This is a genomic window from Pseudomonas sp. FYR_7 (assembly GCF_043106155.1).
Taxonomy (GTDB): domain Bacteria; phylum Pseudomonadota; class Gammaproteobacteria; order Pseudomonadales; family Pseudomonadaceae; genus Aquipseudomonas; species Aquipseudomonas parafulva_B.
The window spans coordinates 1-55,569 of sequence record NZ_JBICMI010000044.1; the positions used below are offsets into that span (position 1 = coordinate 1).

The window sequence follows — 55,569 nt, forward strand, 5'->3', positions numbered from 1 at the left end:
GCAGGTAGGGGTTTTGTCTTTGGGCTGCAAAAAGTCTCAACGTTGCTTCTCCATCTGCCTGTGAGCAGGGCGTTGAAAAACAACAACTGTGTGTGATTAATGAATCATCCTGCGTAGGCTATACCGCTCCGGACGAGGTCACTAGGATGATCGCCTTCGGGGCTAACTGAATTCATTCCTACCCTCGAGGCCCAAAAGGTGAAAGCCACTCGCCTGACGATGATCTGCCATGGACTAACGCTGGCTCAAAAGCGTGGGTATTTCCCTGAACCGGAAGAGCCGCTGGTGTCCGTACCCCGCCGCTGCGTACCGCACGGTACATTTCAGATCCTGACAGCGCCGGAACAGCGCGCTCAGCAAACCGCCCTGGCCTTGGGCGATGCAACGATTGCGTCAGGATTGGCGGATTGCAACATGGGGCGATGGCAAGGGCTGGCGTTAAAGCGCGTACAAGCCGAGCAGCCGTCAGCCTTGGCCGACTGGCTGGAGAACCCCGCGAGCGAGGTGCATGGAGGGGAGTCTTTTCAAGCGCTCTGCCATCGTATGAGCGTTTGGCTGAAGGATTTTGAGCTGCCGGGTGAATGGTTCGCTGTCACTCACCCAATGGTCATGCGTGCAGTATTGGTACAGGTGCTGGGCTGCCCAATGGTGGCAGCCCAACGCATCGATGTCCTGCCATTGTCACGCATCGAATTGAGCTTCAGCGGCCAGTGGCGGTTGAGGATCAACTGCCCTCAGAACGCCAGCTTATAGCCAATCAACAGTAGCATCGCGGCCAAGCACGGGCGCAGCACGCGGTCCGATATGCGCCCGGTCAGGTGGCTACCCAGGTAGATACCCGGCAGTGATCCCAGCAGCAGGTAGCCGAGCAATGACCAGTCCATGTTACCCATGCCCGCATGACCCAGCCCAGCCACCAACGTGAGCGGGACGGCATGAGCTATCTCGGTGCCAACCAGGCGACGTGTGATCAGGAAAGGGTAGAGCAGGAAGAGGGCGACGGTGCCCAGTGCGCCAGCGCCGATGGAGGTGAGCGTTACCATGACACCCAATACGACGCCGGTCAGGACAGTCAGGGTATTGAGGCTACGATCGCTCAGATGGTAATGGTCACCGGCGTGGCGGCTAGCGAATGCCTGCAACCGCGATTTGAACAAGATAGCCAAGGCTGTGAGGATCAATACAACGGCTAGGCCCTGCTTGATGATCGCGTTTACGGCCGTGGTGTCGGTGTGCAGCGTACTGAGGAACCACAGCGTCAGTGCAGCCGCGGGAACGCTCCCCAGGCTGAGGAGCCCCGTGATCTTCCAATCGATGTTCTTGTTACGCGCATGTACCCATACGCCGCTGGCCTTGGTGATCGCCGCATAGAGCAAGTCGGTACCCACTGCCGTTGCTGGGTTGATCCCGAACCACAGCAGGATTGGCGTCATCAGCGAGCCACCGCCTACACCTGTCATGCCAACGATGAACCCTACGACCAATCCTGCAATGGTAAAACCGAAAGAACCTACATCCATACGCTACTCGACTGCCCAGCTTTGCCCGTTATCGGATGCAGCCAGCATATAGATTTTTTTATAGCCAAATAGACTTGTTCGTTATTAGGTTATAACTGGGGGCAGCCCGCATCATGGCGCTGCCCCATACGACGTTAAACAATCAGATCCGGAAACTGCCCACCAGCTGCTTCAACCGGCCGGCTTGCTGGGCCAATTGATCACAATGGCGCAGCGTTTCGTTGAGATTCTCCACACCCTGCTGGTTCAACGCATTAATCTGGGTGATATCCAGGTTGAGGCTTTCCACCACGGCAGTCTGCTCTTCGGTGGCGGTGGCCACCGACTGATTCATGCCGTCGATTTCGCCAATGCGCTGAGTCACGCTGGCAAGGCGTTCACCAGCCTGGTTGGCTACCTGGACGGTTTGCTCACTGGAAACCTGGCTGGTATTCATCGTATGCACCGCCTCGCGTGAGCCGACCTGCAGGCCGGTAATCATTCGATGGATTTCCTCGGCCGACTCCTGCGTACGGTGGGCAAGATTTCGCACTTCATCAGCCACAACGGCAAAGCCACGGCCGGCCTCGCCAGCGCGAGCGGCTTCGATGGCCGCGTTCAAGGCCAACAAGTTGGTTTGCTGAGAAATGCCCTTGATCACATCCAGGATCTTGCCAATTTCGTCGGTGCTGGCGTTCAGGGTTTCGATTTGTGCACACGATTCGCTGATGCGCTGCGACAGCGAGGTCATGGCGCTGATCGCTTCCTCCACCACGGCACGCCCATCGTGGGCCTGCTCACTGGCGCCGCTCGCATGCTGCGATGCATCGGCTGCGTTACGCGCGATTTCCTGGGTCGCGGCGCCCAGTTCATTGATCGCTGCCGCCACGCTGTTGGTGCGCATGCTTTGTTCTTCAGAACCGTTGATGGAGGCATTGGAAGCGCTGACGACTTTTTCAGACAGGTCGTGGACCAGCCGTGTGGCCGAGGACACCTCGCTGATGGAGGCATGGATACGTTCAACGAAGCGGTTGAAAGAGGTAGCCAACTCACCGAACTCATCCTGATTCTGCACCGCCAGGCGGCGGGTCAGGTCACCTTCGCCTTCGGCGATGTCACGCATGGCGCGTCCCATGGTGGTCAAGGGGCGCATCAGCACCGGAATCAGCAAGCCAAGCAGGCCTGCGATGGCAGCGACCGCGATGAGCATGGCGATCAGTGCCGAAGTACGGAACTGGCTCAGGGCTGCATAAGCCTTGTCCTTGTCGATCGAAAGACCGATGTACCACTTGGCCGAGGGCAGGCCGGCTACTGGCGCAAATGAGATCAAGCGTTCCTGGCCATTGAGCACGACGTCCTGCATACCGGGTGTAACGCGCAGGTTGGTGCCAGGGTAGATGTCCTTGAGGTTTTTCATGACCTGATCTTTGTCAGGACTGACGATCACCTGGCCATCGCTGTCGGCGAGGAAGGCGTGGCCTATGCCGCCAAAGTCGACACTGTTGATGATTTCGACCAGTGTATCGAGGCTGACGTCGCCGCCCACTACACCGAGCAGCTCGCCGTTTGACCGGCTTTTGACCGGGATGGCTACCGTCACCACCAGGCCACCCACAGCCGCTTGATAGGGCGGCGTCAGCAAGGTCTGGCCGGCGTTGGCAGCTGCGCTGTACCAAGGGCGTTTGCGTGGATCATAGTCTGCAGGCATTTGCGCATCCGGGCGCTGCGTGAATAGCCCGTTGGCCTGGCCCATGTAGGTGAAGAGGAAGTTGCGCGTATAGGAAGGCTGATCCACCAGGCCAGCGAGGGTATCCCCCGTTCCGAGCTGGGCGATGTCTTGCGCCAGGTTTTCCAGTACAAGAATGCGCCCGCTCATCCAGTTCTGCACGCTGCTGGCGGTCAATGCGCCGGATTGTTCCACCGATGCCTCGATGTTCTGCCGGATCGTATTGCGTTGCAGGTAATCGTTGTACAGCGTGAACAAGGCGAATGCCAATACCACTACGCCGCTGGCGCTGAGCAGAATCTTGTGGCGAAATTTCAGGTTCATGTTTCGAGACCTTGAGCCATTAACGGGAGGGCACAGCGCGGGTGTGGTGCGCTGTCAGCCCTGTCCAAAGGGGTATCGGCGTGGCGGGTAAAAGGTTGATACGCCTACGGAAATTTCTCACAGCTTTCGACAAGCGGCGATCACCTCAAGGCCAGCCGCTCGACCAGCATCCTGGCAGCCTTGAGCAGCGGTTGCTGCTTACGCCAGAACACATGCACCGGGAGTTGCAGCTCGTTGCGCGTGTTCTGGAAGGCCAAACGTTTCAGGCGGCCTGCGTCCAGCAGCGGCGCGACCCTGGACAGCGGCAGATCACCCCAGCCCAGGCCTGCCTCGACCATCTGCAAGGCGAAATCGAAGCTGTCGGTCGTCCAATGGGTGGCACCAATGACCATGCGCGGGTCGGTCAACGGCAGGTCGCGGCTGCGTACCAGGATCTGCCGCACGCCTGTAAGGTCTTCGAGGTTCTGGATTACACCAGACCGTGCGGCCGGATGATGAGGAGCAAGGGTCGCCACCAGAGACTCGACGCCAATCAGCTGAAACCCGCGCTGCGGGTCGACGTGAAGACCTGCAAATGCCACGCACAGGTCGGCCCGACCGCTGTCCAGCAAATCCAGCGCTTGTTCTTGCGGCGCACTCAGTATCGCGACTTCGAGCAATGGATAACGTTGGCCGAGCTCGGCAATGGCCGCTATTAGCAGCTGCTGATCGACGTCCGGCACCACCGCCAGGGTCAGGTTGCTTTCCAGGCCCTCGGAGAGCTCTACGGCATGCACTTGCAGCAAACCCAACTGCTCGGCAATCAGCCGCGCATGGGGCTCAAGCGCAAGGGCTTGGACTGTGGGTCGAACATCGCGAGCTCCGCGCTGGAACAGGCTGTAGCCCAGCTCGGCCTCCAGGTTGCCGATTGCCATGCTGACCGCCGAGGGCACGCGCTGCAGGCTGCGCGCGGCGGCAGAGAATGAGCCTTTGTCCAGCACGGTGAGAAAAACATGGATAGTTTCACTGGTAAATGACACACGCTTCTCCTGTCAGTCAGGCTGAAAGCTGCTGACTTTTGTTGTCAGATGTAATGACGCACTATACCCGGCCCAAGCTATTTAGATGAGGTCGATGCAGTGCAGGGTTTGAAGCGCAAACTGGTTTATGTGACGTTTTACGAGTTGATCGGCCTGTGCATGTCCACCTTGGGTCTTGCCTACCTGTCCGACACCCAGGCTTCTCACACGGGGCCGCTCGCGGTGATGATCACCACCATCGCCATGATCTGGAACCTGGTCTACAACACGCTGTTTGAATATTGGGAAAGCCGGCAAGCCACACGAGGGCGCAGCGTGGCTCGGCGCGTAGTGCACGCAGTAGGGTTTCAGCTGACCCTCGTGATCTACCTGATTCCGCTGATCGCGTGGTGGTTGGACATGAGCCTGCTCGATGCGCTGCTGGTGGACATGGCATTCATCGTGCTGGTGCCTTGCTATACCTTTGCCTACAACTGGGCTTTCGACAAAATGTTCGGCCTGCCCAGTTCGGCAATGGCAGCAACTTGAGGCGCTGCTGTCAGCAGGTTCGCTGAAATCACCTGGCTCAGTCCAGTCGAAGCTTGGCTTCAAGCCGGTCAAGGTGCTCGTTCATCAGGGCGAGGGCGGACTGTGCATCGCCTCGCTCGAGCGCCTCAATCAGCGCTGCATGTTCTTGCCAGGCGCAATGGTCACAGCACGGTGACTCGTATCGCGCGATGATAAGGGACGTCATGGGCACCAACCCATTGAGAAAGCGCGACAACGGAGCATTGTCCGCCACCTGGGCCAGTTTCAGGTGAAACTCACCACCCAGTCGTATAGCGGCGCAGCGTTCGCCCTTTTCATGATGCACGCGTTCACGCTCGACCAATTGGCGCAGCTGCTTGAGTTGCTCGGGGCGGGCGCGTTCGACGGCCAGGGTTATCAGCGTGGTTTCGGCAAGCCGGCGCGCGCTCAGTACCTGGCGTGCCTGATGCGGATCGGGCGCAACCAGATGAGCCGTATGGCTTGGGCGTTGTACCACTACCTGCTGGTCGCTCAAGCGGCCTAGCACTCGGCGGATGACCGTACGGCTCACGCCAAATGCCTGGCCCAGCGCTTGCTCTGGCAGCAAAGTGCCAGGCGGCAGGCGTTGCTCCAGAATGGCATCGAACAACCGTGGGTAGATCTGTTCGGCGCAAAGCCGGGTCTCACCGGCTGCAAGCAGGTCGGGCAGGTGATGTGCACCCTTCATGATTGCTCTCCTGGATTATGGGTGCCGATGTTCGTCCGGCACATTGAGCGCAATGCCCATGCGCAAACCCTCGGCGAGAATGTGTTGCCGCATCTGGGTGCTGGCCTGGGTGCTATTGCGCTCACGAATCGCCCGCACCACGGCTTCGTTTTCCTTGAGACGGGCAGCCAGGTGCTCGGGTGAATTGCGCAGCATGTCCGCGCTTTGCTTCAGGGCAATGCCCGTTTGCTGTACGACGCTCTGGAAAATGGGGTTGGTGGTCAGGGCAAACAGCGCCTGGTGGAATGCAATGTAAGCGTTCATGCCCGCTTCGCTGTCATCGGCCTCAAGGGCTTCACGCATGTCCATCAAGGTCAACCGTAACTGGCCGATGTCCTGGCTGTTGGCCGACTGGGCCACCAGTCCGACGATGAAGGGTTCGAGGGTATAGCGCAGTTCAAGCACATCGGCGAGGCTGGCCTGTGCACTGGCAGTGGGCGCCGAAGCCGAGGTAGCTGTATCGGCATCCAGCACCAGCACACCTTTGCCTGGCAAAGCGCGCACCAGCCCAAGGGTCTCGAGCACGATGACGGCCTCACGCAGGCTCGGGCGGCTGATGCCCAATTGTTCGGCCAATTCTCGCTGGCCAGGGAGCATGTCGCCACTGCGCCATTGGCCACGGGCGAGGGCTTGACGCAGCTTTTCCACCACAGCGTTGACGACGGTTGATGAGCTGATCACGTTTCGCTCCTTCAGGGGCCGGCATGCGAGCCGGCCCTTTTCTTTCAGAATTCCTGTTGGTGGGCTGCAGGCTGCTTACGCGGGTTGTGCGCAAAGCCAGGCTTGCCGTCGAGCACGTTCTGAGCGCGCTCCAGGTCGATGTCTTTTTCCCAGCGGGCGATGGCCACGGTGGCAACGCAATTGCCGATCAGGTTGGTCAACGCGCGCCCGATGCCCATGAACCAATCCACAGCGAGTACCAGTACCAAGCCCACCACCGGGATCGCAGGGACTGCAGTCAGTGTCGCGGCAAGTATCACCAGCGCCGAGCCTGGAATCCCATGCGCGCCCTTGGACGTGACCAGTGAAACCAGCAAGATCGTCAGCAGGTCTGTCATCGCCAGGGGCGTACCGGTGGCATTGGCGATGAAGACAATGGCCAAGGTCAGGTAGATGGAGAAACCATCAAGGTTAAAGGAATAGCCGGTTGGAATCACCAGCCCGACCGTTGAGCTGCCGATGCCCAGGTGTTCGAGCTTGCGCATGATCTGCGGTAGCACGGCATCGGAAGAAGCCGTACCCAGGACGATGGTCAGCTCTTCGCGCAAATACTTGATCAGGGGCAGCAATTTCAGCCCCGACAAACGCATGACGGTACCCAGCACGATCAGCACGAACCCTGCGCAGGTGAGGTAGAACAACGCCACCAGGCCGCCCAGATGCTGGAGCGACTCCAGGCCGTACTTGCTGGTCGTGAAGGCGATGGCGCCGAACACGCCAATGGGCGCCAGACGCACGATCATGCCCATGATGCGGAAGATCACATGGCTAAGCTCGTTGATCAGCCGCGAAATGCCCGCAGCCGAATCGCCCACCAGGTTGAGCGCGCTGCCGAACAGTACCGAGAACAACAGTACCTGCAGGATGTTGTTGTCAGCAAAGGCACCTACCACCGAAGTGGGGATCAGGTCCATAAAGAACGCTGTGGCGCCATGGATATGCTGACCACGCTCGGCCAGGCTGTTGGCATCAGCGCCGGACAACTGGTCGAGGTGGATGTTGGCGCCGCTACCGATACCACTGGTGAACGCGAACACCAGGCCGATGACCAGCGCCAGCGTGGTCAGCACTTCGAAATAGATGACCGATTTGAGGCCGATGCGACCGACCTTCTTCAGGTCACCGGCACCGGAAATGCCGCTGACCACTACGCAAAAGACGATCAGGCCGATCAGCATCTTGATCAGCTTGATGAAGCCATCGCCGAGGGGTTTGAGCTGCAAGGAAAGGTCGGGGAAACTCAGGCCGCAGGCAACGCCAAGGGCCAGGCCCAGCACGACTTGAAGGAAGATCGAACGCGAGCACCATTTGAGCATGGGAGTGATCTCAGGTCGGTGTCCTTGCTTCGTTGGCCGCACGGGGCGAATGAGCGCAGGACTTAATTATTGTGGTCTTACCGGTTTGTTCAGCGCTTGGCCATAAAACGCCTATTTTCGGATCAGTGCAAGCTTTTTTGGCCTTACCGGTCTGACCAGTCATGGTGCATGTAAACGCTCGATGCTCTGTTGGAGTGCAGTAAGTGTCAGCTCACCCATCAGAGGGCCTAGCGCTCAGGCAACATGCTACAGGCAGCAATAAGCTTGCCATGGAGGGCAGCATTCAACGCGAAAGCGTTTTAGATACAGACCCCAAGGGGATGTGATGAGGCTTGCGCAGGCCCGCGGGTTTAGCGCATCTGTGGTTATTGGAAACCCAATGGGGCAATGGATTGTTAGCTGACCCATGTAGTGCCAATTGTCACGCGCTGGCAGGTGGAGTCGAGAGGAGTCTGGCGTTCGATATCAGAGGTGCGCGATTAGCGGTGACTAAACGCAGCGGCAGGGCGGGCAGGCTGGCCAATAATCGAATTTGCCTGAATGAGGATGGGGCGGTAGATAACCGCCCGTCGCTCAAGCAATGACGGCAGGGCCGCCATGCTCGCTTGCCTCAATCGCCGTGAAGCGTTTCGGCCGCATACAAGGTGTTTTCCAACAGGCAGGCGCGGGTCATCGGCCCTACGCCGCCTGGCACCGGAGTGATCCAGCCAGCACGGGGAAGGGCGGTTTCGTAGACGACATCGCCCACCAGCTTGCCATCCTCCTGACGGTTGATACCGACGTCGATGACGATGGCACCTTCCTTGATCCATTCACCCTTGACCAACCCAGGCTTGCCGGCGGCAACGACCACCAGGTCCGCGCGCCCGACATGCCCTGCCAGGTCCTGGGTGAAGCGATGGCACACGGTGATCGTACAGCCGCTGAGCAACAACTCCAGCGCCATTGGCCGTCCAACTATGTTCGAGGCCCCGACGATCACGGCATTCATGCCGTACAGGTCCTGCCCGGTGCTCTGGAGCAGGGTCATGATGCCCTTGGGTGTGCAGGGGCGCAGCAGCGGGATGCGCTGTGCGAGGCGACCGACGTTATAGGGGTGGAAGCCGTCCACATCCTTGTCCGGGCGGATGCGCTCGAGCAGCAACGACGCGTCGAGGTGCGCGGGCAGCGGCAGTTGGAGCAGGATGCCGTCAATGGACGGGTCGTCATTGAGGCGATCGATCAGTTCAGTAAGCGCTTCTTGCGTGGTGTGGCTAGGCAGGTCGAAGGCCTGCGACAGGAAGCCTACTTCTTCGCAATCCTTGCGCTTGTGCGAGACGTAGACCTGGGAGGCAGGGTCGGTGCCGACCAGAATCACTGCCAGGCCCGGCGTGCGCAGGCCCTCCTGGCGCCGCTGCGCGACACGTTGAGCGATTTGCTGGCGCAGCTTGGCGGCAATCGCCTTGCCATCGATTAGTTGTGCAGTCATAGACGCGTGATTAACCATCGGAAGGGGAACAATAAAGAACGCGTATTCTCGCACGACATGGCTGGAGGGCAAAGGCGGGCGGTCGGGCAAATGCCCTAACCCCTTCAATAATTTAAATTTTTTTTAGAAAGTTGTTGACGACCCCAGGGGTCGGCTATAAGATTCGCCGCACTTGTCGGGCACAGCCTAGCACTGGTTGGCGAAGTCGGGCAGAATGAGTCGTTTGGCAGTGAGCTGTCAGTGTCTTGTTCGGTTAGGCTTCAAGCTTAAGCGCCCGTAGCTCAGCTGGATAGAGCATCCGCCTTCTAAGCGGATGGTCGCAGGTTCGAGTCCTGCCGGGTGCGCCACTTAGGCAGCTTTGGCAAGCAAGGTGTTTGAACGCGTTATGGTGGGCGTAGCTCAGTTGGTAGAGCGCTGGATTGTGATTCCAGTTGTCGTGGGTTCGATTCCCATCGTCCACCCCATATTCTTCGAAGGCGCCGCGCGGTAACTGGCGCCTTTGTTTTAAGCGTTACGCGGACGTGGTGAAATTGGTAGACACACTGGATTTAGGTTCCAGCGGCGCAAGCTGTAAGAGTTCGAGTCTCTTCGTCCGCACCATGCTTCAGTAAGGCAGTACCGTTACACCGCAATATGGTGGGCGTAGCTCAGTTGGTAGAGCGCTGGATTGTGATTCCAGTTGTCGTGGGTTCGATTCCCATCGTCCACCCCATCTTTAATACGAAAGGCGCCTTGATCGCGAGATCGGGCGCCTTTTGTTTTTTGGTGCGCCCGGATCCTGTGTGGGTGTTCGACCCGGTCGATCCTGTGATGATCAGGTCGGTCAACGCGCTGGACTGGCTCGCTCCCAGGCACCCGGCTTGCCTAATGGCTCGGCAGCGCTGCCTCGGGCCGTGGCGTCAGTATTTATTGCAGGCCGCCCTTGCAATCCGCTGGTTTCGTCCCAATAAAAGCTGATAGATTTCAGCCGGTTGAAACCCGATGAAGCGGGAAGTACCAGGACATAGCCAATGATCGCAAAAGAAGCCCGCCACGCTGCCGCGCTGCAGCGTTTCGCCGAAGCGAACCCTCACTTGCTCGAAGAGATCCGCGCGCTGGATGCGCGTGAGCAGGCGCAGCAAATTCAATGGGCGTTCGAGGATGCCGCTGAAGAGCAAGGTATCCAGCCCTGGGAGCTCGCACTTGAGCTGATCGCCGAAACCCCGGAACAATTGCGGGTCATGCGCCTTGAGACCCACCGGGAGGTGGCCGATGCGCTGGGGTTGTCCTGGGAGGAGTACTGCGAGTTCAACGAGATAGAGCCCGAATAAGGGGCGTGCAGTTCAAGGTGTATTTGTTGAGCAAGATGTTGCGGCAAGTGATCGTTGCAATGTCTGGCCAGGCTTCTTGGAAACAGGTCGCGCGGTTCGCCGTGCGGCCCTTGAAAGTTAATCGACCGGCGTTGTTTCAGGTCGTCCCGAGTGGGGTGACTTCTGCTGCGCGACTCACTAGAATGCTTGCCCTTGATTCTGGAGTCGGGCTAACGCCGGCTAACGTCTGTGCAACGAGGAATATCCATGCAAGTTTCTGTTGAAAACACTTCCGCTCTCGAGCGCCGCATGACCATCGCCGTTCCGGCTGAGCGCGTCGAGAACGAAGTCAACAAGCGTCTGCAGCAGACTGCCAAGCGCGCCAAGGTTGCCGGCTTCCGCCCCGGCAAGGTGCCCATGAGCGTGATCCGTCAGCGCTTCGAGGCCGATGCCCGCCAGGAAGCCTTCGGTGATCTGGTTCAGGCTTCCTTCTACGAAGCCATTGTCGAGCAGAAACTGAACCCTGCCGGCGCGCCGTCCGTGGAACCGAAGTCGTTCGAAAAAGGCAAGGACCTGGAGTTCGTCGCGATCTTCGAAGTATTCCCGGAGTTCACCGTTGCCGGCCTCGAGTCGATCACCGTCGAGCGCCTGAGCGCCGAAGTCGCCGATTCTGACCTGGACAAGATGCTGGAAGTGCTGCGCAAGCAGAACACGCGCTTCGAAGCCGTCGAGCGCGCCGCGCAAACCGATGATCAGCTCAACATCGACTTCGTTGGCAAGGTTGACGGTGAAACGTTCGCCGGTGGCTCGGCCAAAGGTACCCAGTTGGTGCTGGGCTCCGGCCGCATGATCCCAGGCTTCGAAGACGGCCTGGTCGGCGCCAAGGCTGGCGAAGAGCGCGTCGTCAACGTGACCTTCCCAGAGGACTACCAGAACTTGGACCTGGCCGGCAAGGCCGCCGAGTTCACCATTACCGTCAACAGCGTGTCGGCCCCTGTGCTGCCTGAGCTGAACGAAGCGTTCTTCGCCCAGTTCGGTATCAAGGAATCGACCCTGGAAGGCTTCCGCGCCGAAGTTCGTAAGAACATGGAGCGTGAGCTGCGCCAAGCCATCAAGACCAAGGTCAAGAACCAGGTCATGGACGGTCTGCTGGCTGCCAATCCGATCGAAGCGCCAAAGGCTTTGCTGGAAAACGAAGTCAATCGTCTACGCGTGCAGGCGGTTCAGCAGTTCGGTGGCAACATCAAGCCTGAGCAATTGCCGGCCGAGCTGTTCGAAGAGCAAGCCAAGCGCCGTGTTGCGCTGGGCCTGATCGTGGCAGAAGTGGTCAAGCAATACGACCTCAAGCCAGACGATGCCAAGGTTCGCGAGATGATCGAGGAGATGGCTTCGGCCTACCAGGAGCCTGAGCAAGTCATCGCCTGGTACTACAAGAACGACCAGCAGATGAACGAAGTGCGTTCGGTTGTGCTTGAAGAACAAGTTGTGGATACTGTTCTGCAGAAAGCGACTGTGACTGACAAGTCGGTCTCGTATGAAGAGGCCGTCAAGCCAGCCCAGGCACCTGACGAAGCCGAGTAAGCGGTCTTTTCGCAGGAAGCCCCCACAAGCCAGCCTTCGCGCTGGCTTGTGTGTATTCAAGCCATGACTATTTGGGAGTGAGCGCAGGACATGTCCCGCAATTCTTTTATTCAGCAGAGCTCTGACATCCAGGCTGCAGGCGGCCTGGTCCCTATGGTTATCGAGCAGTCCGCCCGTGGCGAACGCGCCTACGACATCTACTCGCGCCTCCTGAAGGAGCGCGTGATCTTCCTGGTTGGCCCGGTCGAAGACTACATGGCCAATCTCGTCGTCGCACAGATGCTGTTCCTTGAGGCGGAAAACCCGGACAAGGATATCCATCTGTACATCAACTCGCCGGGTGGGTCCGTAACCGCCGGCATGTCGATCTACGACACCATGCAGTTCATCAAGCCGGACGTATCGACCATCTGCATCGGCCAGGCCTGCAGCATGGGTGCGTTCCTGCTCGCTGCCGGTGCCAAGGGCAAGCGTCACTGCCTGCCGAACTCGCGTGTGATGATTCACCAGCCCTTGGGCGGGTTCCAGGGCCAGGCTACCGATATCGAAATCCATGCCCAGGAAATCCTGAACATCAAGGCGCGCCTGAACGAGCTTCTGGCCTACCACACCGGTCAGGATCTGGAGACCATCAAGCGCGACACCGAGCGCGACAACTTCATGAGCGCCTCGCGCGCAGCCGAGTACGGCCTGATCGACTCGGTATACGACAAGCGGCAACTGGCTTCCTGAAGCGGGAGGCCAGGGCAGGTAGGCGCATGATGCGCCTGCCTGCGGACTTGAAAAAGCCCGCAATTGCCTTCATCTTGTGTTGCAAGCCTACCGGATTGGATCGATCGAATGACTGACACCCGTAACGGCGAGGACAGCGGCAAATTGCTTTATTGCTCCTTCTGCGGCAAAAGCCAGCACGAAGTGCGCAAACTGATTGCCGGGCCCTCGGTATTTATCTGCGACGAGTGCGTCGACCTGTGCAATGACATCATCCGCGAGGAGGTGCAGGAAGCTCAGGCCGAAAGCAGCGCGCACAAATTGCCTTCGCCGAAAGAAATCAGCGGTATCCTCGACCAGTACGTCATTGGTCAGGAACGCGCGAAAAAGGTGCTTGCCGTGGCGGTTTACAACCACTACAAGCGCTTGAACCAGCGTGACAAGAAGGGTGACGATGTCGAGCTGGGCAAGAGCAATATCCTGCTCATCGGCCCGACGGGCTCGGGTAAGACCTTGCTCGCCGAAACCCTCGCGCGCTTGTTGAACGTACCGTTCACAATCGCGGACGCCACCACCCTGACCGAAGCTGGTTATGTGGGTGAGGACGTTGAGAACATCATTCAGAAACTGCTGCAGAAGTGCGACTACGATGTGGAAAAGGCCCAGATGGGTATCGTCTACATCGACGAAATCGACAAGATTTCGCGCAAGTCGGATAACCCGTCCATCACCCGTGATGTTTCGGGTGAAGGTGTGCAGCAAGCCTTGCTCAAGCTCATCGAGGGCACCGTTGCCTCCGTACCTCCACAGGGCGGTCGCAAGCACCCGCAACAGGAATTTTTGCAGGTTGATACCCGTAATATCCTGTTCATCTGCGGTGGCGCGTTCTCTGGCCTCGAAAAGGTCATTCAGAACCGCTCCACCAAAGGTGGTATGGGCTTTGGTGCTGAAGTGCGCAGCAAGGAGGAGGGCAAGAAAGTCGGCGAATCTCTGCGTGAGGTCGAGCCTGACGACTTGGTCAAGTTTGGCCTGATCCCCGAGTTCGTGGGGCGCTTGCCCGTGTTGGCAACGCTTGATGAGCTGGACGAAGCAGCGCTTATCCAGATTTTGACCGAGCCCAAGAACGCGCTGACCAAGCAGTATGCCAAGCTGTTCGAGATGGAAAGCGTCGACCTCGAGTTCCGCAGCGATGCGCTCAAGGCCGTTGCTCGCAAAGCTCTGGAGCGCAAGACTGGCGCCCGTGGCTTGCGTTCCATCTTGGAAGGGGTGCTGCTCGACACCATGTACGAGATTCCCTCTGCGAAGGAAGTCAGCAAGGTGGTGATCGATGAAAGCGTCATCGAGGGTACCTCGCAGCCGCTGATGATCTACGAGAACAGCGAGCCGCAAGCCAAGGCAGCGCCTGACGCCTGATTCAGGGCAGGTCGCCTGACCGCGTAGCACAGAGGGGGCCTAGGGCCCCCTTTTTGCTTTTCCTGCGCCAGCGCTTGTAATTTCGCGGGTGTACCCCCACATTAGGTCCAAACATCAATTCCACGGTTTCCGGCCACTAAGGCCGCTGTAGAGGCGAAATCATGAAGACCACCCTCGACTTGCCTCTTTTGCCATTGCGCGACGTCGTTGTTTACCCGCACATGGTCATCCCGCTGTTTGTGGGGCGTGAGAAATCCATCGAGGCCCTCGAAGCCGCGATGACGGGCGAAAAGCAGATTCTCCTGCTCGCCCAGAAAAACCCGGCTGATGATGATCCGGGCGAAGACGCGCTATACCGCGTTGGTACCGTAGCTACTGTGCTCCAGCTGCTGAAACTGCCTGACGGTACCGTTAAAGTGCTGGTCGAAGGCGAGCAGCGGGGTACTGTCGAGCGCTTCAGTGAAGTCGACGGCCATGTGCGCGCTGAAGTGTCGCTGATCGACGAGACCGAGGCTGTCGAGCGCGAATCGGAAGTTTTCGTGCGCACACTGCTTTCGCAGTTCGAGCAGTACGTGCAACTGGGCAAGAAAGTGCCAGCCGAAGTGATGTCCTCGCTCAATAGCATCGATGAGCCCGGGCGCCTGGTCGACACCATGGCTGCCCACATGGCCCTGAAGATCGAGCAGAAACAGGAAATTCTGGAAATTGTCGACCTGCCAACGCGGGTCGAGCATGTCTTGGCATTGCTCGATGCCGAGATCGACCTGCTGCAGGTCGAAAAGCGCATCCGCGGCCGGGTGAAAAAGCAGATGGAGCGCAGCCAGCGCGAGTACTACCTGAATGAGCAGATGAAGGCCATTCAGAAAGAGCTTGGCGATGGTGATGAGGGTCACAACGAGCTCGAGGAGCTGAAAAAGCGTATCGAAGCCGCTGGCCTGCCCAAGGACGCCATGACCAAGGCCCAGGCCGAGCTGAACAAGCTCAAGCAGATGTCGCCGATGTCGGCTGAGGCCACCGTGGTGCGGTCCTACCTGGACTGGCTGGTTCAGGTGCCTTGGAAAGCCCAGAGCAAAGTGCGCCTGGACCTTGCCAAGGCCGAAGACATTCTCGATGCAGACCACTACGGTCTGGAAGAGGTCAAGGACCGTATTCTCGAGTACCTTGCCGTGCAAAAGCGCGTCAAGAAAATCCGTGGTCCGGTGCTGTGCCTGGTTGGTCCACCTGGCGTGGGCAAGACGTCCCTGGCCGAATCCATCGCCGCTGCGACCAACCGCAAATTCGTGCGCATGGCCTTGGGCGGGGTACGGGATGAAGCTGAAATCCGTGGCCATCGCCGGACCTACATCGGATCCATGCCCGGGCGGCTGATTCAGAAGATGACCAAAGTGGGCGTGCGTAACCCACTGTTTTTGCTCGATGAAATCGACAAAATGGGCAGCGACATGCGCGGCGACCCGGCCTCGGCACTGCTGGAGGTGCTGGACCCCGAGCAGAACCACAACTTCAACGATCACTACCTGGAGGTCGATTACGACCTGTCGGACGTGATGTTCCTGTGCACCTCCAACTCGATGAATATCCCGCCAGCATTGCTGGACCGGATGGAGATCATTCGTCTTCCGGGTTACACCGAAGATGAAAAAATCAACATCGCAGTCAAATACTTGGTGCCCAAGCAGGTCAAGGCAAACGGCCTGAAAAAAGAAGAGCTGGAGATCGATGTCTCGGCCATCCGCGACATCATTCGTTACTACACGCGCGAGGCGGGTGTGCGCGGTCTTGAACGTCAGATTGCCAAGGTCTGCCGCAAGGTCGTCAAGGAGCACGCAGGGCAGAAGCAGGTCAAGGTCAAGGTCGCCGGCGAGCAGCTCGAACACCTGCTGGGCGTGCGCAAGTTCCGCTACGGCCTTGCCGAGCAGCAGGACCAGATCGGCCAGGTGACGGGTCTGGCGTGGACGCAAGTGGGGGGCGAGTTGCTCACCATCGAGTCCGTGGTCATTCCTGGCAAAGGTCAGTTGATCAAAACCGGCTCGCTCGGTGACGTCATGGTCGAGTCGATTACGGCTGCGCAGACAGTGGTGCGTAGCCGCGCCCGCAGCCTGGGGATCGCAGCCGACTTCCATGAAAAGCACGACGTTCACATTCATATGCCCGAAGGCGCCACCCCCAAGGATGGCCCAAGTGCAGGTATCGGTATGTGCACCGCGCTGGTGTCGGCCCTGACTCAAATACCCGTACGTGCGGATGTGGCGATGACAGGCGAAATCACGTTGCGTGGCCAGGTTCTGGCCATTGGCGGGCTCAAGGAAAAACTGCTGGCCGCTCACCGGGGCGGCATCAAGACGGTGATCATTCCTGAGGAGAACGTGCGCGACCTCAAGGAAATTCCAGAAAATATTAAACAGGATCTGCAGATCAAACCGGTCAAATGGATTGACGAAGTCCTGCAAATTGCGCTGCAATACGCCCCGGAGCCCTTGCCAGATGTGGCTTCCGACATTGTCGCGAAGGACGATAAGCGCGACACTGAGGCAAAGGAAAGAATTAGCACGCACTAGCAGTTTTAGTCTGGGGGGCTTTCTTGACAGTATTTTCGGCGCCTTGCTATAAAGCGGCACGTTATTGTCATCAGGCCACCCAGCACCGTTTTCACACGCTTTCTTTACATACTTAGAAACATACTCAATAGAGCACAAGGGGACTTACGAGTGAACAAGTCGGAACTGATTGACGCTATCGCCGCACAAGCTGACATTTCGAAAGCCACCGCTGGCAAAGCGCTGGACGCAGTGATCGAATCCGTCACCGGCGCCCTGAAGCAAGGCGACGATGTCGTTCTGGTCGGCTTCGGTACCTTCACTGTCAAGGATCGTGCTGAGCGTACCGGCCGCAACCCGCAGACCGGTAAGGCGATCAAGATCGCTGCCGCCAAGGTGCCAGGTTTCAAGGCAGGTAAAGGCCTGAAAGACGCCGTCAACTAAGTCGTCTCTTTCAGCCGGACCCGGCCTGGCCAGGTCCGAGCACGCTGAAGGCGGGACGCAAACGTTACCGCCTGATTCGTATGCTAAGAAAAGGCGCATCCTCGGATGCGCCTTTCTTTTATCAGGACTCTACCCACGCTCCGCGGTTGTCGACGCAGTGGTACAGCCGTCTCTGGGGGACGCATGCTGCAAAATATCAGGGACAATTCACAAGGTTGGATTGCCAAAACCATCATCGGTCTCATTGTCGTGCTGATGGCATTGACCGGGTTCGAAGCCATTTTCCAAGCCGCCAGCCACAGTCAGGATGCTGCCAAGGTAAACGGCGAAACGATCAGCCAGAACGAGTTGAGCCAGGCGGCCGACATGCAGCGCCGCCAGTTGGTGCAACAGTTGGGTAAGGACTTCGATCCTGCGCTGCTTGACGACAAGCTGCTGCGCGAAGAGGCCCTCAAGGGGCTGATCAGTCGCAAGCTGTTGCTCGAGGGTGCCAAAGACGCCAAGTTCGCGTTTTCCGACGCTGCGCTAGATCAGGTCATGCTGCAAACGCCGGAATTCCAGGTTGACGGCAAGTTCAACAGCGACCGTTTCGATCAGGTCATCCGTCAAATGGGCTATGGGCGTATGCAGTTTCGCGAGATGCTCGGTGAGGAAATGCTCATCGGGCAGTTACGTGCCGGGATCGCCGGCAGTAGCTTCGTAACCGATCAGCAAGTCGACGCTTTCGCACGCCTTGAAAAGCAGACCCGCGATTTCGCGTCCTTGACTTTCAAGGCCGATCTGGCCGCGATCAAGGTCAGCGACGAAGAGGTCAAGCAGCACTATGACGCCCATGCCAAGGAGTTCATGTCGCCTGACCAAGTCGTCATCGACTACGTAGAGCTCAAGAAATCGTCCTTCTTCGACCAAGCCAAAGTCACTGACGAGGCGCTCAAGGCTCAGTACGAGAAGGAGATCGCCAACCTTGCCGAACAGCGCCGCGCGGCGCATATCCTCATCGAGGTCAACGACAAGACGACCGATGCCCAGGCCAAAGCGCGTGCTGACGAAATCGAACAGCGCCTGGCCAAGGGTGAAGATTTTGCCGCGTTGGCGAAGGAATTTTCCCAGGATCCAGGTTCGGCCAATAACGGCGGTGACCTCGGCTTTGCCGGTCCTGGTGTGTACGATCCGGCGTTCGAACAGGCGCTGTATCAGCTGCACGACGGTCAGGTCTCAGCTCCGGTTCGTACCGAATACGGCTATCACATCATCAAGCTGCTTGGCGTCGAGGCGCCCGAGGTGCCGAGCTTCGCTAGCCTGAAAGACAAACTGACCCGCGACCTCAAGACGCCACTGGTCGAGCAGCGCTACGTGGACGCCAGCAAGCAGTTGCAGGACGCCGCCTACGAGGCCTCCGACCTGGTACAGCCGGCCCAGGACTTGAACCTCAAGGTCCAAACGTCCGCTCCGTTCGGCCGCGAAGGCGGCGACGGCATCACTGCCAACCGCTCTGTGGTGCAGGCAGCGTTCTCGGAGGAAGTGCTGGAAGAGGGTGCCAACAGCACCGCCATCGAGCTTGATCCTGAGACGACGGTGGTACTGCGCGTCAAGGAACACCGCAAGCCTGCGCAGCTGCCACTCGAAACGGTTGCCAAGAACATTCGCGAGCACCTGGCCAAGGAGAAAGCCACCGCTGCCCTCAAGGCCAAGGCGGACAAGCTGATCGCGGGTCTGCGTGATGGTTCCATCGCCCCTGCGAGCGTTCAGGAAGGCCAGGGCTGGAAGCCCTATGAAGCTGTCTCGCGTGGTCAGGACGGTATCGACCCTGTCGAGCTACAGGCATTGTTCCGTCTCGGCAAGCCGCAAGCCAAGGACAAACCCGTGTATGGCAGCGTTGTGCTGCGTGATGGCAGCCTGGTCGTGCTGCAACTCAAGGGCGTCAATGACGGTGCTGCGGCCACGGATGAAGAGAAGCAGCAGATCCGCCGCTACCTGGCGTCTCGTGCTGGTCAGCAGGACTTCGCCGCCTACCGCAAACAGCTGGAGGCCAACGCGGACATCACGCGTTACTAAATCCGTTTGGAGACACCCGACAGGCCGCCGCAAGCGGCCTGTTTTTTTACCTGAGCGAAGACGCCGCTAGCGTTAGCGTTTGACGCCCTCATGATTGTCCAATGTGTCGCGTGCAATCTCGCGCCCCAGCGCGATCAGCTCGGGCGCCTTGTAAAACTCGAAGAAGCGGCACACACGTTTGGGCACGTTGATCAGTACGTCAGGCGGATAGCCGGCGATCTTGTACTGCGCCAGTGAAGTCTGCATGACTTCGAAGCTCTGGTTGATCAAGTCCAGCAGCGAGGCGGGCCCTACGTTGTCGATGATGAACGAGCCGGTGGCAGACTTGGGCGCGCCTTCGCTTTCGGGTGCAGCCGTGGGCTGCTGCGCCTGTGGATCTGCCGACTCGGCCAGCCAAGGGTTCACGGGCGGAAAACGGTCGCGCGTCATGCCTTTTTCGATACGGACCAACTCTTCGGCGGGCTTGCGGCGAAATGGCAGGTGCGAGCCAAGCGAGTTGATCAGTGCATCGAATCGCATCTTGAAGGCTGCAGGCCGCTCTATCACCGGAAGTTGATAGTGCTTCTGGTTGGTCGCGTTGAGGTTGACCGCAATAATCAGGTCGCAATGGCTCGATACCACGGGCACGATGGGTAACGGGTTGAGGATGCCGCCGTCGACCAGCATGCGGTTACCCTGAACGACAGGCGTGAACAGACTGGGTATGGCAGCCGAGGCACGCATGGCCTGATGCAGGCAGCCTTCCTGAAACCAGATCTCCTGCTGGTTGGTCAGGTCAGCGGCAACGGCGGTATAGGGAATGCGCAATTGCTCGATGTCGATGTCGCCTACTATCTTGCGGATCTGGCCGAAGACCTTGTCGCCTCGGATGGCGCCCAGACTGAAGCTCACATCCACCAGGCGCAGGACATCCAGATAGTCCAGGCTCTCGATCCAGCGCTTGTATTGCTCAAGCTTGCCTGCAGCGTAGATGCCGCCAACCACCGCTCCCATGGAGCACCCGGCGATGCAGGCGATTTCGTATCCGCGACGTTCGAGTTCCTCGATCACGCCGATGTGCGCATACCCTCTGGCCCCGCCTGATCCGAGCACCAATGCCACGCGTTTGTTCATCAACTTCCCTCAGCATTCGCGACTTAAACACTACAATGCACGCATCGCACCCTCGGCATCAATGCGCAACCTGTCGAGCATGTGGCTTGCGAAGCCAAGCGGGCACTTTTGCAACGGGTTGGCGTCGAACGTGCATTGTTTCTTTCCCTCAGAGGTTTAACCGATGAAAGCCTGGATCTGCCTGCCGTTGATTGCCCTGACCCTTGCCGGTTGCGCTGGCAAGACGGCGTACCGTGACAGCTGTGCCACACAACTGGACGCCGCCTGGAAGGAGCTCGATCTGGCCAAGGCTGAAGGCTTCGCCGGGGCCGTGAGTTACTCCAAGGCGCTGTCGCTGCTCACTGGCGCCAAGACGCAACAGCAATTCGAGGGTTACGAGAGCTGCACGCGCAAGGCTGAAAAAGCACGCTTCTACATCCGTGAGTCCCGTGCCGGCCGTTGATCGAGGGTTGCCATGTGTCTGACATGATTGATCACCTCATCGCTCAGATCATCACCTTGCACGTCCGGCTCCTGGCGTGCCGCGAACGCCTGGCGGTCGACACCGACAGTGAAGCCTTGCACGATCTGCGCACCAGCGTGCGCCGCCTGCGCAGCCTGGTGCGACCGCTACGCGGGCTGCCGGGTGTGGAGCCACTCGAAAGTGCTGCCAAGGCTCTTGGAACGCTCACCACGCCGCTGCGCGATGGCGAGGTGCTGGGCGCCGCCCTCATTGCCCAGGGGGCCGAGCAAGCTGGCCGCAGGCGTCTGCAAGGGCGAGGACCATCTTATGCCAGCGTCGCACACAGCCCGCAGCTGACCCGGCTGCTGGCGACGGTTGATGCGTTTCCCGCGTTTGTGCGTGGCGCAGAGCGCGATGGCCTGATTAAGGGGTTGGACAAGCATATCGAGAAACGCCTGCGCAAACAGTGGCGCAAACTGGCCGCGGCCTTGCAAGATCCCGAGCACGATCGCCACCGGTTGCGGTTGCTGATCAAACGGGCGCGGTACGCAGACGAAGCCTACCCCCAGTTCGGCCACGCCCCGAAGAAGCTTCAGCGCACACTGAAACGCGCGCAGGGCGATCTGGGGGATTGGCATGACCGTCTGCAATGGCTGCTGCAAGCGCAACAGCATGCCGATCTGGCTGGCTGCATGAGCGGATGGGCACACGAACTGGAAGCGGCCGAGCGTCGGTCGGACAGCACGCTGGACGCCTTGGGTGAGGCGTTGGCCCACCACAAGCCCGGACAATGACCGATATGAAGGCTGCTGCGGGGGCTAGAGCAGGCTAGGATGGACATCCGTTACCCGTCCAGGAGCTGCCCATGACGTTTGAACAAGTGCTTGAGGCTGCCAGAGCTCACCCCGACAGCGTACGCGTGCCAGCAGGGTGGGGTCAGGGACGAGCGATCTTTGGCGGCCTGATGGCTGCCATGGTGTTCGAGGCGATGCGTGCCCGGTTAGGCCATGACCGCCCGGTGCGTTCGCTGGCCATTACCTTTGTCGCCCCTGCTTCGGCAGATACTCCGATTTGTCTGGAGGTCGAAGTATTGCGCCAGGGCACGGGTGTCAGCACGCTGCTGGGCCGCGCCGTGCAGCAGGGGCAGGTGGTGACGCTGGTACAGGGCAGTTTCGGCGCCGCACGAAGCTCTGCGGTGTCCGTACTGCCCCTACCTGCGCCGCAGATGCCAGCCCTTGAGGAAAGCGCGGCAGCCTTGCCTCACATCCCGGGAGTGACCCCGGAATTCATGAAGAACCTGGAGTTGCGCTGGGCAATCGGTGGGCTGCCGTTCAGCGGCAATGACTCGCGCGTCATGGGGGGCTGGGTGCGCTTGCGTGACATGCAGGGCGGGGTAATGAGCGAGGCGCACCTGCTGGCATTGGTAGACGCATGGCCACCTAGCGTACTGCCCATGCTGAAACAGCCAGCGGCCGGCAGTACGCTTACCTGGACCATCGAGTTCGTGCAGCCTGTACGTTCACTGAATGCTGGCGATTGGTGCCAGTACCGCGTGGAGACCGAATACGCACACGAGGGCTATGGCCATGCCGCCGCCGCATTATGGAGTGACGATGGCGCGTTGTTGGCCTTGAGCAGGCAAACGGTAACGGTATTTGCCTAAAGGCCATCACCTTCGAGGCTTATGACGGTCGCGCCAGGCCTGCCACCACGCGCCACTCAGGACGAAACGCGGGAATGTGATGAACTGTTCGCTGAGCACGCGTTGAACCCGGTCAGTACGGTCGATGAAGGGCTCTTGAATGTCCGCCTCCAGGCGGTGGCCGTGACGTTGAAGCCCAATGGCCGCGACCAGGGCGAGCAGACCGACGGCCAGCTGCACGATGTCCAGCCCTAACAAGCCAGACACGATCAACAACGCACCTAGAATGAAGAGCGGAACCGCTATCAAATGCAGCACCAGGTTTGCAGGGTGACGATGGCTCTGCGGGTAGCCGCGCCATTGCCAGGCGAGCAGATTGGGTAGGCGTTTGTTCATGGGCACTTCCTCTCGATCATGCCCAAAGCTTAGTGTGCAGGCGCGCGCAGAGCCAATCGGCGCTGGCTATGAACCTTATAGCTTCAGTTGACCTATGGCCTTGTTAAGCGCGCCGGCCAGTGTCGCGAGTTCCGAACTGGTGGTGGCCGAACCTACGGTCTGCTGCACGGTTTGCTCGGTGACATCACGGATGCTGACCACGGCGCGGTTCATTTCCTCTGCCACCTGGCTCTGTTGTTCGGCAGCCACGGCGATCTGGGTGTTGCTTTCACGCATCTGCGCCACTGCGCCGGTGATCTCGGCCAATGCCGCACCTGCTTCCTGGGCCTGTTTTACACAATCGTCGGCTTTGTAGGAGCTTTCCTGCATGAACTCCACCGCATCCCGGGTGCCTGACTGCAGGGCAGACACCATGGTGGTGATCTCGTCGGTTGATGACTGAACGCGTTTGGCTAGGTTGCGCACCTCATCGGCCACCACGGCGAACCCGCGGCCCAGGTCACCGGCACGGGCCGCTTCTATGGCCGCGTTCAGTGCCAGCAGGTTGGTCTGCTCGGCAATGCTGTGAATGACGCTCACCACGCCATTGATCTTCTGGCTGTCTTCGGCCAGTTGACGGATCATTTCGGCGGTCTGCTGGACGCCGCTGGAAAGCCCGGCAATGGACGTCTGCACACGAGTGACCACGTCTTTTCCACTGCCGGCGAGCGTGTCGGCAGTCTGGGAGAGATCGCGAGTCGCCCCTGCATGCTGGGCGATATGGTAGACGGTGGCGGACATTTCATTGATGGCTGTCGCGGCTTGGTCGGTTTCGCTCTGCTGCCCCAGCATGCCGTGGCGCACGTCGTTCATGCTGGCCGCAAGACGCGCAGCACCTGAGTCGAGCTGTGCTGCAGTGGTGGCAACGGTGCTGACGATACGGTGGTAGGTACCCTGCATGGCATTGAAGGCGCCCGCCATCTGACCGACTTCGTCACCGCCGGCCAGGGGTACGCGAGCGGCCAGATCGCCGGTTTTTTCCACATGCAGCATCACGTCCTTGAGCGTGTTGAGCTGGCTGAGTAGAAAGCGGATCAGCAGTTGCGAAGCGGCGAGCATGGCCAGCATCAGAATCAGCACGCACACCGCATAATGCGAGAATCGATCGATGAAGACCTGGCGCAGGCTGGGTGACTGGGCAAGTACTGCGACGTAATGATCACCGCTTTGCAGCACATGAGCACCCTGTAATGGGTCTTGTCCCAACAGTTGGCTGGAGGGCAGTGCTACCCAGCCCTGTGCGCCGCGCAGGGCCTCCAGGGGCTCGCCGGCGAAGGAGGGCGTCTGCCCAGCACGCCAGGTGATGATGCTTGGCGAAAGAGGCAAAGGCTGGCTTTCGGGCCACGCCGCCAGCAGGCTTGCCTGGGCGGTGGCTTGGTGTACAGCCCCTTCAGCACGGGCGCGTTGCTCCAGGTGAACCGCGTACAGCACCAATAGCAACGTGGTCACGAAGGCTACGGCGTTGACCGCCCAGAACTTGTATTTCAGTGAAACATTGCTAAGCCAGGCACCCATGGGCAGGTCTTCTCTGAGTTGAGCGAAAACAATATTGGCAAGGTGCCATCATTGTGCCCAGAGCGACTCGGAGGGTGTTGATATGTATCAAGAGATATCAGGGTAGCTACGGTAATTTGAAGAATGCCTTGGCCGTGGCAGTGGTGTGCGCGGCGGTTTCTTGCAGGGTTTCCTTGCGGTGCAGCGCCACTTCTCGCAGCACTTCAGGCAGGTACGCCGGCTCGTTACGCCCGTTCTTGGGCTTAGGGCGCAGGCTGCGCGGCAGTAAATATGGCGCATCGCTCTCCAGCATCAAGCGGCCGGTTGGGATACTGCCCACCAGTCCATGCAGGTGCATCCCACGTCGTTCGTCACAGATCCAACCGGTGATGCCGATGTGCAGGTCCAGGTCCAGGTAGCTGAACAGGGCAGCACGTTCCCCGGTAAAGCAATGGACCACGGCTGCTTTCAACTGGTCGCGATACTCTTTCAGGATGGCCAGCAGGCGCTCGCTGGCGTCGCGCTCATGGAGAAACACCGGTAGCTGGCATTCCACGGCCAATGCCAGCTGGGCATGCAAGGCCTTTTCCTGAGCAGGGCGTGGAGAGAAGTCACGATTGAAGTCCAGGCCGCATTCGCCCACAGCGCGCACCCGCGGCTCGGCGAGCAGTTGGCGCATGTGCGCTTCGCTCTGGCTGTTCCAGCTGTTTGCATCGTGCGGGTGAACCCCGGCCGTCGCGAACAGGTGAGTTTGCGCGCTGTCCAGTTGCTGGCAAAGGTCAATTGCCTGTTCACTCACAGGCAGGCTAGTGCCTGTCAGAACCATTTGCGCGACGCCCGCTTCCAAGGCGCGGCTGACCACTTCCGCTTGGCGGTCATGGAAACTACTGTTGGTCAGGTTGACGCCAATATCGATCAATTGCATGGTGCTACCTCGTGCCGCAGGGACGCCAGCATAGCAAAAGCCCGTGCCGAACTGGCTGTCCAAGAACTTCGAGTCCAGGGCATGGTCTTTTTGACCTCAAGCCCAAACGTGGCGAACGTCATTTGGCTACCCACTCACGACGGATACCTTGAATGCCACGCTACTGGCTCATGTTCATGCTGCTGTTAGGGCTGCCCCTGGCCAGCCAGGCGCAGACGCAGGTACGTCCCCCGGGCCCGCAGCACCACATCCCGCCGGCCAATGCCCGCGATCTCCAGCACATTCGCAGCAGCAAGGTCTTGCGCGTGCTGGTCAATCAAAGCCGCAACAGCTCCGGCGAAGTGAAGGGCGAGCCGGTGGGCGTCGAATACTACCGCCTGCGCGCGCTCGAGCACTTCCTCAATGCCCGGGCACAGGACAGCCAGCGCATCGAACTCAAACTGATCCCCCGCGCCAAGGAGCAACTCCTGGGCGCACTGGGGCGCGGGGAGGGCGATTTGGCCGCCCCAGGCGAACTGCTCGATCCTGCCACGGTGCGTAATGTCGTGGCGACTGCCCCAGTACGTGATCAGGTGACGCTGGTGTTGGTCGGACGCAAGGGCGAGCGCACCTTCAGCCAGGCAGAACAGTTGTCAGGCCGCACCATCGCGCTGACCAGCGCAAGTGCCGCGGGCCCGGTGATTGAGCAACTGAACCAGCGCCTGGCCTTGCGCAAGCGCCCTGCGGTCAAGGTCGAGTGGGTGGATCCGACCCTGGCCATCGAGGATGTGCTGGAGATGGTCCAGGCCGGGATCTATCACTTGACCGTGGTCGAGCAGCCAATCGCCCGCCGCTGGTCAAGGGTCATGCCGAAGCTGCGTGTCAACCCACGCGTGCACTTGGGGCCCCCGCAAGCCATGCGCTGGTACGTTGGGCGTAACTCGCCGCAGTTTCAGGCATCGGTCGACCGCTTCCTACAAAACTATCGTGCCCCTGACAACGAGGATGCAGCGTTCGAGCGCATCTATCGGCGTCAGTACCGGGTACACAACCCGCTCGCCCGTCAGGACCGCCAGCGGTTAGCCTCGGTCAGTGCCGTGTTGAAAAAGCATGGCCAAGCGCAGCAGATCGACTGGCTCAACCTTGCCGCCTTGGCATTCAAGGAGTCGACCCTCAACCCGGCCGCGCGCGGGGCAGGGGGCGCACACGGGTTGATGCAGATCACGCCGGCAGCTGCCCAGCGGGTCGGGGTCAGCAACATCAAGACGGTGGACGGCAATGTCCAGGCCAGCGCGCGTTACCTGGCCCTGATCCGGCGCAAGTTCTTCTCCAGCCCCCGCATCAATGAGCGTGAGCGCATGGCGTTCGTATTGGCCGCCTACAACCTGGGCCCCGAGCGCGTGCAAGCCATGCGCGCCGAAGCGCGCAAGCGTGGACTCAACGGTAACCAATGGTTCTTCCAGACCGAACGCATCGCCATGGAGCAGGTGGGCATGGGGCCGGTCAACTTCGTCAACAGCGTGAACAAGTACTTTCTGGCGTTCAATCGGGAACGGCGGGTGCTGGAGCCCAAGGGCAAGCACTGAGCAGGGCCGCACCGGAGCAGGCAATTGGCCAGAATCGGGCGCTTGCATGTTCGGTTCAATCGCTCTAGCATGACGCCTGCGCCGATTTAAACAGCTACTTGCGGGGCGCAGAGACGCCCCAGGGGTGTTTCGAAATACCGCTAAAGCGCTGGTTCGGTGACGCCTCCCACCGCTGCCCAGCGAGATTGGCGAGGCGGAGAATGCACCATGAGTTGCCCACGTACCAGCGTTTGTCTAAGCCCTCTGCCTGTCAGTCAGGCATCGCGTACCCCGCGCATCCTGCTTGGGGGGCCGCACCAGCCCACACTTTTGCGCCACCTCGAAGGTTTGTCCCGTCGAAGGGGCCAGGCCCGCGCATTCCTGATTCAGTTCGCCGAGACCGGCGAGCATTTCGCCCAGTACACCAATGACCGGTTCGACCTTGCCGTGATTCAAGCACCCGCGGCCGAGGCCTCGGCCGAAGTGATCGGCCACCTGGTGCGTATCGCACGCCAAGGCCTGATCACGGCACGCTGAAAAGCCTGCCGTCCCGCGGCGGTGCAAAAGAATCAGGGTTTGACGAACCGGGGCGCGGTTTCGTGTGCATCGTATTGAATGTCGGTGACGTCCCAGTAGGCTTCCCCCGTTGGCGTGCGCACCGTGATCTCGTCCCCGACGCATTTGCCTATACAGGCCCGGGCCATCGGTGAATCAATGGAAATGAAGTCCTTGCGGTCGTAGATCTCATCCGCGCCGACGATTCGGAACCGCTTGCTTTCGTCCTCCTCGTTGGCGATGGTTACCCACGCCCCAAAGAACACTTTTCCTTCCTGCGCGGGCGAGTAGGGCACCACGCGCAGGTTCTCGATGCGCTTTCTAAGGTAGCGCACACGCCGGTCGATTTCCCTCAACCGTTTCTTGTTGTACTGGTAGTCCGCATTTTCACTGCGATCGCCCAGGGACGCTGCCCAGGTCACTTTGCGCGTGATCTCCGGTCGCTCATCGCGCCAAAGCCAGTCCAGTTCATCTTTAAGGGCTTGGTAGCCTGCTTCGGTGATGAGGTCAGTCGCCATGTGTGCCTTTTTCCGTATTCGAACCTGGCCGACAGGGTCGCTGCGCGCACGGGGAGGCGGCGCAGGGTAGCCGGGAGGCTACAGACGTTAACCGCCCAGCAGCGCCATGTACAAGCACTGGGTACTGTGGTTGGAAGAAGGGGCGACGGCTTGGGCCGGCAGAGCCTCCGTCCGCTTACTGCGGACGGTGGCGGTCAGGGCGCAGCTCCTGGGCATCAAGCCGTTTGGCCGTGGCCTTGTGGCGTCTGGCGCTTGGCAGGATCACCCAGCCACAGCATCAGGCAGGTACCGATCAAAAGAATCGATGCAACCGCGAAGAAAGGCAGCGTGAAGCTTTGCGTGGCATCTTTGATCAGGCCAATCAGGAATGGGCCGGTGAACCCGCCGAGATTGCCGATCGAGACGATCATGGCCAGGCCGCCAGCGGCCGCACGGCCGGTCAGAATGGTCGATGGAATGGCCCAGAAGGTCGCCTGGAAAGACAAAATCCCGGAGACCGCCATGCACAAGCAGGCGATCTTCATCACCGGCTGCTCGATCAACGCTGCGCCCACCAATGCCAAGGCCGCAAAAGCGAGCGCGCTGGCGACGTACGGAAGACGGTGCTCGCTGCGGTTGGCCAGGCGTGCCCATAGGGTCATGGCCGCTGCACCCAGCAGATAAGGCAGTGCTACCACGAAACCTACGGTCCCGCTGGAAATACCCAGGCTTTTGATGATTTGTGGAAGCCACAGGCCGATGCCAATGGAGCCCACGATGCAGCAGAAATTGATCGCAGCCAGCGTGAACACCTTCGGGTTGGTCAGTGCAGCGCGCAGGGTCGTGCCGTGGGATGCACCTATCGCTTGTTGCTCCTGAGCCAGGCGCTGAGTGAGCCAGGCTTTCTCCCGGGGCTTGAGCAACTTGGCCTTGGCCGGGGTGTCGACCAACACGAACAGGCAGGCGACACCCAGCAGCACTGCCGGCATTGACTCGGTCACCAGCAGCAGCTGCCAGTTCTTGAGCCCCCAGACACCGTGCTGCTCCATCAGCCAGCCCGACAACGGTGAGCCGACAATGTTGGCCACAGGGATGCCCAGCAGGAATGCCGCCGTGGCCTTGGCCCGCCACTTGCCTGGGAACCAGTAAGTGAAATACAGGTAGACCCCAGGGGTGAAGCCCGCTTCGGCCAGCCCCAGGAGGAATCGTGCAATGCTGAAGCTGATGGGCCCGGTGGCAAATGCGGTGGCCATCGAGATCAGACCCCAGGTGATCATGATCCGTGCGATCCATACCCGCGCGCCAAAGCGCTGCATCAGTAGGTTGCTGGGGATTTCAAACATGAAATAGCCGAAGAAGAACAGGCCCGCCGCCCAACCGAACATCGTCGCTGTCAGGCCCAGGTCCTGATTCATGCTGATGGCGGCGAACCCCACGTTCGTGCGGTCGAGGTAGCTGATCACGTAGCAGATGAAGATGAATGGCACCAGGCGCCAGAGGATCCGGCGCATCAGGCGTTCACCCTCGGCGTCACTGAGCGGCGCTTGTGCGCTAGGGTTTTCGTAAGTCATGTCGTCACTCTTTTTGTAGTTGTGGTGTGCGCTGACAGGCGCGTTCAGCTGTGGTAGAACATCGGCAATCCTGGTGTGTGGGTACGGACCTGCAGGATGCTGCCGGTCTCGGATTCGGTGATGAACAGCGTCTGGCCATCGTCGCCACCAAATGCCAGGTTGGTGTTGCTGATACCTGCGCAGGAGACGATGCGTTGCAGGGGCTCGGCGACCCTGGACAGCTTCCACACCGAGCCGAACCCGGTATGGGCGATGTACAAATTGCTCTGGGCGTCCAGGGCCAGACCGTCCGGGCCCCCGAGCCCACCGTGGAGCTGCGCGAAGACGCCAACCTTGCCGATCATCGAACCGTTGCCCAGCGGGATGCGCCAGATTTGCTGAGCGCGGGTGACCGCTATCAACAGGTGGTTCAGATTGGGGTCATAAACGATGCCATTGGGGCTGGGAATGGTGTTGAGCAGGCAGCTCAAATTGCCTTGGGCATCGAGTTTGTAGACCCGTCCGGTAGGGTCCTGTAAGCCAGTCTGGCCTTGGTCGGTAAAGTACAGGTCGCCGTTGGGCGCAAACACGAGGTCGTTGACGCCCTTGAACCCTTCGGAACCGGCCGAATCGAGCAGCGGTTCGATGGTCCCTGAGTGCGGGTCGAGCACCATGAGCCCGCGCTTGTAGTCCGTGATGAAGATTCGTCCGTCCTGATGGATTTTCAGGCCATTGGGCCAGCCGTCGTACTGGCACACCAATTCCCACTCGCCTTGAGGTGAGATGCGGAAAATTCGGCCGTTGGGTATGTCCGTCACGTAAAGCCGACCTGATCGATCAAACGAAGGGCCTTCAAGGAACGAATCGATGGCCCGACCCTGGCGATTGGCGTTGGCCCAGGCGGTAGGCCGTGGGCTTCGGAAATGATCGGGCAGGCGCGTGAAAACGGTGGTCTCGACAGTCGGTGGGGCAGCGAAAAAGCTCATGCTCAGGCTCCTGGCCGCTGAGGGCACAAAAGGACAGGATCGTTGGGTTTTATGTTTTTAATGCAACGTCATTTCAAAATAAATCATGATTTGAAAAAATGCGAGAGGCTTGATCCGTGATTTTCACGCTTGACATGGTTGTACCGTTTATGAGTTTCTCTAAAGGAAATGGCGTTCCAAAATAAAAACAACTGGAGATTGCTATGCAGAAGCGCTCATTGCGTTTGAGTCGTCGCCTGACGCGGCCCTTGAAGGCCTTTTCATGGGTCTTGGCCCTAGGCGCGCTCGGCAGCCCCGCACTGGCCGAGCAAGACCGCGTAACCCTGGCGATCCAGTACGGCTACGCCTACTTGCCAGTCACCGTTGCTGACAAACTGGGCTTGTTCCGTCAGCAAGCCCAGGCCCATGGTCAGCCGCAAGCCTCTTTCGAGATCAAGCGCATCAGTGGTGCGCCAGCGATCAATGACGCGCTGATCAGTGGCAACGTCGATATCGGTGGTTATGGTTTGTCAGGCACGCTGATCGCCTGGGAAAAGACGCGTCGATCGTTGGATGTGCGAGCGTTGTGCGCACTGGTGGCAGGGGACAACGCGCTGTTCGTGAATGACCCTGCGATCAAGTCACTCGCCGATTTCAAAGCCGATGACAAGATCGCCGTCAGCTCTCCCAGTGGCCAGCAGGCATTGTTGCTGCAGATGGCTGCGCAGCGACAGTTTGGCCCTGATCAAATACACAAGCTCGATCACCTGATGGTGAGCCTGCCTCACCCCGATGCAATGTCCAGCCTGCTCAACAAGGCTGGGATCAAAGGCTATATCGGGCCCAATCCGTACAGCTATCAACTGGCCCAGGACCCTCGAGTAAGCAAGTTGTTCGACTTCTCGAGCGAGCTCGACAAGCGTATGACCAGCGGTGTCCTGACCAGCACAGGGCGCTTCGTCAAGAACAACCCCCAACTGAGTGCCGCGGTAGTAGCGGCGATCAACGAAGCCAATGCGTATATCCGCAAGGAACCACGCAAAGCCGCAGAGCTGTTCCTGGCCAGCGAGCCGTCCAGTCTGTCGCTCGATCAGGTCGAAGACATGCTGCGCCAGGTCAGCGGTGAGTGGTCCGTGCAGCCGAGCGGCGTCATGGCCTTGGCCGAGTTCATGGTGCGTTCGGGGGCCTTGAAAAAAGCCCCGGACAACTGGCAGTCGGTTTTCTTCGCACCGGTCGCTGATGGGGAGGGGAGCTGATGAGTCTGTTATCTCCCATCGCCGCCCCCTCACAGGCAAAGACCCGTGCGGTGCTTTGCGTGGATAACGTGACGTTGCAGTACAAGACCCGTGACCAATTGATCACCGCGACTCACCAGGTCTCTTTTGACGTACAGCGCAATGACCGCTTTGTCCTGCTGGGGCCATCAGGCTGCGGCAAATCGAGCCTGCTCAAGAGCGTCGCAGGATTTATCGAACCCGTGGCAGGCCAGATCTGCCTGGATGGACAGGTAATCCGGGAGCCTGGCCCTGATCGCATGATGGTTTTCCAGGAGTTCGATCAGTTGATGCCATGGAAGACGGTAATGGCCAACATCATGTTCCCGATGCAGATGACAAGGCGATTTCCACGCACCGAAATTACCGAACGCGCGGCGCGTGCCGCCGCCAAGGTGGGGCTTGAAAAATTCAAGGATGCCTATCCGCACCAGTTGTCAGGCGGGATGAAGCAGCGGGTTGCCATCGCCCGAGCCCTGGCAATGGAGCCTGCGATGCTGTTGATGGATGAACCCTTCGCCGCGCTTGATGCGTTGACCCGACGCCGCATGCAGCAAGAGCTGCTGGAACTGTGGGAGCAAGCACCGTTCACCCTGATGTTCGTGACCCACTCGATCGACGAGGCCATTGTTCTGGGTACAAGAATCCTGGTCCTGACGCCACACCCTGGGCAGGTACGCGCAGAACTCGATGCCAGCGCATTTGGCTTCGCCGACCAGGGCAGCGAGCTGTTCGCTCAACTGCACCAGCGTATCAGCCATATGCTTTTCGGCCACACGGAGACAGCCCATGGATAAGCCTTCGATCCAGCCCCGAGCCGATGTGGAGTATGCACCGGTGCCACCGGGACAGGTAGGGGACGTCGCTCGGCAACTGGGTCTGGTAGAACGTGTTCTCGCTCATACCGGGATACGCCGGGCGTTGGTGCTGGTGATGTTGGCCCTGATATGGGAACTCTATGCCCGTTATCTGGACAACCCGCTGATGTTCCCAGCCTTCAGCGAGACCGTAGTGGCGATGGTTGGGGACCTGCTCAATGGTGTATTGCCCCAGGCCGTGTTCAGCTCACTCAAGGTACTTTTGATGAGCTATGCCGTGGCCATCGGTTTGGCAGCGATCCTGACCTCACTGGCCGTGTCGACCCGCTTGGGCACGGACGTACTGGCGACACTCACTGCGATGTTCAACCCGCTGCCAGCCATTGCGATCCTGCCCCTGGCCATGCTGTGGTTCGGTTTGGGCATACAGAGCCTCATGCTGGTGATTGTGCATTCGGTACTGTGGGCCGTCTCGCTCAATACCTATTCCGGTTTTCAATCTGTCAGCCAGACCCAACGCATGGCAGGGCGTAACTATGGCTTGCGCGGCTTGCGCCTGGTCACGCGTATTCTCATCCCCGCTGCTGTACCGTCCATTCTGGCGGGACTGAAAATCGGCTGGGCGTTTGCCTGGCGCACCCTGATCGCCGCCGAGCTGGTATTCGGGGTGTCCGGTAATTCCGGAGGCCTGGGCTGGTATGTCTTCCAGCACCGCAACGCGTTGGAAACGCCTAACGTCTTTGCCGGTTTGCTGATGGTCATCGTCATCGGATTGGTGGTCGAAGGACTGGTATTTCGCAGCATCGAACTTGTCACCGTGCGCCGCTGGGGCATGCAGGGCTAAGTGCTTCACCGCATCGATGCCCCTTCATGCCAGCCCCAGCGGATGGCATGGAGGGATATCGGTGCGGCGAACAGGAGATAAACATGCAAACACCCCACGCCCCCGTGCGGCCGCAGTGGCTTGCGCAGTGGCGCGAAGCCGCCCTGGAGCCTGAGCGCGTCATCATCGACGCTCACCACCACCTGTGGGACCGCCCCGGCCAGCGCTACCTTGCCGAAGACTACCTGGCCGACCTGGCGTGTGGTCATCGGGTGGTGGGTTCCATTTACGTGCAGTGCCGCTCGATGCTGGCTGTCGATCGTCCAGAGGCCTTCCAGCCGGTAGGTGAGGTGGAATACGTCAACGGTGTCGCTGCCTACAGTGCCAGCGGCCTGCTGCAGGAATTGCGGCTATGTGCGGCCATTGTGGCAGGCGCCAATCTGTCGCTTGGCGATGCGGTAGCGCCGGTGCTCGACGAGATGCTGGCCCGTGCTGGGACGCGCCTGCGCGGTATTCGCAACACCACTGCCTGGCATGCCGATCCGAGGCTGATTTCCAACCCCAAGCCGCCACCTCCCGGCGTGCTTCTGGAACCTGCGTTTCACCGAGGTGTTGCTCAGCTTCAACAGCGTGGGCTGGTACTGGATGTCTGGGCTTACCACACCCAGCTCGATGAAGTGCTTGAGGTCGCCCGAGCCTTTCCCGACCTGCTGATCGTCGTTGATCACCTCGGCGGGCCGCTGGGGGCTGGCCCATACGCCAGTCAACGCGATGTGGTGTTCATGCAGTGGTCGGCAGGTCTTTGCCGGTTGGCGCAATGTCCGAATGTGCGACTGAAGCTAGGGGGGCTGGGTATGAAAGTCGCGGGGTTCGACTACCACCTTGCCCTAAAACCGCCAAGCTCGGTCATCCTGGCGGAGCAATGGCGACCCTATCTGTTGCATGCCATAGATTGCTTCGGCGTGGAGCGTTGCATGTTCGAAAGCAACTTCCCGGTGGACAAGGGCATGTTCGGCTACGACGTGTTGTGGAACGCGTTCAAGCGTGTAGTGACAGACTTTACCGAACCTGAAAAGAATCGGCTGTTCAGCGGGACTGCCCGTGAGACCTATCAGCTCATGAGCTGAGCGGTTGATTCACCTGATTGCAGGCCAGCTCCCAACCAGATGGGCTCGTTCAGCCGGCGTTCCTCCGATGCAGAATTCGCAACATTGCAACCGACGTGGTCAGCTGTGATGGCGGTCGTCGGGGCATTGCCAGATAATGGACGCTTTCAATGCCGCCAATGACTTGCATCATTCACAGGTGAGGAACTTTCGATGGTAAATGTCCGGCCGCGTCCAGCGGTTAATGGAGTGGCTTCGGCCGACCGCGTGCTGACGGTGCTTTCTGCGTTTCAGGTGGGTGACACGGCGCTGACGCTTGTCGAGCTTGTCGAGCGCACCGGGCTGATCAAAAGTACCATCATGCGCCTGATGGTTTCGCTTGAGAATCACGGCTATGTCAACCGCATGGCCGACGGTCGCTATCAACTGGCCAGTGAAGTGATGCGACTTAACGCCGTGTACGAAGAGGGTATCGATCTGGAGCGGCACGTGATGCCCAGGCTGCACCTTCTGGCCGAGCGTACGGGTGAAACGGCGTCGTTCTACGTGCGCCACGGGGCCTACCGCATGTGTCAGTACCGGGTGAATTCCCCCCATCGTCTACGCATGCACGTTCAACCTGGCGATATGCGTCCGATGGACGATGCTGCCGGCGCCCAGGCATTGCGCACACCGTTTGCCAGCGGCATCACCATGCAGCAGCCGTTCTTCTCGATGGGGGCCACGGACCCGCATGCGGCTTCGGTAGCCTTTCCCGTCTACGGGGCAGGTGATGAATTGGTCGGTGCATTGGTGCTGTCAGGCCCTTCAAGCCGCTTGACGCCAGAGTGTGTCGAGGCGATCAACGACGTCTTTCTCGACGCAACCCGCGATCTGATGCGCAGCCTCGGTTGCAAGGCCGCCTAGTCTTCAACGTCTCTTCAGGTAGCCGTTCACCGCCGTCGCACAATGCGCGGTCTTGATTCGAAAGCCTGGTGATCTGCGAGGCTTCTCGCCCCCTCAAGCGCCAGGCACGTCAGGCTTGGCGACCTTCCCATTTGGCGCGCTTGCAACCAACGCAAATGAGGCTTGGCGCAAGCGTGGGCCTGCGCCTAAGCTAATTCCAAAAAGATATTTATAAAAGATTTTTAAGATCGATTAGATTTAACTCGATCGGCGCGATTCGCTGCGTTCGCCGATCAGCTTGCAGCCGCTCGATCATTCAGGTCGCAGGCTTGCGGCTTAATCCATCTCACCCCCTGAAGCCAGCGCCTGCTTGCAACAGTGGTTTCATGCTCGGAGTCCCCCGTGACAATCAATCAGAGTGCCTTGGCCGAGAAGCCCCTTCCGTCTCGCCACGTTATCGCTCGTCCTGACAACGACAGAGGGCGTGGCGTCGATGCTGCCCTTGAGTTCAGGGGCGTTACCAAGGCTTATCCTGGCGGCGCATCCGTGTTGCCCGCTGTCGATCAGGTCAATTTGGAAGTGCGGCGGGGAGAGGTGCTGTGCTTGATGGGCACATCCGGCAGCGGAAAGTCCACGTTACTTCGGCACATCAACCGGCTGATCAAGCCCTCCAGTGGCGAAGTCCTGGTCGATGGTCAGGCCATCGGCAACCTGGACGCAAGGGCGCTGCGAGCGTTGCGGTCCCGGCGTATCGGCATGGTCTTCCAGCACTTCGGGCTGTTACCCCACCGCACCGTCCTGGACAATATCGCATTGCCATTGGAATTGCGGGGTACCCCAGAGGCGGTTCGTCATGCAGCGGCCAAGGTGCAGCTACGCGCAGTCGGGCTGGAGGGCTGGGCCGAGCATTATCCCCACCAGCTGTCCGGCGGCATGCAGCAGCGGGTCGGCCTGGCGCGGGCTTTGGTGAGCGAACCGGACATCCTGCTGATGGACGAGCCCTTCAGCGCGCTCGATCCTACCATTCGACGAGACCTGCAAAATCACTTCATGGCGTTAGTCCGTGAGCGCGGTATTACCACCTTGTTGGTTACGCATGACCCCACAGAGGCCCTGCGCCTGGGTGATAGGATCGCGATCATGCGCCAAGGTCGCCTCGTTCAGGTCGGTACCCCAGCGCAATTGCTGGAAGCACCGGCCGACAGCGAAGTGGCCGACTTCTTTCAGGACCACACCAAGGTCATGCCGCGCGCACGTTCCGTCGCCCCTGCGGCTCCGAAAGAAAACCCCCGAGCAATGCCTGGCCGCACCGTCGTTGGCCGCTGGCAAGCCCTGTTGATAGGGCCTGCGGCGCTGGCCGCCGCCGGCAGAGGCGGCGCCTTCTGGCTCTGCTTGGCCACTGAACTCGCAGCGCTTGCGGTATTGGCCCAGAGCATCGTCGGTTCATCGACGTTGGCAGCCCTGGCGGCCCTGGCCGTATTCGTGACGAACCGAATCATAGCGGCCTCGTTGAGTCGCCAACCGGTGTCGCTCTCCGAGTCAGGCTGGGCGGTGCCGCTTGCAGTACTGATGGTGAGTCAGGTGCTGGTGATCTGGCGTGTGTTTGCACCCGAGACAGGTCACGTTTTGCAGCAGTTTCCGGCTGACCGCCAGCTGATGTTGCAGGTGGCCCAGAGCATCGACCAGTTCATCGCATGGTCGCAGGTGAACTTCGAGCGTGCTTTCATTGGGGTCATCTACATCGTACGCGGCGTCATCGACGGTATCGAGAGTGGGCTGGGCTGGCTGCCTTGGCCCGTTCCTGCCTTGGCGCTGGTACTTCTGGCTTGGCGCTCGGCTGGAACGACGCTTGCGCTGACCAGCACTGCGGCAGTCTTGTACATCGGTCTGTTCGGCTTCTGGGAGCGCACTGTCTCCACCTTGGCGCTGGTCGGCTCTTCGGTGTTGATTGCATTGCTCATCGGCGTTCCGACCGGAATCCTGCTGGCCAAGCGTGCGCGGGTGCGACGGCTGGTCACACCGCTACTGGATGTGATGCAAACGCTGCCAACGTTCGTTTATCTGATCCCTGCAGTGGCCTTTTTCTCGGTAGGCAAGACCCCGGCTGTGATCGCCACGGTGGTTTTCGCCCTGGCGCCGATGATCCGTCTGACATCGCTGGGCATCCAGGAAGTACCCAAGGAAACCGTCGAGGCAGCGCTCGCCCATGGCGCAAGCCCTTGGCAAGCGCTGCTCAAGGTGGAGTTGCCGTTGGCACGCCGGTCACTGTTGCTGGGTATCAATCAGACCATCGTCATGAGCCTGTCGATGGTCGTGGTCGCCGCGCTGATCGGCGCTGGTGGGCTGGGCTACGACGTCATGACTGCGCTGCGCAACATCAAAGGCGGGGAGGGCGTGCTGGCAGGCGTGGCGATAGTGCTGTGCGCGCTCATACCCGACCGGATCATTCAATCGAGCTTGCGCCAGCAAGACCCTCTTCGTACCTGAACACAGCGAGAACCCACATGAACAGACACCTGCCCAGCAAACTGGGGACCGCCGCACTGCTGGTTTCCCTTATCTTGCCTGCAGCAGCCTCGGCGAAGGAATCGATCGTCATCGGTGAGCAGAACTGGACCGGCGCGATTGCCATTCAACACATCCTGGGCGAAGTCATTCAGAGCCGTCTGGATGGCGAAGTTTCTTACCTGGCAGGCGATGTGCCTGTGCTATTGAGCGCTGCGGCAAAAGGGGATGGCTCGGTTGACGTGCTGACCGACATCTGGCTGCCGAACCAGTCGGCGGCCTGGGCCAAGTACGTCAGCGGTGGGACCAAGTCCTTGGTACCCAATGCCCATCCCTACAGCGGTGTTCAGGGCTTCTACATCCCGGGTTACCTGCAGGACAAATACGGCGTCAAGTCCATCTACGATCTCAACAAGCCTGAAGTGGCCAAGCTGTTCGAGCCGTTGGGCGGTGGCCAGGCGCAATTGCTGGTGGGCCCTGCGGGTTGGGAGTCCACCTACATTGGCCAGATCAAGGCCAAGGATTACGGCTTTGCCGACAAGTTTGAAGCGATCTCGACCGAGGCCTCGGTGACGTACGCCAAGCTGGCGTCAGCCTACAAAGCGCAGCGCGGTGTGGTGTTCTACGCCTACACGCCCGATTGGGTGTTTTCGGCATTCGACCTGCGGCGCCTGGAAGAGCCGGCGTTTGACGGCTATGCCCAGGACAACAAGAAGGGTGACCCGCTTTACAAGGCCGATGGATGCTGGAAGTTCATAAGTCCTACAGTAGACGCCGATTGGCTGAACAAGAGCAAGATCACCTGCGCGTTCCCCGATGCCAAGGTCTATGTACTTGCATCCGCTGGGCTGCAAAAACGCGCACCGAAGGTCGCAGCGTTCCTGCACAATTTCGCCATTGACCCCAGCGATCTGAATGCCTTGATACTGAAGATCGAAAAGGAACAGGTACCTGCTGATGTCGCAGCCAAAGCTTGGATCCAGGATCATCAGGCCACCGTCGATCAATGGCTGGCCGCAGCTCCCGCACAGGGCCAAGCCCAATGAGCCAGAGTCCGATTCACCTGCTTGACGGCGGAATGGGGCGGGAACTCAAGCGCAGCGGAGCGCCTTTCAGGCAACCGGAATGGTCAGCGCTCGCGCTGATCGAGTCCCCAGAGCACGTGCTCCAGGCGCACGAGGCGTTCATAAGGGCCGGCGCGCGGGTCGTGACGACCAACAGTTATGCTGTGGTGCCTTTTCACCTAGGCCAGACGCGCTTCGCCGAGCAGGGGCGAGCGCTTGCCGATCGCGCAGGGCGGCTTGCTCGCCAAGCGGCTTCGCAAAGCGCTGTCCCTGTACGCGTCGCCGGCTCGCTGCCGCCGGCGCTCGGGTCTTATCGACCCGACCTGTTCGACCATCAGGCTTCTGTGGCCATCCATCAGGAGCTGATTGCAGGGCTGCAAGAGCATGTAGACGTATGGCTGGCTGAAACGCAAAGCTCAACGGCCGAAGTGCAGGCCGCTGCCCAGGCGCTGGGTGAGCGTTCCAAGCCGCTGTGGGTGTCCTATACGCTGATCGATGATGCCGATCACGCGCCACGTTTGCGTTCAGGGGAGTCGGTGGCTGATGGCGTGCGCTGCGCCCTCTCGGTCGGAGCCAAGGCAGTGCTGTTCAATTGCAGTCAGCCTGAGGTCATGGGGGCTGCGTTGGAGCAGGCTCAGGCCGTCCTTGGCGGTATTGAGCAGCGTGTGGAGCTGGGGGTTTATGCCAACGCTTTCCCGCCTGTGTCGCAAGAGGCCGAGGCCAACACTACGTTACTGGACATCCGTGCAGACCTCGGGCCTGAGCCCTACCTGGACTGGGCCAGAAACTGGGTCGCCGCAGGCGCCACGATCATAGGCGGGTGCTGTGGTATCGGCCCTGAACATATCGAACAACTTCATAGACACTTCGCGATTGAGCCAGAGGGCATCACCTCATGACGGACAGACAACCACAGCAACGTGTCGAGCAGGCGACTTTTGGTGCGGGCTGCTTCTGGGGCGCCGAAGCGGCCTTCCGAGCTTTGCCGGGTGTAGTAGACAGCCGAGTGGGCTTTGCGCGATCAGCCCAGGGGGAGGCTGACATGATCGAGGTGGTCCAGGTCGACTTCGATCCAGGCCTGACGTCGTACAGCCAACTGGTGGGGCATTTCTGGGGGCTGCATGATCCTACGTCGGTCGACCGTCAGGGCACGGATATTGGCGTCAACTATCGCTCTGCGCTTTTCGTGAGTAACCTTGCTCAGGCTGAATTGGCACAAGCCGCCAAGCACTACTTGGAGGCCTCAGGGAAACTGAGCAAGCCAGTGGCGACCGTCATCTTGCCATTGGGTGACGTTCAGTTGGCTGACCAGGACCAGCAGCGGTATTTGGAGAAGCACGGCCTGGGCAGCTGCTCGCTGTAAGCCTGGCATGTCGCCAAGACGGTCCTGCGTCACGCAGAACCGTCCTGGCTTCACCCTTCACGCAGGACCGCCAGCGGTGAGGCGTTAAGTGCGCGGCGAGTGCCGAGCACACCCGCGCAGCCGACCAGCAGCGCGCCTGCAACGGGCATCAGCAGCAACCACGGGTGCAGGCTCCACGGCAGTGCGAAAGCGTAGTGATACAAGACGAAGGTGATCAGTTCGCACCCCAGCGCCGCCAGCAAACCGCTCAGTGCACCCAGCAAGCCGAATTCGATGCGCCGTGTCTTGGTCAGCAATTGGCGTTGGGCCCCCAGGGCACGCAACAGTGCACCTTGACGAATGCGCTCATCCAAGGTGGCTTGAAGGCCTGCGAACAAAACGGCCATTCCTGCGGCCAGTACGAACAGCAGCACGTACTCTACAGCCAGCGTGACCTGAGCAAGTATGCTGCGTAGCTGGGCGAGCAATGCATCGACCTGAAGGATGGTCACCGCAGGAAATGCGCGTGACAGGGCGACGATTTCCTGATCATGCCCGGGTGCGAGGTAAAAACTCGTCAGATAGGTGGTAGGCAGCCCTTGCAACGTACCGGGTTGGAAGATCATGTAGAAATTGGGCTGAAAGCTGTCCCAGTGAACGCTGCGCAGACTGGTCACCTTGGCCTGGCGCTGCTGGCCCCCAATATCGAACGTGAGCCTGTCCCCCAGTTTCAGCTGAAGGCTTTCGGCGAGCTGGGCCTCCACCGATACGCCAGGTACATCGTCATCGCTTGGTGATCCTTGCCACCAATGACCACCGGTCAATTGATTGCCGTCAGGCAACTGCGCCGCCCATGTCAGGCTCAGGTCCCGTTGTACGGCGCGTTCGCCTGCAGAGTCCTTCGTGACGATCTGTTGGACCGGCTGCTGGTTGATCTCGATCAGCCGCCCAGGTGTGACCGGGTACAGGGGAGCCGCAGCGGCGTTGATCTGTTTGAGCTGTTGGGCGAAGCGGTCCTGGTCGTCAGGCAGAATATTGAGTGCGAAATGATTCGGGGCATCTTCAGGCAGCTGTGCCTGCCAAGTGTCGAGCAGCTCCGCACGCAGCAGCGCGACCAGGCCCATGGCGAGCAGGATCAGCCCGAAAGCCAAGGCCTGCCCGGCGGCGGCCGTGGGGTGGCGAAGCAACTGCCCCAGCCCCAGGCGCCAGGCCAGCGGCGCCCCTGACAGGAGTCGACGCAGGCTGCGCAAACCCAGCCACAGCAACCCGCCCAGCACCAGGGCTGCCGCCAGGCCGCCTGCCAGGAGTGCGAAGGTGAGCAGCAGGTCAAGGCTCAATCGCCACATGATAAGCCCCAGGGCGAACAGGGCTGCACCGTAGACCAGCCAGCTACTGGGAGGTACAGGGAGCAGGTCACGACGCAGCACCCGCAACGGGGGCACTTTACCCAAGGCTGCAATCGGCGGCAGAGCAAAGCCTGCCAGCGCGACCAGCCCCGTGGCGACGCCAGCCAAGGCCGGCCACAGGCTCCCTGGCGGTACGTCGCTGGGCAGTAATCCGTGCAGCAGCTTGAACAAACCCAGCTGCGCAAGCCAGCCCACTGCGGCGCCCACGATCGCAGCTGCAAGCCCGAGCATGGCCAGCTGCAGGCTGTACAGAAGCAGCGCCTGGCGCCGCGACAGGCCCAGGCAACGCAGCAGGGCGCTGGCGTCCAGGCGCCTGGCGGCATAGCGACTGGCAGACAGCGCCACGGCGACACCGGCCAGCAATACTGCAACGAGGCTGGCCAGGTTCAGGTAACGCTCGGCTTTGCCCAATGCGCCGCCGATCTGCTGGTTGCCATCGCGGGTGTCGCGCAACCGCTGGCTGGCCGAAAGCGTGTTCTCGACGCTGGCGCGGTATTGCGCCAATGCCTCGGCAGGGCCGCTCCACAGGTCACGGTATGTCACGCGGCTGCCGGGTTGCACCACGCCGGTCGCTGGCAGGTCCGCCAGGTTCATCATCACCCGTGGGGTCAAGCTATAGAAGTTGTTTGCCCGGTCCGGTTCATAGGTCAGCACGCGGCTCATGCGCAGGGTCTTCATGCCCACATCGATGCTGTCGCCGATGTTCATGCCCAATGCCGCCAGCAGCCGTGGCTCTACCCACACCTCGCCGGCTGCCGGCCCACCGCCTGGCTTTTCCTCGGCATAAGGCTCGGCGGCGCTGCGCACCTGGCCGCGCAATGGGTAGGCGGTATCGGCGGCCTTGACCCCCGCGAGCTGGATACCGTTATCTGCGCCCACCACGCTGGTGAACTCGACCACCTGCGCGTGATGCAGCCCCAGAGACTCGCCGATTGCAATCTGTGGCGCCGCGGCTGGGGCGCTGCCCTGCAGTACCAGGTCAGCGCCCAGGAACTCAGTGGCGCGCAATTGCATGGCGGCATTGAGCCGGGCGCCGAAATACCCGATGGCGGTACTGGCCGCCACGGCGACCAGGAGCGAAAAGAACAATACCCGCACTTCGCTGGCCCGAAGATCGCGCAGCAGCTGTCGCCAGGCCAGCCCCAGCAGGCGCGCCGCCGGCATGCCCTTCATCCGGCCTCCAAGGGGCTGACCAACTGGCCCGCATCCAGGCGGATATGGCGGTGGCAACGGCGAGCCAGCCGCTCGTCATGGGTCACCAGGATCAAGGTGGTGCCGCGCTCCTGATTCAGTTCGAACAGCAGGTCGCTGATGCGCTCGCCCGTATGGCTGTCGAGGTTGCCCGTCGGTTCGTCGGCAAACAGTACGGCGGGCTGAGCAGCAAAAGCACGGGCAAGAGCCACCCGCTGTTGCTCACCGCCCGACAGTTGCCGCGGCGTATGGGTAAGCCGTTGCCCTAACCCTACGCGTTCGAGCAAGGTGCGCGCGTGATCGCGCGCGTCTGCGCGACCATGCAGTTCCAACGGCAACATCACGTTTTCCAGCGCATTGAGGCTGTCGAGCAGCTGGAACGACTGGAACACAAAGCCCACGTGCTCGGCCCGGATGCGGGCCCGCTGGTCCTCATCGAGCACGCCTAGGTCGTGCCCGGCGAGCGTCACCGAACCTTGGCTGGGCTGATCGAGCCCGGCCAGCAGCCCAAGCAGGGTCGATTTGCCTGAACCTGAGGCGCCGACGATGGCAAGGCTGTCCCCTGCGGCCAGCTCCAGCGACATGGGGTGCAGGATGGTGAGTTCACCTTCCGCGCTGGTGACCACTTTGCTAAGGTGCTGCGCAACGAGCATGCTGGGGCCCATGGAGAATCCGATGCGAATGTGGTTGATGAGTGCCGGTCTGGCCCTGTATTGCCTGGCCCAGAGCGCGACTGCGGGAACGGTGCTGATTGTCGGTGATAGTATCAGCGCAGGTTTTGGCCTGGATACCCGCGAAGGTTGGGCATCCTTGTTGCAGACCCGCCTGCGTCAGGAAGGTTTCGACGACAAGGTGGTCAACGCCTCGATCAGTGGCGACACCAGTGCCGGCGGGCAAGCGCGGCTGCCAGCGTTGCTGGCGGCGCACACGCCCGAGGTGGTGGTGCTGGAGTTGGGGGGCAACGATGGGTTGCGCGGCCAGCCGCCAGCGCAACTGCGACAGAACCTTGCCGCGATGATCGATCAGTCGCGCCAGGCAGGTGCCAAGGTCTTGCTGCTGGGCATGCAGTTGCCTCCCAACTATGGCGTCCGCTATACCACTGCTTTCGCCGAGGTGTACAAGGAGTTGGCCAAGGACAAGCAGGTAGCACTGGTGCCGTTTTTCCTGGAAGGGGTTGGCGGCGTTCCTGAGTTGATGCAGGCAGACGGCATCCATCCTGCCCAGGGCGCCCAGCAGCGGCTGCTGGAAAACGCCTGGCCGGCGCTCAAACCCTTGCTCTGACGCTTTAAACGGGGGCGAGTTTGGGCTAATGTTGCGCCCCCCGTTCCGAGTACCCCCGATGCCGCGCCCTGCCTGGTCCCTTTTCGCCTACCAATTGATCGAGCCCGACGAACAGCTTGACCTGTTCGCCTGCCAGGAAAGTCGCGTTCACCTGGTCGCGCGGCAGCTCGAACTCGGCGTGCCGGTGGACAGAACATTGTGCGGGGGGCTGTTGCCTGCGCACCCTCGCTGGTCCGGCGTGCCACGCACCATCTATCGCGATACCCGGCTGTGCGAGCTGTGCCGCGCCATTCTCGATGCGCAGCGGCGAGGCATGCGACCGGTCTGGCCACAATTGCAGGCGGTCTGAGGCGCGCACCTTTCATCATCTGTAACCGCGTCCGGCTCAGGATGCCTCCCGCTGTCTGGGGTGGGGGTGTACAATCATGCCTTTCGTCCCACCTCCCAAAGGATTTACCGGATGTCGCCGCGCTTTCCCGCCGTCACTCGTAGCCTGTCCCTGGCCGCCTTGCTGGTAGCGGGGCCCGCTGTCGCACTGGAGTTGCCACTGCCGCCACCTGGGGACGACATCGTCGGTCAGGTGCATGTGATCAAGGCCAAGTACGAAGATACATTCGCCGATATCGGTACGGCCAATGACCTGGGCTATCTGGAGATGATCGCCGCCAACCCGGGTGTCGATCCCTGGCTGCCTGGCGCAGGCACCGAAATCATCTTGCCCACGCGCTACATCCTGCCACCGGGTCCTCGTGAAGGCATCGTCATCAACCTTGCCGAGTACCGCTTGTATTACTACCCCAAAGGCGAGAATGTGGTGCACACCTTCCCGTTGGGGATCGGTCGCGAAGGCTGGGGCTCGCCGATTGCCAATACCAAGATCATCGCCAAGACGCCAAACCCTACCTGGACGCCGCCGGCGTCGATCCGGGCCGAGCATGCAGCCGATGGCGACATCTTGCCTGCCGTGGTTCCAGCAGGCCCGGACAACCCGCTTGGGCCCTTCAAGTTCACCCTGGGTGTACCGGGTTACTTGATCCATGGCTCAAACAAGAAATTCGGGATCGGCATGCGTACCAGCCATGGCTGCTTCCGCATGCTCAACAACAACGTACTGGAACTGTCGGGCATGGTGCCGGTGGGCACTCCTGTTCGCATCATCAACGAACCGTACAAGTTCGGGTTGAGCGGGGGCAAGGTATACCTCGAAGCCCACACGCCGCTGGATGATCAGGGCAATCCGTCGGTGGTCGACAAGCATACGGCGGTCATCAACGCGTTGCTCAAGCGTGAAGACCTGGCCAATAACCTGCGCATGAACTGGGACATGGTCCGCGACGTCGTGGCTGCCGAAGATGGCATGCCGGTGGAGATTGCCGTGCCCGTCGACAATCAGAGCGCTACGCCCATGGTCTCGACGCTTCCCGAGGAGATACAGTAACCCTCTCTGCGAACTGCGTTGACGGCAACGTAGTGCGCAATCGCGCCTCGGTGTCAAAAAATCGCAAAAAAAAGCCGACCCCAAAGGGGTCGGCTTCATAACAGCCCCAAGGGACTATTATTTGCGGCTGGCTTTGTCCAGCATGCGCAGTGCGCGCTCATTGGCTTCGTCAGCGGTCTGCTGAGCTTTCTGAGCGGCTGCCAGTGCGTCGTCAGCCTTGCGGTAGGCTTCATCGGCACGAGCTTGTGCGCGGGCTGCTGCGTCTTCAGTTGCAGTCAGGCGAGCTTCGGTTTCTTTGGAGACGCTGCTGCAACCGGTAGCCAGAACTGCGGCCAGAGCCAGAGCAGAGAATTTCAGAACGTTGTTCATCGTGTTCCCCTTCAAGGACTTTCTATTAATGAGCCATCTCTCAGAAAAGAGAAACTGGCCGGCGTACATAGTACCCATTACTTGTAGTAAGTAAACTGACTGAACGCAAGAACTGCAAAAAAAAACAGTGCGCAGTTTCTGCGCCAGCCGAGGGGCGCGGCTCATCGCCCCGAGCCAGCAGGGTAACTCTGCACTAACGGCAACTTTCATGTTGAACTAAGGGTGACTTCTACTGTCTTTGTGCGTCTTAGTCCTACATGATTTGCCGGCACTGTCAATGTCACACTTAACAGCGTAAGCCGTTAATGGCTGGCTTTCATCCGAGCGCTTTACTTGAGTAATCCTTCGGTAAGCGCCTAGTATGTGGGTCTACAGAAAACCCGAACGAACGCAGACGTCCAGCGGTCCAACGCGCAATAGACGATGCATGTGCCAAGTGTGCCGGGTATTGACCATCGGTTAGGCTATGGGTCTGCCAAAAAGGCCCGCGAGGAGTAGTGATGAGCGAAGCGCTGACCATCCACCATGACCAGGCGGGTCATCAGTTCGAGACCAATGTGGACGGTCATCGTGCCTATCTGACCTACATGGACTTGGGTAAGCAGACGCTGGACATCTACCGCACCTTCGTACCCAACGCCTTGCGCGGGCGTGGGATCGCAGCTGCCCTTACCGAGCGCGCGCTGCAATATGCCGAGCAGATGGGCTACACGGTGATACCGTCCTGCTCGTACGTGGAGCGTTACATGGAGCGTCAGCAGCGTCACGCCAGCAAGGTGTGATCGCTGCTTTGAACACTAGGGCCTGAACGGCCCCCAAAGGTCTCAGGCGCGATTGCGCTGAGGGAGGACGTCCTTCAACTTCGCGCGCATGCTGCGCAGCGTCTTCTCGGTCGCCGACCAGTCGATGCAGGCGTCCGTCACCGAAACGCCATACTGCAGCTGGGACAAGTCCTTGGGAATGGATTGGCAGCCCCAGTTCAGGTGGCTCTCGACCATCAACCCGATAATCGATTGGTTGCCCTCCAGAATCTGGTTCGCCACGTTTTCCATCACCAGCGGTTGCAAGGCCGGGTCCTTGTTGGAGTTGGCATGGCTGCAATCGACCATGATGTTGGCCTTGATCTTGGCCTTGGCCAGGTCTTGTTCGCACAGGGCGACGCTGACCGAGTCGTAGTTGGGTTTGCCATTACCGCCGCGAAGCACGACATGCCCGTAGGGGTTACCCTTGGTGGTCACGATGGAGACGCCACCTTCCTGGTTGATCCCCAGGAACCGGTGCGGCTTGGACACCGACTGCAGGGCGTTGATAGCGACGGTCAAGCCACCGTCGGTACCGTTCTTGAAGCCGACGGCCGACGACAGGCCAGAGGCCATTTCGCGGTGGGTCTGCGACTCGGTGGTACGGGCACCGATGGCTGACCAGCTGATCAGATCCTGCAGGTATTGCGGGGAAATCGGATCCAGTGCCTCAGTGGCCGTGGGCAAGCCCATTTCGGCGAGGTCCAGCAGCAGCTTGCGACCGATATGCAAACCATCCTGGATCTTGAAGGAGTCGTCCAGATATGGGTCGTTGATCAGGCCCTTCCAGCCCACGGTGGTACGCGGTTTTTCAAAATATACCCGCATGACCAGGTACAGCGTGTCGGACACTTCTTCGGCCAGGGCCTTCAGGCGCGCTGCGTATTCATGCGCGGCCTTGATGTCGTGGATGGAGCAGGGGCCGACCACGACGAACAGGCGGTGATCCTTGCCATCGAGAATATTGCGCACCACGTCTCGGCCAGCAGTCACGGTCTGCAGGGCCTGGGCGCTAAGGGGGATTTCCTTCTTGAGCTGGTCGGGGGTGATCAGCGTCTCGTTGGATGCAACGTTCAAGTCATCGATCGGTAAATCAGCCATCGTGTTACTCGTCAGGTCACGGGTGCCGGCCGCCAGCTATCCCCGTGCGGCCCAGCAGCAAGAATAATCGCAGCGGGGAGCCGAACCTTAGCGCGTTAGCGTTTGCGCCACAATGGGCATTGCCCCGTGCAGGCGGGGTTTTTCCCGGTAGCAGGGGTCGACGGCGAGCATCGATCTGCGCGAAGGTGCCCAACCGGTGTAATAAGCAGGCTGACATGAGAAGGAGAACCGCATGCACGCGCGCAACCCCCGGATTGGCATCATCGGCAGCGGTGCCATAGGCGGCTTTTACGGGCTGCTGCTGGCAAAGGCCGGCTTCGATGTGCACTTTTTGCTCAGAAGCGAGTATGAAGCGGTCAGTCATCACGGGCTGACCGTCCAGAGCGCTGTCCATGGTCGGCTGCACGCCAAAGTAAATTGCTACGCCGACGCCGCGCAAATGCCACCCTGCGATTGGCTATTGATAGGCGCCAAAGCCACCGGCAACCCGCAACTGGCGCCATTGATCGTGCAGGCCGGTGCACCGGATGCGAAAGTGGTGCTACTGCAGAACGGACTGGATGTCGAAGCGCAACTGCGCCCGTTACTGCGGGCTGATATGCACCTGCTTGGCGGGTTGTGCTTCGTCTGCGCCGACCGCCAGACACCCGGAGTGATTCGCCATCAGGCGTTGGGTACCGTGAACGTGGGTTATCACAGTGGTCCTAGTGACGATGGCGGGCGCCGCCTGGTGGAGCAGGGGGTTTCATTGTTCCAGGCTGCGGGGGTGAGTTCTGTGGGCATGCCTGATCTGGCTGGCGCCCGGTGGCAAAAGTTGGTGTGGAACGTGCCTTTTAACGGCCTGTCAGTGTTGCTCGGCGCCAGCACTGCCCAGCTGCTGGGCGACAGCCATGCCCGCACGCTGGTGCAAGCCTTGATGGAGGAGGTGATGGTGGGCGCTGTCGCTTGTGGTCATGCCATGCCCGCAGGCTATGCTCAGCAACTGCTGAGCATGACCGAGCGCATGCCTGATTACTGGCCCAGCATGTACCACGACCACGTTCATCATCGACCTCTAGAGACAGAGGCCATCTATGCAGCGCCTCTGGCCCGCGCCCAGTCCGCGGGTTGCCATTTGCCCCGCATGGAGATGTTGTACCAGTCGCTGAGGTTCCTCGGTAAAAACAGTGAAGGGGCCATGCTCTAGGCGCAGTCATGCGCCGGGCTGGGCAAGCGAGGCGCCGATGCGCTGCTAAGCTCAAGTTTGCCCTGCCGCCATGGCAGTCGAGGAGGTCGAATGATCCGCTCTCTGCTGTACGCCACAGACCTCGGCGTCTATGCGCCATTCGTGATGCAGCATGCGCTTGCGTTGGCGCGCACATTCGGTGCCGAGTTGTACGTCATTCATGCGGTCGAACCGATGGGCCAGTTTGCCGAATCCCTCCTGCAAAGTTACCTGGACGAACACACCCTGGACCAGCTGCACAGCCAGGGTGTGGGTACGGTAATGGCCAACATCGAGCAGCGTGTACTGGAAAATTTTCGTGAGGAGCTGGGGGAGCAAGCCGATCTGGCGGTGCTCAAGGCGGTGCGCGTGCGCCAGGGCGACCCTGCGCAAGTCATCCTGGATCAGGCCCAGCGCCTGAGCGTCGACCTGCTTGTCTTCGGCAGTCACAGCGCCAGGGCGGGCGTGGACGTGCCCTTGGGTAGGACGGCGGTCAGATTGCTCCAGCTCTCGCCTGTACCGGTCTATATGGTCCCCTTGGCACAGCATCTAGGTCGTAGGAAAGGCTGAATCACGCTGTGGGAATATTCCGGGCGGTGTAACAAAATAGTTCTAGATTTATTACGATTACCACTAATATAGTTATATATCGTCGCTGCCCGCTGCCCGCTGCCCGCTGCCCGCTGCCCGCTGCCGCTGACCCACGCTGAACTGAGGGAACCTTATGAAGCTTCAACAACTGCGCTACATCTGGGAAGTAGCGCACCATGACCTCAACGTCTCTGCGACAGCACAAAGCCTGTATACCTCGCAGCCGGGGATCAGCAAGCAGATCCGACTGCTCGAAGACGAGTTGGGCGTCGAGGTATTTGCGCGTAGCGGCAAGCACCTGACGCGTGTGACCCCAGCAGGGGAGCGCATCATCAACACCGCTGGCGAAATCCTGCGCAAGGTCGAGAGCATCAAGCAGATCGCCCAGGAGTTTTCCAACGAGAAAAAGGGCACGCTCTCCATCGCCACCACCCACACCCAGGCTCGCTACGCTTTGCCTCCGGTGATCAGTGGCTTCATCAAGCAGTACCCGGAAGTGTCCTTGCACATGCATCAGGGCTCCCCGATGCAGATCGCCGAGATGGCCGCAGACGGTACGGTGGATTTCGCCATCGCCACAGAAGCGCTCGAGCTGTTCGGCGACCTGATCATGATGCCGTGCTACAAGTGGAACCGTTGCGTGGTGGTTCCGCAGGGCCATCCATTGGCCAAGCTTCCCAAGCTGACCCTCGAAGCGGTGGCCGAATATCCCATCGTTACCTATGTGTTCGGCTTTACTGGGCGCTCCAAGCTGGACGAAGCTTTCAGCAACCGCGGCCTGACGCCCAAGGTGGTGTTCACGGCGGCGGACGCGGACGTGATCAAGACGTACGTCCGCCTCGGTTTGGGCGTGGGCATCGTTGCAGGCATGGCAGTTGACGCCAAGCTGGACGGTGACCTGGTAGCCCTGGACGCCAGTGAACTGTTCGAAGCCAGCATCACCAAGATCGGCTTCCGGCGTGGCACTTTCCTGCGCGGGTTCATGTGCGACTTCATCGAGAAGTTTGCGCCGCACCTGACCCGTGAAGTGATGGCCAAGGCCATCCAGTGTCACAACAAGCAGGAGCTGGAGGCATTGTTCGAAGGTGTCGAGTTACCGGTGCACTGATCCTCGGACGCAAGGGCCGCCACGCGGCCCTTTTCAAAGGTATCGCCCGCGTTTCAGGCCTTGGTGATCAGGTTGCCGGCGTGCAGGCCGCATTCCTTCTGGGTCGACTCTTCCCACCACCAGCGGCCTTCGCGCTCGTGCTGATTAGGTAGCACAGGGCGCGTGCAGGGCTCGCAACCGATGCTGATGAAACCGCGCTCATGCAGGCTGTTGTAGGGCAGCTCGAGCATGCGGATGTAGCCCCAGACTTCTTCGCTGCTCATCTGAGCCAGAGGGTTGAACTTGTAGAGCGTGCGCTCCGGGGTGGAGAAGCCGGTGTCGATCTCCAGGGCTGCGACCTGGCTGCGCGTGCCGGGGCTCTGGTCGCGGCGCTGCCCCGTGGCCCAGGCACTGACGGTCGCAAGCTTGCGGCGCAGGGGCTCGATCTTGCGGATGCCGCAGCACTCGCCGTGGCCGTCACGGTAGAAGCTGAACAGGCCTTTGTCTTTGACGAACGGGTCGAGCTTGCTGCGATCGGGGCTGAGGATTTCGATGGGCAGGTTGTACTGCTCGCGCACCTGATCGATGAAGCGATAGGTCTCCGGATGCAAGCGCCCGGTGTCGAGGCTGAATACTTTGACCTGTTTGTTAAGCTTCCAGGCCATGTCCACCAGTACCACATCTTCGGCACCGCTGAAGGAGATCCACAGATCGTCGCCGAAGTGCTCGAAGGCAAGCTTGAGAATGTCCTGTGGGGATTTGTCCGCGTAAGCCGCTGCCAGGGCAGCGACGTCGAAAGGTTGGCTCATCAGGCGGTTTCCATCTTGGCTGTGGCGCTGGGCGCTCGTAGTGAGGCAATGGTAACAAAAAACCCATCCTGGTTGCGGGGCACGCCAAGCTGCGTTCAGCGGTTCACGGGTAAGCCAGCTTTCAAAGCCCCTGCAAGGTCTGCATCAGCACCCGCACTTTGGCAATGGACTCCTCGTACTCGGCCTGCCATTCGGAGTCGGCGACCACGGCGCCACCGCCCCAGCAACTGACCTGGCCGTCCTTGATCAACAGGCTGCGGATGGCGATAGAACTGTCCATCTCGCCGCGTACATCGACATACAGCAGCGATCCGCAGTAAAGCGCTCGGCGAGTGGGTTCAAGCTCATCGATGATCTGCATCGCGCGGATCTTGGGCGCGCCGGTGATCGAGCCGCCAGGAAAGCTGTCGCCGATCAGATCCAGTGCGTCCCTGCCAGCCGCCAGCGTGCCTGTCACGCTGCTGACCAGATGGTGCACGTTGGGGTAGGTTTCCAGGCTGAACAGCTCAGGCACTTTGACGGAGCCAATCTCGCACGTGCGGCCCAGGTCATTGCGCAACAAGTCCACGATCATCAGGTTTTCCGACCGGTCCTTGGGGCTTTGCTGCAGTTGCTCGGCATTGCGCGCATCCTCGGCCGCATCGTGACCCCGCGCTCGGGTGCCCTTGATCGGACGGGTTTCCACATGACCCTTGCTGACCCGAATGAACCGCTCGGGCGAGAAGCTCAACAAGGCGCTGCCGTCTGCCAATTGCTGGAACCCGGAGAAGGGCGTTGGGCATGCCTGGCGAAGGGCTTGATAAGCTCGCCAGGGATCGCCCTGGCAAGCAGCGCGAAACCGTTGGGTCAGGTTGATCTGGTAGCAGTCGCCTGCCTGGATGTAGCGTTGAACCTGCTCGAAGGCTGCATGGTACTGCTCGGGCGCAAGGTCACCAGTCATTGGGGCGAGCAGCTTGAAAGCCCCGCTGGCCCGAGGTTCACACCCCTCGAACAGGCGCACCAGTCGCTCACGCTCTTCACGGCCCAGGGTTGGGTGAAACACCAGTTGGCTGGTACGGGTGGCGTGGTCGGTAACCAACGCCCATGCGTACACGCCCAGTTGGGCGTCCGGCAGGCCGAGGTCGTCCACCGCCTGGGTCGGCAAGTGTTCCAGCCGACGACCAAAATCGTAGCTCAGGTAACCGATCAACCCACCGGCAAACGGCAGCTCGCTCTCTGGCGGTAGATGTGCAGCGCCCAAGCGAGCCAGCGCAGCGCGCAACCGCTGCAGGAAGGCGCGCCCTGTTTCGTCCGCCAGCACCTGCAACTGCTGCACTGGCCACGCGCTCAGCAGGTCGAAGCGGCCGCGTTCAGCGCCGGGGCGAGCGCTGTCGAGCAAAATGGCGCCTGGAGCATCACGCAAGCAGGAAAAGTAGGTAGCCGGGTCAGGCTGGTAGGGCAGGGCGTACAACGTGCAGGTCGGCATCAGTAGGGACGGCGATTAAAAGCGAGGACGGCGATTGTAGTCCGGTGCAGGCATTGCGCCTAGCGTCAGGGCGACATTCGCCATCTTCATCTGGCCAGGGCTGGTGGCCAACCCCGCTCCTTAGTGACCGGGCCTGTGGCCGAACAGGCCTTGGGCAACGCGCACGCGTTGCTCGGCATCTTCGGTCACACCCTCTTTGGCCAGTGCCTCGAGATGCGCCTCGATCGCATGGGTGCGTTGCGTCAGGCCGCAATCGTTGGCGATCTGGATATTCAGCCCTGGGCGAGCGTTGAGCTCGAGGATCAGTGGGCCTTTTTCCTGGTCCAGCACCATGTCCACGCCAATGTAGCCCAGGCCGCACAGCTCATAGCAGCCGGCGGCCAGCTTCATGAACCCGTCCCAGGTCGGCAGCTGCACGCCGTCCACTGCGTTGGTGGTGTCGGGATGCTTGCTGATGATGTTGTTCAGCCAAGTGCCACGCAGCGTCACGCCTGTGGCCAAATCCACGCCCACACCGATGGCGCCTTGGTGCAGGTTGGCCTTGCCGCCGGACTGGCGGGTGGGCAGGCGCAGCATGGCCATGACCGGGTAGCCCATCAGGACGATGATGCGGATGTCCGGTACGCCTTCATAACTGATGCTCTTGAAGATCTGGTCCGGGGTGACGCGGTACTCGATCAGGGCGCGGTCGCGATGGCCACCGAGCGAGTACAGCCCGGTGAGGATGCTGGAAATCTGGTGCTCGATTTCCTCATGGCTGATGATCTTGCCGGACACCGTCCGGTAACGGTCTTCGAAACGGTCGGCGATGACCATGATGCCATCACCCCCGGCGCCCTGAGCCGGCTTGATCACGAAGTCGCTGCGCCCGCCGATGATCTCGTCAAGCTTCTCGATCTGCTTTTCCGTCTCGATGACGCCGTACATTTCCGGCACATGGATGCCGGCCGCCAGGGCGCGCTCCTTGGTGATGATCTTGTCGTCGACGATCGGGTACAGGTGGCGCTTGTTGTACTTGAGTACATAGTCTGCATTGCGCCGATTGATACCCATGATGCCCCGGGCCTCCAGGGCTTTCCACGTCTTGATCAGGCCGAACATCAGGCGTCCGCCTTCTTCAGGAATGCCTTGAAGCGGACCAGCTCGGTCAGGCGGTAGCCGCGATAGCGACCCATTGCCAGCATGAAGCCCACCAGAATCAACAGCACGGCCGGGAAGGTGAACACGAAGTAGACCAGCTCCGGTACCATCATCAGCAGGTGCGCGAGAGAGGCGGCGAACAAGGTGCCGATGGCCACTTTCATGGCATGACCGCCGCCGCGTTCTTCCCAGGTGATTGACAGGCGTTCGATGGTCATGGTCAGGATCACCATCGGGAACAGCGCGACCGACAAGCCGCGCTCAAGGCCCAGTTTGTGGCTGAACAGGCTGATGGCGGCAATCAATACCACGACGAATGTCAGCACCACCGAAAGGCGGGGCAGCATCTGCAGCTTCAGGTGTTCGAGGTAGGAGCGCAGCGATAGCCCCAGCGCGGTGATGACGGTGAACAGCACGATCCCGAAGCCCAGCTGTGTTTCGCGGAAGGCCAGGGCGATCAGGACCGGTGTGAAGGTACCCAGGGTCTGGATGCCGATCAGGTTGCGCAGCACCAGAATCACCAGCACGCCGATGGGAATCATGACCATGATCATAAAGGTCTGCTGGGTCTGCAGCGGCAGCCCATACAGGGAGTATTCGAGGAAGTCGGCGTCGGTGTTCTCGTCTGTCAGCTTGGCCAGGCGGATGGCGTTCATCTCGCTGTTGTTCATGCTGAAGGTGACGTTGGCCCGCTTGCCGCCATCGACCGTGATCAGGTTGTCATCCCCGGTCCACCACAATAGCCGATCGTTGGGCAGGCCTTGCTCACCGGTCTCGGGGTTGAAATACAGCCAGTCGTTGCCGTTGAAGCTGCGCAACCACAGTTCCGGGGTTTGCGGGGTGTCGGCCACCAGGCGGATCGTGTGCACCTTCTCCATCGGCACGTGGGCAATGGACAGCAACAGGTCAATGACCTGCGCCTTCTTCATCGGTGAGGTATCGCCTGCCAGCAGCAGCTTGACGTTGTCGTCGTTGAGGTTGTTGACGCGCTTGATGGTTTCGCTGACGAACGTCTCGACATCGGCCGAATGCTGACGAATCGGTGCCATCAAGGCTTCGGCGGCGATCTTCTCGGGGCCTTCTACTGCGAGGCTGTCGCGGAAGGTCGGGCCCTTGACCTTGGCTTTCTCGGTGCTATAGCGCTTGGTCAGCACCAGCCGGTAGTAAAGGGTCTGGTTGCCGCTGGCGCGCCGCGCGGACCAGGTGACCTTGCGGTTGCCGTCGGCGCGGTTGACGCTCACACCATAGTTGTTGGAAATGAAGCTTTCGTTGAGGCTCACGTAATCCCGATTCAGGGGCGGCACGAACATCTGGACCTTTACCGGGTCCTTGG

General features: G+C 60.3%; 52 protein-coding genes, 4 tRNA genes and 1 pseudogene (1 of these 57 only partly in view). 34 read left to right on the forward strand and 23 right to left on the reverse strand.

Annotated elements, in window-relative coordinates; translation table 11 throughout:
* Positions 1-198 precede the first annotated feature (198 nt).
* On the forward strand, positions 199-753 hold the full coding sequence (locus ACF8R3_RS10325) for a histidine phosphatase family protein (protein WP_078478801.1): 555 nt from the start codon (positions 199-201) through the stop codon (positions 751-753).
* Here ACF8R3_RS10325 and ACF8R3_RS10330 read toward each other — a convergent pair.
* The 4 genes and pseudogenes from ACF8R3_RS10330 to ACF8R3_RS10345 form a co-directional block, all read right to left on the reverse strand.
* The gene (locus ACF8R3_RS10330) at positions 735-1,520 is read right to left on the reverse strand and encodes a sulfite exporter TauE/SafE family protein (protein WP_058603770.1); all 786 of its coding nucleotides are present in this window, start codon (positions 1,518-1,520) and stop codon (positions 735-737) included. The two genes, ACF8R3_RS10325 and ACF8R3_RS10330, sit on opposite strands and share 19 nt — an antisense overlap.
* Positions 1,521-1,662: 142 nt before the next feature.
* On the reverse strand, positions 1,663-2,403 hold the full coding sequence (locus ACF8R3_RS10335; RefSeq protein WP_371259668.1) for a methyl-accepting chemotaxis protein: 741 nt from the start codon (positions 2,401-2,403) through the stop codon (positions 1,663-1,665).
* 114 nt (positions 2,404-2,517) lie between these two features.
* Positions 2,518-3,549: pseudogene (locus tag ACF8R3_RS10340) on the reverse strand (cache domain-containing protein); the annotation flags it as partial.
* Between the two features lie 140 nt (positions 3,550-3,689).
* Entirely contained in the window at positions 3,690-4,568 is an 879-nt protein-coding gene (locus tag ACF8R3_RS10345; protein WP_392515569.1) for a LysR family transcriptional regulator, read from the reverse strand.
* Positions 4,569-4,667: 99 nt separating this feature from the next.
* Between ACF8R3_RS10345 and ACF8R3_RS10350 the strand changes: the two genes are divergently transcribed.
* Positions 4,668-5,096 (forward strand): PACE efflux transporter, encoded by a 429-nt coding sequence (locus ACF8R3_RS10350; protein ID WP_058603773.1) that lies wholly within the window; start codon positions 4,668-4,670, stop codon positions 5,094-5,096.
* Between the two features lie 37 nt (positions 5,097-5,133).
* Here ACF8R3_RS10350 and ACF8R3_RS10355 read toward each other — a convergent pair whose 3' ends face one another.
* From ACF8R3_RS10355 to folD, 4 genes are all read right to left on the reverse strand, one after another.
* Positions 5,134-5,802 (reverse strand): GntR family transcriptional regulator, encoded by a 669-nt coding sequence (locus ACF8R3_RS10355; protein ID WP_058637420.1) that lies wholly within the window; start codon positions 5,800-5,802, stop codon positions 5,134-5,136.
* 15 nt (positions 5,803-5,817) lie between these two features.
* A complete protein-coding gene (locus tag ACF8R3_RS10360) occupies positions 5,818-6,522 on the reverse strand; it encodes a FadR/GntR family transcriptional regulator (RefSeq protein WP_058637419.1) in 705 nt (234 codons plus the stop codon).
* A gap of 44 nt (positions 6,523-6,566) precedes the next feature.
* Positions 6,567-7,877, reverse strand: a complete 1,311-nt coding sequence (locus ACF8R3_RS10365) for a C4-dicarboxylate transporter DctA (protein WP_058603776.1) — start codon at positions 7,875-7,877, stop codon at positions 6,567-6,569.
* Positions 7,878-8,487: 610 nt separating this feature from the next.
* The gene (gene folD, locus ACF8R3_RS10370; protein WP_058603777.1) at positions 8,488-9,345 is read right to left on the reverse strand and encodes a bifunctional methylenetetrahydrofolate dehydrogenase/methenyltetrahydrofolate cyclohydrolase FolD; all 858 of its coding nucleotides are present in this window, start codon (positions 9,343-9,345) and stop codon (positions 8,488-8,490) included.
* Positions 9,346-9,615: 270 nt separating this feature from the next.
* Here folD and ACF8R3_RS10375 point away from each other — a divergent pair.
* From ACF8R3_RS10375 to ACF8R3_RS10425, 11 genes are all read left to right on the forward strand, one after another.
* Positions 9,616-9,692 (forward strand) — tRNA-Arg (locus ACF8R3_RS10375).
* 41 nt (positions 9,693-9,733) lie between these two features.
* Positions 9,734-9,809 (forward strand) — tRNA-His (locus ACF8R3_RS10380).
* Between the two features lie 51 nt (positions 9,810-9,860).
* Positions 9,861-9,945 (forward strand) — tRNA-Leu (locus ACF8R3_RS10385).
* Between the two features lie 36 nt (positions 9,946-9,981).
* Positions 9,982-10,057 (forward strand) — tRNA-His (locus tag ACF8R3_RS10390).
* Positions 10,058-10,355: 298 nt separating this feature from the next.
* Complete coding sequence (locus ACF8R3_RS10395) at positions 10,356-10,655, forward strand: DUF6388 family protein (RefSeq protein ID WP_392515570.1); 300 nt, start codon at positions 10,356-10,358, stop codon at positions 10,653-10,655.
* Between the two features lie 246 nt (positions 10,656-10,901).
* Positions 10,902-12,215 carry a trigger factor gene (gene tig / locus ACF8R3_RS10400; RefSeq protein WP_058603779.1) on the forward strand — a complete coding sequence of 438 codons (1,314 nt, stop codon included), beginning with the start codon at positions 10,902-10,904 and terminating at the stop codon, positions 12,213-12,215.
* Between the two features lie 90 nt (positions 12,216-12,305).
* The gene (gene clpP, locus ACF8R3_RS10405; RefSeq protein WP_023536171.1) at positions 12,306-12,947 is read left to right on the forward strand and encodes an ATP-dependent Clp endopeptidase proteolytic subunit ClpP; all 642 of its coding nucleotides are present in this window, start codon (positions 12,306-12,308) and stop codon (positions 12,945-12,947) included.
* Positions 12,948-13,055: 108 nt separating this feature from the next.
* Positions 13,056-14,339, forward strand: coding sequence for an ATP-dependent Clp protease ATP-binding subunit ClpX (gene clpX / locus ACF8R3_RS10410; RefSeq protein ID WP_023536000.1), 1,284 nt, complete (start codon positions 13,056-13,058; stop codon positions 14,337-14,339).
* Positions 14,340-14,500: 161 nt separating this feature from the next.
* Complete coding sequence (gene lon, locus ACF8R3_RS10415) at positions 14,501-16,897, forward strand: endopeptidase La (RefSeq protein WP_058603780.1); 2,397 nt, start codon at positions 14,501-14,503, stop codon at positions 16,895-16,897.
* Between the two features lie 150 nt (positions 16,898-17,047).
* On the forward strand, positions 17,048-17,320 hold the full coding sequence (gene hupB, locus ACF8R3_RS10420) for a nucleoid-associated protein HU-beta (RefSeq protein ID WP_058603781.1): 273 nt from the start codon (positions 17,048-17,050) through the stop codon (positions 17,318-17,320).
* Positions 17,321-17,503: 183 nt separating this feature from the next.
* The gene (locus ACF8R3_RS10425; protein WP_078478800.1) at positions 17,504-19,375 is read left to right on the forward strand and encodes a SurA N-terminal domain-containing protein; all 1,872 of its coding nucleotides are present in this window, start codon (positions 17,504-17,506) and stop codon (positions 19,373-19,375) included.
* A gap of 72 nt (positions 19,376-19,447) precedes the next feature.
* On the opposite strand, the gene ACF8R3_RS10430 is transcribed toward ACF8R3_RS10425, so the two are convergent.
* Positions 19,448-20,488, reverse strand: a complete 1,041-nt coding sequence (locus tag ACF8R3_RS10430; protein WP_058603783.1) for a patatin-like phospholipase family protein — start codon at positions 20,486-20,488, stop codon at positions 19,448-19,450.
* A 163-nt stretch (positions 20,489-20,651) separates the two neighbouring features.
* On the opposite strand from ACF8R3_RS10430, the gene ACF8R3_RS10435 reads away from it, so the two are divergent.
* The 3 genes from ACF8R3_RS10435 to ACF8R3_RS10445 all read left to right on the forward strand — a co-directional run bounded on the left by ACF8R3_RS10435 (position 20,652) and on the right by ACF8R3_RS10445 (position 22,593).
* Entirely contained in the window at positions 20,652-20,930 is a 279-nt protein-coding gene (locus ACF8R3_RS10435; protein ID WP_023536014.1) for a hypothetical protein, read from the forward strand.
* Between the two features lie 14 nt (positions 20,931-20,944).
* Positions 20,945-21,724 carry a CHAD domain-containing protein gene (locus ACF8R3_RS10440; RefSeq protein WP_058637415.1) on the forward strand — a complete coding sequence of 260 codons (780 nt, stop codon included), beginning with the start codon at positions 20,945-20,947 and terminating at the stop codon, positions 21,722-21,724.
* Between the two features lie 71 nt (positions 21,725-21,795).
* Positions 21,796-22,593, forward strand: a complete 798-nt coding sequence (locus ACF8R3_RS10445; protein WP_058637414.1) for an acyl-CoA thioesterase II — start codon at positions 21,796-21,798, stop codon at positions 22,591-22,593.
* A 6-nt stretch (positions 22,594-22,599) separates the two neighbouring features.
* Here the strand turns inward: ACF8R3_RS10445 and ACF8R3_RS10450 are convergent, their stop codons facing one another.
* From ACF8R3_RS10450 to ACF8R3_RS10460, 3 genes are all read right to left on the reverse strand, one after another.
* Positions 22,600-22,968 (reverse strand): hypothetical protein, encoded by a 369-nt coding sequence (locus ACF8R3_RS10450; protein ID WP_058637413.1) that lies wholly within the window; start codon positions 22,966-22,968, stop codon positions 22,600-22,602.
* Positions 22,969-23,043: 75 nt separating this feature from the next.
* Positions 23,044-24,522, reverse strand: a complete 1,479-nt coding sequence (locus tag ACF8R3_RS10455; RefSeq protein WP_078478799.1) for a methyl-accepting chemotaxis protein — start codon at positions 24,520-24,522, stop codon at positions 23,044-23,046.
* 106 nt (positions 24,523-24,628) lie between these two features.
* The gene (locus tag ACF8R3_RS10460) at positions 24,629-25,426 is read right to left on the reverse strand and encodes a TatD family hydrolase (protein WP_392515571.1); all 798 of its coding nucleotides are present in this window, start codon (positions 25,424-25,426) and stop codon (positions 24,629-24,631) included.
* Positions 25,427-25,578: 152 nt separating this feature from the next.
* On the opposite strand from ACF8R3_RS10460, the gene ACF8R3_RS10465 reads away from it, so the two are divergent.
* Entirely contained in the window at positions 25,579-26,991 is a 1,413-nt protein-coding gene (locus ACF8R3_RS10465; RefSeq protein ID WP_392515572.1) for a transglycosylase SLT domain-containing protein, read from the forward strand.
* A 207-nt stretch (positions 26,992-27,198) separates the two neighbouring features.
* Positions 27,199-27,507: a hypothetical protein gene (locus ACF8R3_RS10470; protein WP_392474953.1), complete on the forward strand. Its 309-nt coding sequence runs from the start codon at positions 27,199-27,201 to the stop codon at positions 27,505-27,507.
* A gap of 32 nt (positions 27,508-27,539) precedes the next feature.
* Here the strand turns inward: ACF8R3_RS10470 and greB are convergent, their stop codons facing one another.
* From greB to ACF8R3_RS10485, 3 genes are all read right to left on the reverse strand, one after another.
* The gene (gene greB / locus ACF8R3_RS10475) at positions 27,540-28,043 is read right to left on the reverse strand and encodes a transcription elongation factor GreB (protein ID WP_058603791.1); all 504 of its coding nucleotides are present in this window, start codon (positions 28,041-28,043) and stop codon (positions 27,540-27,542) included.
* A 215-nt stretch (positions 28,044-28,258) separates the two neighbouring features.
* On the reverse strand, positions 28,259-29,593 hold the full coding sequence (locus tag ACF8R3_RS10480; protein WP_392515573.1) for an MFS transporter: 1,335 nt from the start codon (positions 29,591-29,593) through the stop codon (positions 28,259-28,261).
* Positions 29,594-29,637: 44 nt separating this feature from the next.
* Entirely contained in the window at positions 29,638-30,558 is a 921-nt protein-coding gene (locus ACF8R3_RS10485; protein ID WP_392515574.1) for an SMP-30/gluconolactonase/LRE family protein, read from the reverse strand.
* A gap of 203 nt (positions 30,559-30,761) precedes the next feature.
* Here ACF8R3_RS10485 and ACF8R3_RS10490 point away from each other — a divergent pair, with 203 nt between their 5' ends.
* The 9 genes from ACF8R3_RS10490 to msrA all read left to right on the forward strand — a co-directional run bounded on the left by ACF8R3_RS10490 (position 30,762) and on the right by msrA (position 40,375).
* Positions 30,762-31,793 carry an ABC transporter substrate-binding protein gene (locus ACF8R3_RS10490; RefSeq protein WP_078478795.1) on the forward strand — a complete coding sequence of 344 codons (1,032 nt, stop codon included), beginning with the start codon at positions 30,762-30,764 and terminating at the stop codon, positions 31,791-31,793.
* Positions 31,793-32,608 (forward strand): ABC transporter ATP-binding protein, encoded by an 816-nt coding sequence (locus ACF8R3_RS10495; RefSeq protein WP_058637405.1) that lies wholly within the window; start codon positions 31,793-31,795, stop codon positions 32,606-32,608. Before ACF8R3_RS10490 ends, ACF8R3_RS10495 begins: the two co-directional genes overlap by 1 nt.
* Positions 32,601-33,473 carry an ABC transporter permease gene (locus tag ACF8R3_RS10500; RefSeq protein ID WP_078478794.1) on the forward strand — a complete coding sequence of 291 codons (873 nt, stop codon included), beginning with the start codon at positions 32,601-32,603 and terminating at the stop codon, positions 33,471-33,473. Before ACF8R3_RS10495 ends, ACF8R3_RS10500 begins: the two co-directional genes overlap by 8 nt.
* Before the next feature lie 83 nt (positions 33,474-33,556).
* Entirely contained in the window at positions 33,557-34,579 is a 1,023-nt protein-coding gene (locus ACF8R3_RS10505; protein WP_392515575.1) for an amidohydrolase family protein, read from the forward strand.
* Positions 34,580-34,771: 192 nt separating this feature from the next.
* Positions 34,772-35,464 (forward strand): IclR family transcriptional regulator, encoded by a 693-nt coding sequence (locus ACF8R3_RS10510; protein WP_078478792.1) that lies wholly within the window; start codon positions 34,772-34,774, stop codon positions 35,462-35,464.
* 435 nt (positions 35,465-35,899) lie between these two features.
* Entirely contained in the window at positions 35,900-37,930 is a 2,031-nt protein-coding gene (locus ACF8R3_RS10515; protein ID WP_392515579.1) for an ATP-binding cassette domain-containing protein, read from the forward strand.
* A 17-nt stretch (positions 37,931-37,947) separates the two neighbouring features.
* Complete coding sequence (locus ACF8R3_RS10520) at positions 37,948-38,994, forward strand: glycine betaine ABC transporter substrate-binding protein (RefSeq protein ID WP_058637402.1); 1,047 nt, start codon at positions 37,948-37,950, stop codon at positions 38,992-38,994.
* Positions 38,991-39,911 carry a homocysteine S-methyltransferase family protein gene (locus ACF8R3_RS10525; RefSeq protein ID WP_196141984.1) on the forward strand — a complete coding sequence of 307 codons (921 nt, stop codon included), beginning with the start codon at positions 38,991-38,993 and terminating at the stop codon, positions 39,909-39,911. The genes ACF8R3_RS10520 and ACF8R3_RS10525 overlap by 4 nt, the downstream gene beginning before the upstream one ends.
* Positions 39,908-40,375, forward strand: coding sequence for a peptide-methionine (S)-S-oxide reductase MsrA (msrA, locus tag ACF8R3_RS10530; RefSeq protein ID WP_392515576.1), 468 nt, complete (start codon positions 39,908-39,910; stop codon positions 40,373-40,375). Before ACF8R3_RS10525 ends, msrA begins: the two co-directional genes overlap by 4 nt.
* A gap of 50 nt (positions 40,376-40,425) precedes the next feature.
* On the opposite strand, the gene ACF8R3_RS10535 is transcribed toward msrA, so the two are convergent.
* On the reverse strand, positions 40,426-42,933 hold the full coding sequence (locus ACF8R3_RS10535) for an ABC transporter permease (RefSeq protein ID WP_197843978.1): 2,508 nt from the start codon (positions 42,931-42,933) through the stop codon (positions 40,426-40,428).
* Positions 42,930-43,616: an ABC transporter ATP-binding protein gene (locus tag ACF8R3_RS10540; RefSeq protein WP_058603802.1), complete on the reverse strand. Its 687-nt coding sequence runs from the start codon at positions 43,614-43,616 to the stop codon at positions 42,930-42,932. The genes ACF8R3_RS10535 and ACF8R3_RS10540 overlap by 4 nt, the downstream gene beginning before the upstream one ends.
* A 10-nt stretch (positions 43,617-43,626) precedes the next feature.
* Between ACF8R3_RS10540 and ACF8R3_RS10545 the strand changes: the two genes are divergently transcribed.
* The 3 genes from ACF8R3_RS10545 (at position 43,627) to ACF8R3_RS10555 (ending at position 45,670) form a co-directional block, all read left to right on the forward strand.
* Positions 43,627-44,232 (forward strand): arylesterase, encoded by a 606-nt coding sequence (locus ACF8R3_RS10545; protein ID WP_145255347.1) that lies wholly within the window; start codon positions 43,627-43,629, stop codon positions 44,230-44,232.
* A gap of 58 nt (positions 44,233-44,290) precedes the next feature.
* Positions 44,291-44,581 carry a hypothetical protein gene (locus tag ACF8R3_RS10550; RefSeq protein WP_058603804.1) on the forward strand — a complete coding sequence of 97 codons (291 nt, stop codon included), beginning with the start codon at positions 44,291-44,293 and terminating at the stop codon, positions 44,579-44,581.
* A 111-nt stretch (positions 44,582-44,692) separates the two neighbouring features.
* On the forward strand, positions 44,693-45,670 hold the full coding sequence (locus ACF8R3_RS10555) for a L,D-transpeptidase family protein (protein ID WP_078478787.1): 978 nt from the start codon (positions 44,693-44,695) through the stop codon (positions 45,668-45,670).
* A 117-nt stretch (positions 45,671-45,787) separates the two neighbouring features.
* Here ACF8R3_RS10555 and oprI read toward each other — a convergent pair whose 3' ends face one another.
* On the reverse strand, positions 45,788-46,039 hold the full coding sequence (oprI, locus tag ACF8R3_RS10560) for an outer membrane lipoprotei OprI (RefSeq protein ID WP_003259780.1): 252 nt from the start codon (positions 46,037-46,039) through the stop codon (positions 45,788-45,790).
* Positions 46,040-46,539: 500 nt separating this feature from the next.
* Here oprI and ACF8R3_RS10565 point away from each other — a divergent pair, with 500 nt between their 5' ends.
* Positions 46,540-46,821, forward strand: a complete 282-nt coding sequence (locus ACF8R3_RS10565; protein WP_023536046.1) for a GNAT family N-acetyltransferase — start codon at positions 46,540-46,542, stop codon at positions 46,819-46,821.
* A gap of 42 nt (positions 46,822-46,863) precedes the next feature.
* On the opposite strand, the gene ACF8R3_RS10570 is transcribed toward ACF8R3_RS10565, so the two are convergent.
* On the reverse strand, positions 46,864-47,940 hold the full coding sequence (locus ACF8R3_RS10570; protein ID WP_058603806.1) for a 3-deoxy-7-phosphoheptulonate synthase: 1,077 nt from the start codon (positions 47,938-47,940) through the stop codon (positions 46,864-46,866).
* Positions 47,941-48,172: 232 nt separating this feature from the next.
* On the opposite strand from ACF8R3_RS10570, the gene ACF8R3_RS10575 reads away from it, so the two are divergent.
* From ACF8R3_RS10575 to cysB, 3 genes are all read left to right on the forward strand, one after another.
* Positions 48,173-49,126: a putative 2-dehydropantoate 2-reductase gene (locus ACF8R3_RS10575; protein WP_196121650.1), complete on the forward strand. Its 954-nt coding sequence runs from the start codon at positions 48,173-48,175 to the stop codon at positions 49,124-49,126.
* Positions 49,127-49,216: 90 nt separating this feature from the next.
* Positions 49,217-49,714: a universal stress protein gene (locus tag ACF8R3_RS10580; RefSeq protein ID WP_392515577.1), complete on the forward strand. Its 498-nt coding sequence runs from the start codon at positions 49,217-49,219 to the stop codon at positions 49,712-49,714.
* Between the two features lie 154 nt (positions 49,715-49,868).
* Complete coding sequence (gene cysB / locus ACF8R3_RS10585; RefSeq protein WP_023536044.1) at positions 49,869-50,843, forward strand: HTH-type transcriptional regulator CysB; 975 nt, start codon at positions 49,869-49,871, stop codon at positions 50,841-50,843.
* A gap of 53 nt (positions 50,844-50,896) precedes the next feature.
* Here cysB and ACF8R3_RS10590 read toward each other — a convergent pair whose 3' ends face one another.
* The 4 genes from ACF8R3_RS10590 to ACF8R3_RS10605 form a co-directional block, all read right to left on the reverse strand.
* On the reverse strand, positions 50,897-51,631 hold the full coding sequence (locus ACF8R3_RS10590) for a phosphoadenylyl-sulfate reductase (RefSeq protein WP_058637394.1): 735 nt from the start codon (positions 51,629-51,631) through the stop codon (positions 50,897-50,899).
* 121 nt (positions 51,632-51,752) lie between these two features.
* On the reverse strand, positions 51,753-53,096 hold the full coding sequence (gene pabB, locus ACF8R3_RS10595; protein ID WP_392515578.1) for an aminodeoxychorismate synthase component I: 1,344 nt from the start codon (positions 53,094-53,096) through the stop codon (positions 51,753-51,755).
* A gap of 120 nt (positions 53,097-53,216) precedes the next feature.
* Entirely contained in the window at positions 53,217-54,197 is a 981-nt protein-coding gene (locus ACF8R3_RS10600; protein ID WP_023536214.1) for an alpha-L-glutamate ligase-like protein, read from the reverse strand.
* On the reverse strand, positions 54,197-55,569 hold the 3' portion of the coding sequence (locus ACF8R3_RS10605) for an inactive transglutaminase family protein (protein ID WP_027914607.1). The gene runs 163 nt beyond the window's last position; only the last 1,373 of its 1,536 coding nucleotides appear in the window; its start codon lies off the right edge, out of view; it ends in the stop codon at positions 54,197-54,199. The genes ACF8R3_RS10600 and ACF8R3_RS10605 overlap by 1 nt, the downstream gene beginning before the upstream one ends.

What these genes read in the sequence shown, in the direction of transcription:
- ACF8R3_RS10330 (WP_058603770.1), bottom strand. Translation starts at nt 1,520, where the DNA reads ATGGATGTAGGTTCTTTCGGTTTTACCATTGCAGGATTGGTCGTAGGG.
- ACF8R3_RS10335 (WP_371259668.1), bottom strand. Translation starts at nt 2,403, where the DNA reads ATGCGCACCAACAGCGTGGCGGCAGCGATCAATGAACTGGGCGCCGCG.
- ACF8R3_RS10355 (WP_058637420.1), bottom strand. Translation starts at nt 5,802, where the DNA reads ATGAAGGGTGCACATCACCTGCCCGACCTGCTTGCAGCCGGTGAGACC.
- ACF8R3_RS10365 (WP_058603776.1), bottom strand. Translation starts at nt 7,877, where the DNA reads ATGCTCAAATGGTGCTCGCGTTCGATCTTCCTTCAAGTCGTGCTGGGC.
- folD (WP_058603777.1), bottom strand. Translation starts at nt 9,345, where the DNA reads ATGACTGCACAACTAATCGATGGCAAGGCGATTGCCGCCAAGCTGCGC.
- ACF8R3_RS10395 (WP_392515570.1), top strand. Translation starts at nt 10,356, where the DNA reads ATGATCGCAAAAGAAGCCCGCCACGCTGCCGCGCTGCAGCGTTTCGCC.
- tig (WP_058603779.1), top strand. Translation starts at nt 10,902, where the DNA reads ATGCAAGTTTCTGTTGAAAACACTTCCGCTCTCGAGCGCCGCATGACC.
- clpP (WP_023536171.1), top strand. Translation starts at nt 12,306, where the DNA reads ATGTCCCGCAATTCTTTTATTCAGCAGAGCTCTGACATCCAGGCTGCA.
- clpX (WP_023536000.1), top strand. Translation starts at nt 13,056, where the DNA reads ATGACTGACACCCGTAACGGCGAGGACAGCGGCAAATTGCTTTATTGC.
- lon (WP_058603780.1), top strand. Translation starts at nt 14,501, where the DNA reads ATGAAGACCACCCTCGACTTGCCTCTTTTGCCATTGCGCGACGTCGTT.
- ACF8R3_RS10425 (WP_078478800.1), top strand. Translation starts at nt 17,504, where the DNA reads ATGCTGCAAAATATCAGGGACAATTCACAAGGTTGGATTGCCAAAACC.
- ACF8R3_RS10430 (WP_058603783.1), bottom strand. Translation starts at nt 20,488, where the DNA reads ATGAACAAACGCGTGGCATTGGTGCTCGGATCAGGCGGGGCCAGAGGG.
- ACF8R3_RS10435 (WP_023536014.1), top strand. Translation starts at nt 20,652, where the DNA reads ATGAAAGCCTGGATCTGCCTGCCGTTGATTGCCCTGACCCTTGCCGGT.
- ACF8R3_RS10445 (WP_058637414.1), top strand. Translation starts at nt 21,796, where the DNA reads ATGACGTTTGAACAAGTGCTTGAGGCTGCCAGAGCTCACCCCGACAGC.
- ACF8R3_RS10450 (WP_058637413.1), bottom strand. Translation starts at nt 22,968, where the DNA reads ATGAACAAACGCCTACCCAATCTGCTCGCCTGGCAATGGCGCGGCTAC.
- ACF8R3_RS10455 (WP_078478799.1), bottom strand. Translation starts at nt 24,522, where the DNA reads ATGGGTGCCTGGCTTAGCAATGTTTCACTGAAATACAAGTTCTGGGCG.
- ACF8R3_RS10460 (WP_392515571.1), bottom strand. Translation starts at nt 25,426, where the DNA reads ATGCAATTGATCGATATTGGCGTCAACCTGACCAACAGTAGTTTCCAT.
- ACF8R3_RS10465 (WP_392515572.1), top strand. Translation starts at nt 25,579, where the DNA reads ATGCCACGCTACTGGCTCATGTTCATGCTGCTGTTAGGGCTGCCCCTG.
- ACF8R3_RS10470 (WP_392474953.1), top strand. Translation starts at nt 27,199, where the DNA reads ATGAGTTGCCCACGTACCAGCGTTTGTCTAAGCCCTCTGCCTGTCAGT.
- greB (WP_058603791.1), bottom strand. Translation starts at nt 28,043, where the DNA reads ATGGCGACTGACCTCATCACCGAAGCAGGCTACCAAGCCCTTAAAGAT.
- ACF8R3_RS10480 (WP_392515573.1), bottom strand. Translation starts at nt 29,593, where the DNA reads ATGACTTACGAAAACCCTAGCGCACAAGCGCCGCTCAGTGACGCCGAG.
- ACF8R3_RS10485 (WP_392515574.1), bottom strand. Translation starts at nt 30,558, where the DNA reads ATGAGCTTTTTCGCTGCCCCACCGACTGTCGAGACCACCGTTTTCACG.
- ACF8R3_RS10490 (WP_078478795.1), top strand. Translation starts at nt 30,762, where the DNA reads ATGCAGAAGCGCTCATTGCGTTTGAGTCGTCGCCTGACGCGGCCCTTG.
- ACF8R3_RS10495 (WP_058637405.1), top strand. Translation starts at nt 31,793, where the DNA reads ATGAGTCTGTTATCTCCCATCGCCGCCCCCTCACAGGCAAAGACCCGT.
- ACF8R3_RS10500 (WP_078478794.1), top strand. Translation starts at nt 32,601, where the DNA reads ATGGATAAGCCTTCGATCCAGCCCCGAGCCGATGTGGAGTATGCACCG.
- ACF8R3_RS10505 (WP_392515575.1), top strand. Translation starts at nt 33,557, where the DNA reads ATGCAAACACCCCACGCCCCCGTGCGGCCGCAGTGGCTTGCGCAGTGG.
- ACF8R3_RS10510 (WP_078478792.1), top strand. Translation starts at nt 34,772, where the DNA reads ATGGTAAATGTCCGGCCGCGTCCAGCGGTTAATGGAGTGGCTTCGGCC.
- ACF8R3_RS10520 (WP_058637402.1), top strand. Translation starts at nt 37,948, where the DNA reads ATGAACAGACACCTGCCCAGCAAACTGGGGACCGCCGCACTGCTGGTT.
- ACF8R3_RS10525 (WP_196141984.1), top strand. Translation starts at nt 38,991, where the DNA reads ATGAGCCAGAGTCCGATTCACCTGCTTGACGGCGGAATGGGGCGGGAA.
- msrA (WP_392515576.1), top strand. Translation starts at nt 39,908, where the DNA reads ATGACGGACAGACAACCACAGCAACGTGTCGAGCAGGCGACTTTTGGT.
- ACF8R3_RS10535 (WP_197843978.1), bottom strand. Translation starts at nt 42,933, where the DNA reads ATGAAGGGCATGCCGGCGGCGCGCCTGCTGGGGCTGGCCTGGCGACAG.
- ACF8R3_RS10540 (WP_058603802.1), bottom strand. Translation starts at nt 43,616, where the DNA reads ATGGGCCCCAGCATGCTCGTTGCGCAGCACCTTAGCAAAGTGGTCACC.
- ACF8R3_RS10545 (WP_145255347.1), top strand. Translation starts at nt 43,627, where the DNA reads ATGCGAATGTGGTTGATGAGTGCCGGTCTGGCCCTGTATTGCCTGGCC.
- ACF8R3_RS10550 (WP_058603804.1), top strand. Translation starts at nt 44,291, where the DNA reads ATGCCGCGCCCTGCCTGGTCCCTTTTCGCCTACCAATTGATCGAGCCC.
- ACF8R3_RS10555 (WP_078478787.1), top strand. Translation starts at nt 44,693, where the DNA reads ATGTCGCCGCGCTTTCCCGCCGTCACTCGTAGCCTGTCCCTGGCCGCC.
- oprI (WP_003259780.1), bottom strand. Translation starts at nt 46,039, where the DNA reads ATGAACAACGTTCTGAAATTCTCTGCTCTGGCTCTGGCCGCAGTTCTG.
- ACF8R3_RS10565 (WP_023536046.1), top strand. Translation starts at nt 46,540, where the DNA reads ATGAGCGAAGCGCTGACCATCCACCATGACCAGGCGGGTCATCAGTTC.
- ACF8R3_RS10570 (WP_058603806.1), bottom strand. Translation starts at nt 47,940, where the DNA reads ATGGCTGATTTACCGATCGATGACTTGAACGTTGCATCCAACGAGACG.
- ACF8R3_RS10575 (WP_196121650.1), top strand. Translation starts at nt 48,173, where the DNA reads ATGCACGCGCGCAACCCCCGGATTGGCATCATCGGCAGCGGTGCCATA.
- ACF8R3_RS10580 (WP_392515577.1), top strand. Translation starts at nt 49,217, where the DNA reads ATGATCCGCTCTCTGCTGTACGCCACAGACCTCGGCGTCTATGCGCCA.
- cysB (WP_023536044.1), top strand. Translation starts at nt 49,869, where the DNA reads ATGAAGCTTCAACAACTGCGCTACATCTGGGAAGTAGCGCACCATGAC.
- ACF8R3_RS10590 (WP_058637394.1), bottom strand. Translation starts at nt 51,631, where the DNA reads ATGAGCCAACCTTTCGACGTCGCTGCCCTGGCAGCGGCTTACGCGGAC.
- pabB (WP_392515578.1), bottom strand. Translation starts at nt 53,096, where the DNA reads ATGCCGACCTGCACGTTGTACGCCCTGCCCTACCAGCCTGACCCGGCT.
- ACF8R3_RS10600 (WP_023536214.1), bottom strand. Translation starts at nt 54,197, where the DNA reads ATGTTCGGCCTGATCAAGACGTGGAAAGCCCTGGAGGCCCGGGGCATC.